Annotated in this window: 33 protein-coding genes and 3 tRNA genes; 20 read left to right on the top strand and 16 right to left on the bottom strand. The window is 41.4% G+C overall.

The window, feature by feature from the left end; genetic code table 11:
• Window positions 1-677 precede the first annotated feature (677 nt).
• The 3 genes from KDU71_RS20515 to KDU71_RS20505 all read right to left on the bottom strand — a co-directional run bounded on the left by KDU71_RS20515 (window position 678) and on the right by KDU71_RS20505 (window position 5,511).
• A complete protein-coding gene (locus tag KDU71_RS20515; RefSeq protein WP_212192989.1) occupies window positions 678-2,765 on the bottom strand; it encodes a S9 family peptidase in 2,088 nt (695 codons plus the stop codon).
• A 153-nt stretch (window positions 2,766-2,918) separates the two neighbouring features.
• Window positions 2,919-4,757 (bottom strand): APC family permease, encoded by a 1,839-nt coding sequence (locus tag KDU71_RS20510; RefSeq protein WP_212192988.1) that lies wholly within the window; start codon window positions 4,755-4,757, stop codon window positions 2,919-2,921.
• A gap of 46 nt (window positions 4,758-4,803) precedes the next feature.
• Window positions 4,804-5,511: an SDR family NAD(P)-dependent oxidoreductase gene (locus KDU71_RS20505; RefSeq protein ID WP_212192987.1), complete on the bottom strand. Its 708-nt coding sequence runs from the start codon at window positions 5,509-5,511 to the stop codon at window positions 4,804-4,806.
• A gap of 204 nt (window positions 5,512-5,715) precedes the next feature.
• Between KDU71_RS20505 and KDU71_RS20500 the strand changes: the two genes are divergently transcribed.
• Window positions 5,716-6,906 carry an aldo/keto reductase gene (locus KDU71_RS20500; RefSeq protein WP_212192986.1) on the top strand — a complete coding sequence of 397 codons (1,191 nt, stop codon included), beginning with the start codon at window positions 5,716-5,718 and terminating at the stop codon, window positions 6,904-6,906.
• A gap of 84 nt (window positions 6,907-6,990) precedes the next feature.
• Entirely contained in the window at window positions 6,991-7,830 is an 840-nt protein-coding gene (locus KDU71_RS20495) for a DUF6599 family protein (protein ID WP_212192985.1), read from the top strand.
• 70 nt (window positions 7,831-7,900) lie between these two features.
• On the opposite strand, the gene KDU71_RS20490 is transcribed toward KDU71_RS20495, so the two are convergent.
• Window positions 7,901-9,541, bottom strand: a complete 1,641-nt coding sequence (locus KDU71_RS20490; protein WP_212192984.1) for a DEAD/DEAH box helicase — start codon at window positions 9,539-9,541, stop codon at window positions 7,901-7,903.
• A gap of 224 nt (window positions 9,542-9,765) precedes the next feature.
• Window positions 9,766-12,177: a TonB-dependent receptor gene (locus tag KDU71_RS20485; RefSeq protein WP_212192983.1), complete on the bottom strand. Its 2,412-nt coding sequence runs from the start codon at window positions 12,175-12,177 to the stop codon at window positions 9,766-9,768.
• 279 nt (window positions 12,178-12,456) lie between these two features.
• On the opposite strand from KDU71_RS20485, the gene KDU71_RS20480 reads away from it, so the two are divergent.
• A complete protein-coding gene (locus KDU71_RS20480; RefSeq protein ID WP_212192982.1) occupies window positions 12,457-12,963 on the top strand; it encodes a hypothetical protein in 507 nt (168 codons plus the stop codon).
• Here the strand turns inward: KDU71_RS20480 and KDU71_RS20475 are convergent, their stop codons facing one another.
• Window positions 12,964-14,118, bottom strand: a complete 1,155-nt coding sequence (locus KDU71_RS20475) for a metallophosphoesterase (protein ID WP_212192981.1) — start codon at window positions 14,116-14,118, stop codon at window positions 12,964-12,966.
• 150 nt (window positions 14,119-14,268) lie between these two features.
• Here KDU71_RS20475 and KDU71_RS20470 point away from each other — a divergent pair, with 150 nt between their 5' ends.
• On the top strand, window positions 14,269-14,628 hold the full coding sequence (locus KDU71_RS20470; RefSeq protein ID WP_212192980.1) for a hypothetical protein: 360 nt from the start codon (window positions 14,269-14,271) through the stop codon (window positions 14,626-14,628).
• Window positions 14,629-14,690: 62 nt separating this feature from the next.
• The gene (locus tag KDU71_RS20465) at window positions 14,691-15,155 is read left to right on the top strand and encodes a hypothetical protein (RefSeq protein ID WP_212192979.1); all 465 of its coding nucleotides are present in this window, start codon (window positions 14,691-14,693) and stop codon (window positions 15,153-15,155) included.
• Window positions 15,156-15,210: 55 nt separating this feature from the next.
• Here KDU71_RS20465 and recA read toward each other — a convergent pair whose 3' ends face one another.
• Both recA and bcp read right to left on the bottom strand, forming a co-directional pair.
• Entirely contained in the window at window positions 15,211-16,227 is a 1,017-nt protein-coding gene (gene recA / locus KDU71_RS20460; protein WP_212192978.1) for a recombinase RecA, read from the bottom strand.
• Between the two features lie 41 nt (window positions 16,228-16,268).
• Complete coding sequence (bcp, locus tag KDU71_RS20455; protein ID WP_212192977.1) at window positions 16,269-16,727, bottom strand: thioredoxin-dependent thiol peroxidase; 459 nt, start codon at window positions 16,725-16,727, stop codon at window positions 16,269-16,271.
• A gap of 282 nt (window positions 16,728-17,009) precedes the next feature.
• On the opposite strand from bcp, the gene KDU71_RS20450 reads away from it, so the two are divergent.
• From KDU71_RS20450 to KDU71_RS20395, 12 genes are all read left to right on the top strand, one after another.
• Window positions 17,010-19,475, top strand: a complete 2,466-nt coding sequence (locus KDU71_RS20450) for an SPOR domain-containing protein (RefSeq protein WP_212192976.1) — start codon at window positions 17,010-17,012, stop codon at window positions 19,473-19,475.
• Window positions 19,476-19,526: 51 nt separating this feature from the next.
• A complete protein-coding gene (locus tag KDU71_RS20445; RefSeq protein WP_212192975.1) occupies window positions 19,527-19,802 on the top strand; it encodes an ATP-dependent Clp protease adaptor ClpS in 276 nt (91 codons plus the stop codon).
• Window positions 19,803-19,806: 4 nt separating this feature from the next.
• Entirely contained in the window at window positions 19,807-20,277 is a 471-nt protein-coding gene (locus tag KDU71_RS20440) for an NfeD family protein (protein ID WP_212192974.1), read from the top strand.
• The gene (floA, locus tag KDU71_RS20435; protein ID WP_212192973.1) at window positions 20,278-21,258 is read left to right on the top strand and encodes a flotillin-like protein FloA; all 981 of its coding nucleotides are present in this window, start codon (window positions 20,278-20,280) and stop codon (window positions 21,256-21,258) included.
• 212 nt (window positions 21,259-21,470) lie between these two features.
• Window positions 21,471-21,557 (top strand) — tRNA-Ser (locus KDU71_RS20430).
• 14 nt (window positions 21,558-21,571) lie between these two features.
• Window positions 21,572-21,646, top strand: a tRNA-Pro gene (locus KDU71_RS20425).
• A gap of 58 nt (window positions 21,647-21,704) precedes the next feature.
• Window positions 21,705-21,779 (top strand) — tRNA-Pro (locus KDU71_RS20420).
• A 193-nt stretch (window positions 21,780-21,972) separates the two neighbouring features.
• Entirely contained in the window at window positions 21,973-23,547 is a 1,575-nt protein-coding gene (locus KDU71_RS20415; protein WP_212192972.1) for a sensor histidine kinase, read from the top strand.
• 11 nt (window positions 23,548-23,558) lie between these two features.
• Window positions 23,559-24,209, top strand: coding sequence for a response regulator transcription factor (locus KDU71_RS20410; protein ID WP_212192971.1), 651 nt, complete (start codon window positions 23,559-23,561; stop codon window positions 24,207-24,209).
• 76 nt (window positions 24,210-24,285) lie between these two features.
• Window positions 24,286-24,732, top strand: a complete 447-nt coding sequence (locus tag KDU71_RS20405; RefSeq protein WP_317195177.1) for a response regulator — start codon at window positions 24,286-24,288, stop codon at window positions 24,730-24,732.
• Between the two features lie 57 nt (window positions 24,733-24,789).
• On the top strand, window positions 24,790-25,521 hold the full coding sequence (locus KDU71_RS20400; RefSeq protein WP_212192969.1) for a hypothetical protein: 732 nt from the start codon (window positions 24,790-24,792) through the stop codon (window positions 25,519-25,521).
• A gap of 57 nt (window positions 25,522-25,578) precedes the next feature.
• Complete coding sequence (locus tag KDU71_RS20395) at window positions 25,579-27,510, top strand: methyl-accepting chemotaxis protein (protein ID WP_212192968.1); 1,932 nt, start codon at window positions 25,579-25,581, stop codon at window positions 27,508-27,510.
• An 82-nt stretch (window positions 27,511-27,592) separates the two neighbouring features.
• Here KDU71_RS20395 and KDU71_RS20390 read toward each other — a convergent pair whose 3' ends face one another.
• The 4 genes from KDU71_RS20390 to accC all read right to left on the bottom strand — a co-directional run bounded on the left by KDU71_RS20390 (window position 27,593) and on the right by accC (window position 32,528).
• Window positions 27,593-28,750, bottom strand: a complete 1,158-nt coding sequence (locus KDU71_RS20390; protein ID WP_212192967.1) for an aldo/keto reductase — start codon at window positions 28,748-28,750, stop codon at window positions 27,593-27,595.
• Between the two features lie 191 nt (window positions 28,751-28,941).
• Window positions 28,942-30,480: an acyl-CoA carboxylase subunit beta gene (locus KDU71_RS20385; RefSeq protein ID WP_212192966.1), complete on the bottom strand. Its 1,539-nt coding sequence runs from the start codon at window positions 30,478-30,480 to the stop codon at window positions 28,942-28,944.
• 15 nt (window positions 30,481-30,495) lie between these two features.
• On the bottom strand, window positions 30,496-31,002 hold the full coding sequence (locus tag KDU71_RS20380) for an acetyl-CoA carboxylase biotin carboxyl carrier protein subunit (protein WP_212192965.1): 507 nt from the start codon (window positions 31,000-31,002) through the stop codon (window positions 30,496-30,498).
• 11 nt (window positions 31,003-31,013) lie between these two features.
• Window positions 31,014-32,528 (bottom strand): acetyl-CoA carboxylase biotin carboxylase subunit, encoded by a 1,515-nt coding sequence (accC, locus tag KDU71_RS20375; protein WP_212192964.1) that lies wholly within the window; start codon window positions 32,526-32,528, stop codon window positions 31,014-31,016.
• Window positions 32,529-32,754: 226 nt separating this feature from the next.
• On the opposite strand from accC, the gene KDU71_RS20370 reads away from it, so the two are divergent.
• Window positions 32,755-33,261: a ferritin gene (locus tag KDU71_RS20370; protein WP_212192963.1), complete on the top strand. Its 507-nt coding sequence runs from the start codon at window positions 32,755-32,757 to the stop codon at window positions 33,259-33,261.
• Window positions 33,262-33,384: 123 nt separating this feature from the next.
• Here the strand turns inward: KDU71_RS20370 and KDU71_RS20365 are convergent, their stop codons facing one another.
• Window positions 33,385-35,193 carry a glycoside hydrolase family 15 protein gene (locus KDU71_RS20365; protein WP_212192962.1) on the bottom strand — a complete coding sequence of 603 codons (1,809 nt, stop codon included), beginning with the start codon at window positions 35,191-35,193 and terminating at the stop codon, window positions 33,385-33,387.
• 253 nt (window positions 35,194-35,446) lie between these two features.
• On the opposite strand from KDU71_RS20365, the gene KDU71_RS20360 reads away from it, so the two are divergent.
• Window positions 35,447-37,654, top strand: coding sequence for a bifunctional alpha,alpha-trehalose-phosphate synthase (UDP-forming)/trehalose-phosphatase (locus KDU71_RS20360; RefSeq protein ID WP_212192961.1), 2,208 nt, complete (start codon window positions 35,447-35,449; stop codon window positions 37,652-37,654).
• 70 nt (window positions 37,655-37,724) lie between these two features.
• Here the strand turns inward: KDU71_RS20360 and KDU71_RS20355 are convergent, their stop codons facing one another.
• Genes KDU71_RS20355 through KDU71_RS20345 form a run of 3 tightly spaced genes read right to left on the bottom strand, consistent with a single transcriptional unit; the run spans window position 37,725 to window position 43,386 of the window.
• Entirely contained in the window at window positions 37,725-39,098 is a 1,374-nt protein-coding gene (locus KDU71_RS20355; RefSeq protein WP_212192960.1) for an efflux transporter outer membrane subunit, read from the bottom strand.
• Window positions 39,098-42,241, bottom strand: coding sequence for an efflux RND transporter permease subunit (locus KDU71_RS20350; protein ID WP_212192959.1), 3,144 nt, complete (start codon window positions 42,239-42,241; stop codon window positions 39,098-39,100). The genes KDU71_RS20355 and KDU71_RS20350 overlap by 1 nt, the downstream gene beginning before the upstream one ends.
• Before the next feature lie 5 nt (window positions 42,242-42,246).
• Complete coding sequence (locus KDU71_RS20345; RefSeq protein WP_212192958.1) at window positions 42,247-43,386, bottom strand: efflux RND transporter periplasmic adaptor subunit; 1,140 nt, start codon at window positions 43,384-43,386, stop codon at window positions 42,247-42,249.
• Window positions 43,387-43,577: 191 nt separating this feature from the next.
• On the opposite strand from KDU71_RS20345, the gene KDU71_RS20340 reads away from it, so the two are divergent.
• Window positions 43,578-44,057, top strand: coding sequence for a PaaI family thioesterase (locus tag KDU71_RS20340; RefSeq protein WP_212192957.1), 480 nt, complete (start codon window positions 43,578-43,580; stop codon window positions 44,055-44,057).
• The last annotated feature ends 353 nt before the right edge of the window (window positions 44,058-44,410 follow it).

Below are 44,410 nucleotides of genomic sequence, written 5' to 3'. Positions count from 1 at the left end.
AAGTTAATGCAGCAGATGGAGCTTTTTGCCTAAGTTAAAGATCACGTTTGATTCTTTTTTAGTATGCTGGAATAGTGATTCCACAAACTAACGATGTTCTATAATAAAAGTGTACATATAGATATCAAAAATTACTGCCGCAAAAATTCTTCCTTAATTGAATTTGACAAGTGTGTATTTTGTCGGAATAATTAATAGCGATTTACTAGAGCTTAACCGAAAGAAAATCAGATATTAACAGGTTAATCCAAACTAATAATTCATTAGTTCTTATAATCAACCTTTTTATTAATAATGATAGCAGTAAGTCAGCTCAAATTTTCTTAATTTGATTAAGCAGCTAAAAGAAAATCTAGGGCAATTGAAGGTGGCGAAATATATACAGAGTTGCCTAGGTGATTGGTTGCACAAGACAGTATAGTGTATGCAAAAGAGTTGCCAATGAATTTTAAGTTGGTTCAGCCGTTATAAGTGCGAACGATTCGATTGGTTAATCCGGTTTAATCATGGATACACTTGCATCAACGCTGCATGAATTAAAAACGATACCAAGGCCTAAGGCTGGTATTGAGCATTATTGTGTAATAATAAAACCCCGCCAACTCATTCTGCTGGCGGGGTTTTATTATCTTCTTATTTCAGTGCTTTTTATACGAGCTTCTGTACTTTGTCTTTGCTTACTTCAAATAAGTATCTAACCAGCGGAAGAACTCACGTTGCCAAAGAATACCATTGTGGCACGACAATACCCAGTGGTTCTCCTCAGGGAAATACAGGAAGCGGGCAGGTACTCCGCGCATCTTAGCTACATTAAAGGCCCCCATACCTTGTGTGTAAGGAATACGAAAGTCTTTAGCTCCATGAATTACCAACATAGGCGTATCCCAGTTCTTCACAAATTTATGTGGTGAATTGGCATAGCTGCGCATGGCTGTTTTATTATCGGTATCCCAGTAGTTGCCTTTATAATCCCAGTCCACAAAGAACATTTCTTCGGTAGTACTGTACATTTGCTCGAAATTGAAAATACCACAGTGTGAGATAAACGCCTTGAAACGCTTATTGTGGTTACCGGCCAGCCAGTATACTGAAAAACCTCCATAGCTGGCACCAACTGCTCCCAAGCGGTTTTCATCAACGAATAACTCTTTAGAAACAGCATCAATGGCTGAGAAATAGTCTTTCATGTTCTGACCACCATAGTCGCCACTGATCTGTTCGTTCCATTCCTGTCCAAATCCAGGCAGGCCTCGGCGGTTTGGTGCAACAATAATGTAATCATTGGCTGCCATCATTTGAAAATTCCAGCGCAGGCTCCAAAACTGGCTTACCATGCTCTGTGGACCACCACCGCAATATAATAAGGCCGGGTATTTCTTGTTCTTATCAAAGTTTGGTGGATAGATCACCCAAGCCAGCATTTCTTTATTGTCAGTTGTTTTGATCCAACGCTTTTCTACATCACCCATTTTTAACTGGCCAAGCAATGGCTCATTCACTTTAGAGATGTTGGTACCTTCGCCAGTCTCCGCATTCACACTGATGATTTCAGTAGGGTGTTTCATCGATGTTTGTGTGGCAATCAACCCATTGGCTGCAATTGCTACCGAATTATAGTTGTGGATGCCTTCAGTAATTTGTGAGATGCTGTTGTCTGCCAGGTCAAAACGGAAGATTTCGTTCGAACCTTTGTCCTCACTGGTGAAGTAGATGTGCTTGCTGTCTGGTGTCCAGGTTAAGCCATGTACATTCTGATCAAAATCGGCAGTGTAATCTTTCTTCTCACCAGTAGCCAGATCCATCATAAATAAGCGGTTCTGGTCTGCTTCATAACCGTCACGTGCCATGCTTTCCCAGGCCAGGTACTTGCCATCCGGCGAATAGGTAGGAGCAATGTCATAGCCCATCATACCTTCGGTCAGGTTCTTTGTACTGGCCGCTTTTATATCATACACATAAATATCGCTATTGGTAGAGAACGCGGATTCCATGCCTGTTTTCTTTTTACAGGTGTAGGCTATGCTTTTCCCATCAGTTGTGAATGTAACCTGTTCCATACCACCAAATGGCTTTAATGGCGAATGGTAGCGTTCACCTTCCATAATGTCAGTTGCGCTGCCAGTAGTTGCACCATTGGCATAGTCGATATAAAAGATATGCGAGTAGGTCGGATCTACCCAATGATCCCAATGACGGTACATAAGATCATCTTCAATGCGGGCATCGGCATATTTCAGGTCAGGATATATGTCATGCACTGTTTTGTCCAACTTCACGCTTTTGGCAAAAGCAATTTTGTCCATGGTTGGTGAATATTTATAGCCTTCAATACCACCATCAACCTTGGTTACCTGTTGGTTTTGTGTGCCGTCAGGATTCATCTCCCACAACTGTACATCGCCAGATGCAGCCGACATATAGGTGATTTTAGCCCCGTCAGGACGCCAGTTGACATCAAACTCTCCACCTTTGGTAAAGGTAATCTGCTTATAGTCGCCACCTTCTGCCGGCATCGTGTAAATGTCAGAATAGGTTTTGTTCTCTTCAATCTTGGTGTAAGAGATGGTGAATGCCACTGTTTTGCCATCGGGCGACAAGGCTACACTACCCACGCGGCCAAAGGACCAGAGTACTTCCGGAGTCATTATTTCGCTATCAACCTTCAGGTCGCGGTTGGTAAAAGTTGCCTCCTTGTCTGCTTTCTGAGGAGCAGCACAGGCTCCCAACAGCATGACAACCAAAGCTAATAAAGCAATTTGTTTCATGGTAAATATGATTTATTAATGAACTGTTATTATCGCGTTTATTCGTTCCGACTAAGGTAAGAAGATATTTGCAATCAGGATTTGAGTTTTGTCAGGGAATGCTTGGGTGATGGATGGAAAGGTGGATACAAAATATATTTAAATACTTTTCAACTATTTTTTGTGATGCTTTAATAATAGTTTGTGTAATAGTTGGTTGTTGCCGGCACTGAGCCAATCATTTAAAAAGCCGGTAGATTTAATGGCATTGATTAGGCGTGATAAGGTGTGAAGCTGAAGATTCCACTCGTCTTTGGAGTAGGCAATAACCATTATCGCATGTACAGAAGCCGAGTGCGCTGTGGCAATGCCTTCATGTGAACGGTATAGTATCAATTCAAACTTCCGATTGCCTTTAACCGGAACTATCAGACATGCCACACCATCAGCAACTTTACTGTCGGCTTTGTTCAGCTTTTCAGCAAGACGCTTAGCAAGCCATTGTTCATTTATTTTAACCTTCCGTGAGAGGAGAGGAGCAGCTTGCATGGCAAATTCTTCAGCCGAACAGGCGTTTGCTATTTCCTTGATTGCTTGTTGTTGTATAAATTGTTCATACCATTGGTGAGTGGTGCCGTCTCTTTCAACCAGTATTTCTCTGAGTTCTTCTTCAAGTAGCTGATCGGTTGTTTTAATGCCTGTTACCCGCTCTATTAAATGCAAAATGGCATATTCCCTTTTGATACGTCCGTGGGCATAAACAAAATACCAGGTAATGCCACCAATAATAAAACCCAGTACGAAAAGCAGAGGCATAGTACCCATCTCAATCAGTAGAAATATATAACATATGATGCCAATTATTTGGGCCCAGGGGTAAAACGGGGCTCTATACTTGGGACGATAGTGATTAATATTGGCTTCGCGCATAAAAATTAAGGCGATATTGGCAATAATAAATAGCACCAGTTTCAGAGCCGATGCCGTTTTTACGAAGGTTTCAATGTCAAGAAGGAGGATGACAGCTATCATGAGGCCACCCGTGAATAAAATGGCAGTCACTGGGGTTCCGGCAGAGCTAAGTTTCGTGAAAAAGCCTGGAAGAAGTTCATCTTTACCCATGGCTAATGGGTTACGCGATGCCGCCAGCAGTCCTGCATTACCTGTTGATATAAATGCCAGCAGGGCAGCCAAAGTCATAATAACAATACCAAAACGCCCCATTATTGCTTGACCGCCAATTGATATAGGTGTGAAGGTGTTATTCAATTCATCAGGATTTAAAATGCCAACCGTAATAAAAACAACAGCTACATATAAAAGCGACACAATGCCCCATGAAGAGAAGATGCCAAGCGGCAGGTTGCGGCCGGGATTCTTTACCTCACCGGCAATAGCTGTAACCTTAGTGGTTCCTGAAAATGCGATAAAGATGAGGCCGGCAGTCATAAATATGGCATCAAAACCTTCAGGAGCAAAAGGGACAAATCGCTCCGTCTCAACAGAAAAGGCTCCAACAGCAATATACATCAGAAGTATAAGTACTAGAATGATGACCGTGGCCGTTTGAAAGCGCCCAGAGAACTTAACCCCTTTGATATTGAGGGCTGTAAAAATCAAACACCAGGCCACACTGATGATTTTCATCTGTATCTCCGTGATATCGGGTTTTAACAGAATGACAAAAATACCCATAGCCAACAGCGAAAAGGCCGATTTAAAAGCCAGAGAAATCCAGGCGGTTAAGCCACCGATAGTACCCATTAAAGGCCCCATGCTCCGATCGGCAAATATGTAGATGCCACCAGTCACAGGCATCGCTGTAACCAGCTCCGACTTAGCCAATACGGTGGGTATAATCATCAGGCTGGCAATGGCATAAGATAAGATCATAGCAGGTCCGGTTTGAGCATAGGCAATGGCTGGTAAGATAAACAAGCCGGAGCTAATCATTACGCCTGAGGAAACGCTAATGACCTCCAGAAGACTTAACTCTCGTTTTACTTTGCTCATTCTGCCATCGTATTAATAATACTTAACTTACTATAACCCGGGATAGCTACAGTTCGCGCACGTCGGCAAACGAACCGCTTTCAAGCTCCTGGCATTTCTCAATACCTCGAATAAGATTGGCGGCAGCGGCACGTGAGTCGGGCATATCCTCGGTATACCGTGCTTCTTGCAAGCGTTTTACTGCCGGGTATTTATCCGTTTCCTTTATGTTCCAGATGGTTTCCTGTATCTCACTATCTACCAATCCTGGAGCAAAAGCAATAAAATGGGTGCTGGTGTGTTCTTTGGCGTAAATGTTCATCAGCATGTTAAGGGCTGCTTTGGATAAGGAGTATGGGCCCCAGCCGGGTGTGCTTCGCAGTGAGGCTTTACTCGACATGCCCACTACCTGCCGGATATCTTTACCCAGCTCAAACAACAGGTCGAGCAATACTTTATTGGACCACAGGTTGGTATCCATCACTTGTCTCATGGCATCGGTATCAACCTCGCTCATCCACTTAACCGGCCCCAGTACACCAGCATTGAGGATAACCAAGTCAAACCGCTTGGTGTCGCTGATAAAAGCCGGAAGTTGTTGCGATAAGGCAATATGATTCGTTAAATCCAGCTGAATATGATGAAAATTTGCTTCTCTATTGAGGTCATCGGCTATACGGCGGCTAATACCCCAAACTTTAGCTCCTCTGGCCAGATATTCCTGTGCCAATCCGTGTCCGATGCCAGAACTGGTGCCTGTAATCAGTATGTGCATGTTTTTTCGTTTTTGAAATACTGTTCTTATAACAATATCGTGCATCCCAGTGGTTAAATCAATCTTTTATCAGTCCGATGCCAAATTGTTTTGAATAGTGAAAGTTGTTAAGAATCTTTCTAAATACTTATGGCTTTGGTAGATAATCTTCGTACTCCCCGCATTTTTAACTAATTTACATCATCCTTTACAAAACCCATTGTGATGAATAGAACTAACAAGAACAACCGCCGTCATTTTTTGAAAGTGACCGCTGCGGGACTGGCAGGAGCTACTTTATTACCTCAGGCTTCAGAGGCCAAAGCCAAAAAAGATGATAAAATTATTTACAGAACACTAGGCAGAACAGGTATTAAATTACCCATTGTAAGCATGGGTGCCATGAAAGATGCTACCATGATAAAGGCCGGATTAACATTAGGTGTAAGGCACTTTGATACGGCACATGTATACCAGAAAGGGAAGAATGAAACCATGTTAGGTGAGGCACTTAAAGGGCAGGACTTAAGCCAGCTCTTTACTGTTACCAAGGTAGTGCCCGACGATATGGATCGTCAAACCGGCTTAGTGGGAGAAGGCTGCACAGCCGAGAGTTTCCTGAAGATGTTTGACACCAGTCTGGAGCGTCTACAGGTAAAGTCGGTAGACTTATTGTATGTCCATGCTGTATCCACTAAGCAGGCTGTTCAACACCCTGAAGTACTAAAAGCCATTAAAAAGGCCAAAGAGCAAGGTAAGTGTAAGTTTCTGGGCGTTTCAACGCATAAAAATGAGCCAGAAGTGATACGGGCGGCTATTGATGCTGGTATATACGATGTGGTGCTAACTGCCTATAACTTTAAGCAGGATCATATCAAAGAGCTTAATGCTGCCATTGCCGAGGGAGTTGCCAAAGGTTTAGGCTTTGTAGCTATGAAAACCATGGCTGGTGGTTTTCTTGATAAAGATAAAACTAAGGCAGTGAACACTAAAGCTGCTTTAAAGTGGGCAATGCAAAATGAAAACATATGTACATCTATACCTAGTGTAGCCACAATTGATCAGCTGGAAGAAAGCTGGGGTATTATGGAAAAGCTCAAACTGACTAAAGAGGAGGAAAGAGACCTTGAGTTTGCCCGCGACTATGCCGGATTGTACTGTAATGCTTGTAACCAGTGCGATGGTCAGTGTCGTAAGAATTTGCCAATCCCGGAAATTATGCGTTCTTACATGTACACTTATGGTTACCGTGATATGGGGAAGGCCAAAGAGTTATTAGCCAATATGGGCGTTGTAAATGATCCTTGCTCCGATTGCGGTGACTGCACCGTTAGCTGTGTGAAACAATTTGCAGTGGGCGATAAGGTTAAAGCGGTTAGTCGTCTAATGGATGTGCCGGACGAATTTATTGTTTAAAGATAGTAGTCAGCAGCTGCATCTTATATGCTGGCATCGGATATGAAGTATAAGTTGAAAGAAACAATCAACAAATAAGCACATATGCAAATCAACAAATTAATTTTAGCTCTGATTTTATTGAGCAGCACGGTAGTGGCACAAGACTATCCGGTGAAATTTACTGGTATTGAAGGATGGACAATTGAAGGGGAGAAGCAATACTATTCGCAGGATAACTTGTATGACTATATTAATGGCGCATCTGATTTTTACCTGGGGTATGATTTTCAGGATCTGTGGGTGGTGGATTATAAAAATGAAGCCGAACAAATGCTGACCCTCGAATTATACCGTCACGGAAATAAGCTAAAGGCTTTCGGAATCTACTCTGAGGAACGTCCCCAGGGGGTTAAGCTGCAGGCGATAGGGGCACAGGGCTTTATGGAAGGGGGTGCTGTTTTTTTTCTGGCAGATGATTACTACGTTAAGGTCTATAACAGCAGGCCTGAGGTGCCGGCTGATGAATTTGTAGCATTTGCTAAAACTATTGCGAATGCTATTTGCAGTAGCTGTGAGTTGCCAGCTGAATTTGCTTTATTTCCACCTAAAGGAAAAGTGGATTTAAGCGAACGTTATATGCCTGAAAACTTTATGGGGCTTACTGGCTTTAATGGGGTTTGTACTGTCAACTATTCGATGGCAGGGGAAGGCTTTCGATTGTTCATTTACAAGGGTTCAGATGATAAGTGTCAGGCCATCATGAATAAGTACTTTGAGCGAATGAAGTACAAAAAAAAGTTGAAAGCAAAAACCTATGATTTTAATGATCCTTACCTTGGTAAGCTGAGGATAACCTATCAAAAAGGTATTATTGCCGGTATTATTGACTCGAAAGCACCTATGACTCATGCTGAACTGCTCAATGCCTTACTGGAAAATTAATCAGAACAGATTTAATAAAGAAAGCCGCATCTCCCAGTGAAATGCGGCTTTATTATTGTCAATCACAATACTATCTTCTTTTATTCTTTCTGCGCGCAGGTTTAGGAGAAGCCACTTCAAGGCTCACTTTCTTACCCTTCAGTTTGGTTTTGTTCAGCTTCTTAATTAGCTCTTGCTCGTATTCTTTATCTACTTCAACAAACGAGAAGTTACGTAGCAGCTCTATCTTACCAATTTTAACAGTGATGCCTTTCATATTGCTGTTGATTAGGCCAATCACCTCACCAGAAGTTAGCTTATCGGTTTTACCAATGTTCAAAAACAAACGGCTGAATTTAACACCACCACGGTCGCGCTTACCGGCTTTTCCACCTTCTTCCTTATAAATATTTAAGTCAGGAGCATCTTTGTAATACTCCATGAAACGATTAAACTCAGCCGCCACAAATTGCTTAATCAACTCTTCTTTATCGATGGCTGCCAGCTTCTCATATACAGCAGGAAGCACAGCATTAACAGGCGATGTTTCCTCCAGTTCGGTTTGAGCTACACGCTCAAGGAAGTGAAATAGTTGCTTCTCACAAATTTCATCAGCCTTTGGAACCATCTTCCGAACGAATGTTTTCTTGGCAATCTTTTCAATAGCCTTGATGCGGTGCATCTCGCGTGAGTGAATGATAGATACTGAAACACCTTCTTTACCGGCACGACCTGTTCGGCCACTTCGGTGAATATACACCTCAATATCATCGGGCAGGTTATAGTTAATAACATGCGTCAGGTCATTTACATCAATACCACGGGCAGCCACATCTGTAGCTACTAATAGTTGCAGGTGTTTTTTTCGGAAGCGGTGCATCACCAAATCACGCTGTGCCTGCGACAGGTCGCCATGCAATGCATCGGCATTGTAGCCATCAGCCATTAACTTATCAGCTATATCTTTGGTTTCCTGACGTGTGCGACAGAAAATGATGCCATATACATCCGGCGTCACATCTACAATGCGTTTCAAAGCGCGGTAACGGTCATGTGCCTGCACCATATAAAAATGGTGGTCTACCTTTTCAGCTCCCTGGTTTTTCTTACCTACACTGATTTCAACTGGCTCCTGCATGTAGTTTTTCGACATGCGAGCAATCTCAGGTGGCATGGTAGCGGAAAATAGTAATGTCTGACGCCACTCAGGTGTTTGAGCCATAATGCTTTCCAGATCATCTTTAAAGCCCATGTTAAGCATTTCATCAGCTTCGTCTAATATTAACCAGCGCACATCGCCCAATTGTATAGCATTGCGGTTGATTAGGTCGTTCATACGCCCTGGAGTACCAACTACAATGTGGGTACCTCGCTTTAATGATTTAATTTGTGTGCGAATATCTGCTCCACCATAAACCGGCGTAATGTAAAGGTCTCGGTAGTTTTTCGCATAAGCTTTTAAATCCTGCGTTATTTGCAGGCAAAGCTCACGCGTAGGACACAGAATCAGCGCCTGCACGTTTTTGTCGGCACGTTCGATTTGTGGAATAACGGGTAAGCCAAATGCACCTGTTTTACCAGTTCCTGTTTGCGCCAGTGCTATCAGGTCATTACCGTAGTTAAGGATTTCAGGAATGGTTTTGCTTTGAATAGGTGTTGGTGTTTCGTAGCCAAGCTCACCAATGGCACTTAGGATTTCCTCAGGAAGTCCTGTCTCTTTAAATGTTTGCATAATTTGCTCTTTATCCACCCGCTACCACGTTCTTGCAGCTGTTACCCAGAGTTAGCAAATATGCCACGATGTGCTACCGAAAGTGACCGGAGTGGTCCTTGTTTTTATTTGAGCGGCAAAGATAGAGCGTTTTTTCGAATATCAGCAGTATTCAATATTACTTGATGGATTATTTGTGATTAATTAACGTTAGCGGGTTTATTTCACAAATAAGTCTTGCAATATTATAAAGCCACTTTTAACGAAAGAATAAAATTACGCCCTGGAGCAGCGATACCCGAAGAATAGGTTTTATAACGCTCATCAGTAATATTTTCGATGCCGGCAGTTATTGTAGCATACTGCTTTAAGGCATATTGAGCTTTAATGTTGAGTGTTGTCCAACCAGGTGAATAAGGATTGCCATTGGCATCTTTTGCATATAGATAATCTTTTCCAGCTTCAGACTCAGGCATGTTGCTAAAACTAATTTCGCCGTTGTAATGTGCGTAAATATCTACCTTGATTTTTTGTTTTTCGTAGCTGACATGCGTATTGCCAAACCATGGTGCAGCATGGCGCAGTGGCGAATATGTTCCATCCTCTAACTCTTCTTCTCCTTTTTGGTAGTTGAAGCGTGAGGAGGCACTGATACCACTTTTCCATTTGTATTCAACACCCAACTGAAGACCGTACACATAGGCTTTGGCAGCATTCTGAATGGCTTGCACCTGGCTTAATTCGTGATCGTACATGATGCTATCAGCATTGTTTAGCTGGTAGTCGCGGCGTACCATAGCATTTGTGAGGTGCGTGTAATAAGCGGCCACATCCAGTTTCCACTTTTTCGCTACAACAACGGCTGCACCAATTTCGCCGTTAATGGCATATTCGGGTTTGAGATTTGGGTTGGGTACCACAACAGCACCAGGTTCCGAATCAAAAACTTTTCCAACATCATCAATGTTGGGAGCTCTGAAACCGGTCGATAATGAGCTGCTTAACTGCCAGTTGTTATTAGGATTATGAACGATACCCAGGCTACCTGTTAATGCCCCATTGTCAACCGATGTGCCGGTAAAGGGGAAATCGTAGAATGAGTTGTCAAACTCAGCATCTAAATGCACAGTATTGTATCGTAAGCCAGCCTGTACATTTGTTTTTTCACTCATATGCATCAGGTAATTGCAGTAAAGGGCTGCCGACAACCAGGTTGAGCCGTCGGGGTAGCGTGTGGATGCTGTACTGGTAGTACCGTCAGATAAGTTTTCTTCAAGGCCTTCAGAGCCAATTTTATTGGTTATCAATTCGCTGCCATAGAATAGCTTATGTCCGCTGTCCCAGTGTTTTTCAAAATCCAGATTGATGCTGAATGCATTTACTTTTTCTGTTCTTCTGGTTATGTCGTCTTTATATATTTTCCGGTTATGTCTGCTTTCTTCGAAGTATTGATGGGCAATAATTAATTGCAGGTGATCGAAATACTGATTGCTGGCTGAATGCTGAATATTCAGGTTGTTCATTCTCCATTTTTGAGGACCATAGTACCAATCGCCATATTTTAATTCATCACCACTATACATGATTAAACGATCATAACGCGGTACATCAGATGAATGAGAGTAGTGAAAACCATAGTTGACCAGCCAGCGCTCATTTGGCATGTATTTGAATTTTTGCATCAGGTTTAGCTGATTGTAGCCACTTGGTGTTTGAACCCGATCATTATTATTCGCAACAATAATGTCTCCATCATTAGTGCGTTTTATATATTCTGGACGTAAATAATCATCAGGGCCATTACTTCCCATCTTTAAATCATCAAAATCAGAATAACTGATGGATGTAAAAGAAGCCAGTTTGTTATATCCAAGGTTTAAATCCAGGTGTCCTGTTTTTTCATGATTAGCTGAAGAGTAGCGCGTAATAGCATTGGTTTTAACCAGCTGTTTTTCATTTTCATGCGATAAAATAGGTTCAAAGGTATAGAAGCCCATGACCCCGCCGATGGCATCACTGCCGTAAATAACCGACCCTGGTCCGAAAATCACTTCGGCTCTGTTTGTCGCAAATGGGTCGAGCGATATGATGTTTTGAATATTTCCACTTCTGAAAATAGCATTATTCATACGCACGCCATCTACTGCAATTAACACACGGTTGGTAGCAAAGCCTCTTATCATTGGGCTTCCGCCACCCATTTGACTTTTTTGAACATACACATCACCAGTCATTTCAACCAGGTCAGCAGCTGTCTGTGGGTTCAGAAAATTTACCTCCTTGGGTTTGAGCACTGATATTTTAGCTGGTGTTTCTCGCCGGCCCTGTTTCCATTTAGTAGCCGAAACAACCACTTCATCCAACGACAGTTCAGTTTGTTCCATGTATAGTTTGAAGGCCGCCTGCTGAAGTTCGTCGTAGCTTAATTCAACGGTTTCATAACCAATTAGTCTGAAGATAATACTATTAAGTCCTTCGAATTCACTAAGGTCGCACTGTCCTTTCATGTTGGTGATGGTATTAACCTGAGGGGCCTGAGAAAAAACAGTGACTAATTCCAACGGCTGATGTGTTTGTTTGTCTCTCACCTGCAGTGTTTGAGCAGAAGCAAAAAGGGTAATAGTATTAAAAAATGCAAGTATGTAGAATCGATACATTCGAATTTGTTAATTGGGTTAATGGTCGCTTTTACTGCAAATATTGTGCAAATATAGAGTTTTTGTCGGGCAAATTTTAGCTGATAAATAGCCGCCTCTGTAATGTATTTACCAGTGTGTTTCTATTGTGTTCATTACAAACTTGTTGCTTTGTCTAATCAGGTTCTAATAACGGTTAGTCATTTTACAGAAGCAATTTGTCAAAATATAACAAACGTTCATCCATATTGTCGTAATAGCTTAATGATTAACTAAATCTAATAAAAATTGGAGTTGATAATGAAACGTATATTGTTTATTTGTACAGCATTGTTTGTTTGCATTCTTGCAAGCGCACAAGATTTTTCCTATTTAAAAGCAATTGATGTAGAAGATGAGGAACATTCCACAGAAGCTGCTGAAGCTGCTATGGAATGTTGTTGTTATTTAACTGGTGTACGCTACAATAAAAAAGATAGTCAGCGTCAGAATGCCAGTAGCTTCGTAAAAAAATGGCTGGAGGCTAATCATTCTGATAATTACTTAATCGATGAGCTCATTGAAAAGGATACGGAAGTAGGAGATATTTATATAGCCTATTTTGCGCTTAACTACCTGAATCACGATCAACAAGGTGACCTAAATGAACTACAGCTTGATGCATTGAAGAATGTGGTTGAGTATTGCGTCAATACGGCCAATAAGATAAAAATGACTAAAGAACTGAAAGAAGTTGAAAAGCACATACAGGCCGGACAGCTAGATGATTTTATGGCCAATTTGCGCTTAACAACTCAGGTCGAATAGTCACTTGAAATTTACGTTGATTTCCAGTATTTCGGGTCGGTTACCGGTTCGTACAGGCGGGCCCCAGGTGCCAAAACCAGTGCTAACAATAAAGTGGCTGTCCTGCTTCTTTAAATAGCCCCGGCTAAGTTCAAATATTCGATTGGTGATATAGCCAAAGGGCCATAATTGGCCGTGGTGCGTGTGTCCTGATATTTGTAAATCAATGCCCGACTGTGTTGGTAGATCCAGGTTATAGGGCTGGTGGTCCAGCATTATCAGAGGTTTAGTTTGATCAAGTTGAGCAATGAGTTCATTTATCTCAAGGCGAGCTTGTGCAGTGCGGTTTTTATCGCGGTCTTCGCGGCCAATAATATAAAACTGATTATTGATGAATACCGACGTATCACGCAAAACCTTTATGCCATGTTCTTCCAGGTATTTTACAGAGCGCTCAGCCCCGCCTATGTATTCGTGATTACCAGTTGATGCATATACACCCATGGGTGCTTTCAGTTGTTTTAAACTTTCGCCCAGGTTTTGCTTAATAACAGGCATTACATCCTCATCGACCACATCGCCGGCCAGTAGGATGATATCAGGTTTCAGACTGTTGATGGTTTCAACCAGCTTGCGGGTTTTTCTGGGGCCTATTATTGTGCCCAGGTGAATATCTGATGCAGCTACTATTTTCATCTCTTTTGCACCATTAGCCGTTTTGTTGATGGTGAGGTTGTGCCTGCTTATTTTAGGGCTCCAGGCATTAATAAAGCCACCTAGTATCACCAATAATCCTACTGCAGTAATGGTTATGCCTGTGTAAAACTTTAGGTTCAGATAGGCTGGTGTACCAACTTTGGGTAAAAAGTGAATAAGGTAGTTGGCCATCCTTGCAATATCAGTGGCAAATAGCAGCAATGTAAAATACAGCATGCCGGCAAACCAGAATGCTCCAATCCAGTGAAGTGTATTGGAAACGGGCGAATACCATATGCTTTCTAGGAAACGTCCGGCAGGATAGGCAATTATCAATACCAGCATCGTTATCCTGAAAGCTGTTTTGAAAGCTGGCATTGTTTCAAGCCATTGTATGCCTCTGTGATATATGTAATAGTTAACCAGAAAGTGAATGCTTAGTATGATACTTATAAAAATCAGGAAGCCGTAATTCTTCATGGAGATTAGTTCTTTGGTTTGTTAAACATGCTCAAATATAAGTTGCAATGGTTTTGTATTTGAAAAATAACAGACTAAACATGCAAAATGTTAGAATGAACCATTTAATTTGGCGACTGTTTGATAGGAGGTGATCATTAATTACAAACTATGGATAAGATTAAGTATTTAATAATGGCAGGAGGTACACTCATTCTGCTTGGTATTGTTTTAAAAATATTTGGCGTTGAAGGACCTTGGGCCGCAATTTGTTTTGGCGTTGGAGGAACCATGAAAATACTCTACCTGGTTCTGGGTGTCCGTTCGGGGCAGGTTAAATTGGGTAGCGAGATGCTGTTGTTGGTACTTGGCTTGATGCTGATTTTTACTGCAGTATATTTAAGAAAAACGGAACAATTAATGCATCTGTATGCTTGGTTTTTGTCTATTGGAATTATTACTAAAACGCTGTTTGTAGTACTCTTTATTCGAAAGCAAAAACGATATAGGAAAGAATTGGCTATCGAGTAGTTTTCTATTTTCTCTGAAAAGCTTATGTTTATGGTGTTAAATCCGAAAACATATCATAGAAAATGAAAAATATCTATTGTCAGGTTATTTATCTGCTTTGCTTTTTAAATGCCGCCGTGGCTCAAACACCTGTCGTTTATAAAGAGGTAAAGCTCGATCCTTTACTGTGTTTGCAGATTAACAACTTTGAAGTTGCCCAAAGCATTGATGACCTGAAGAAAATTCCGCTGAAATATAATGCGAAATGTGAAAGTGTCGATTTTGGCAAAATCAACTTTGAAAAAAAGAGTGTGGTTGTTTGTAGTCAATATGTGCGAAATGGTGAAACAGCTATTAAAACTACTAAGGTAGAAGTGTTGCGCAATGATCAGACAAAACGTATTGATGTTTATTTTGCCTCATTTGGTAATGCGCAGATACAGCGCCCCGGTAAAGTGTACGAGAATCGCAAATGGTTGTTGATGCCTAAGTTTCCTGAAAACTATAAAGTTGACGTGCACTATTCGTTAAAAGTAGTGGAGCCATAATATTTGTTACAAAGAAGATATAAGAAAGGCGAGCATTTTGCTCGCCTTTTTTTTGCTATTTGGTTGCCTTAATGGCCTCTGTAATTTTTTGTTCCAGCTCATCGGCCAGCTCAGGATTATCTTTGATAACTTCCTTAACGGCTTCGCGGCCTTGTCCTAATTTGGTTTCGCCATAGCTAAACCATGAACCGCTTTTCTTGACAATATCCAGCTCAACGCTCATGTCAAGAATTTCACCAACACGCGATATACCTTCGCCATAGCGAATCTCAAACTCCGCCTTTTTAAATGGAGGTGCCACTTTGTTTTTCACTACTTTAACGCGGGTGTGGCTTCCTACTACATTTTCGCCATCTTTAATTTGTGTAACTCTACGGATATCTAAACGGACAGAAGCGTAGAATTTAAGCGCATTACCACCAGTAGTGGTCTCTGGGTTACCAAACATTACACCTATTTTTTCACGCAACTGGTTGATGAAGATACACGTGGTGTTGGTTTTGTTAATGGTGGAGGTTAGCTTACGCAGGGCTTGTGACATTAGGCGGGCCTGTAATCCCATGCGCGAATCACCCATATCACCTTCAATCTCAGCTTTGGGTGTAAGTGCAGCAACCGAGTCAATAACAATGATATCAATGGCTGAAGAACGAATCAACTGATCAGCAATCTCCAGTGCCTGTTCGCCATTGTCAGGTTGCGAAATCAATAGACTTTCCAGATTTACGCCCAGTTTTTCGGCATAGAAACGGTCAAAAGCGTGCTCGGCATCAATAAAGGCAGCAATACCCCCGGCTTTTTGAGCTTCTGCGATAGCGTGAATAGCCAAAGTAGTTTTACCAGATGACTCAGGACCATAAATTTCAATGATACGGCCGCGTGGGAAACCACCCACACCCAAAGCCTGGTTCAGAGCAATGGAGCCCGTTGAAATCACAGGAACTTCCTCAATGGCTGTATCGTCCATCTTCATAATGGTACCTTTGCCATAGGTCTTGTCAATCTTGTCCATGGTCAGCTGAAGGGCTTTCAGCTTTTCTTTGTTTACATTGTTCTCTTTTTTTTCTGCCATTATATTGATTTTAAGCTGTTTCTTCTATTAGGGGGTGATTGTTATAGGCTAAGTTCTTCCAGAATCTGGTTAGTGTGATCTTTGGTCTTTACCTTTTCAAATATTTTGATGATCACCCCGTTTTCATCGATGATAAAGGTTTTTCGCAATACACCCATGTATTCTTTCCCGTACATCTTTTTAAGTCCCCAGGCATCATATTGCTGAAGGATTTCCTTTTCGGTATCGGCTATTAAATTAAAGCGCAGATTATGCTTGGCAATAAAGCGCTGATGTGAGCCTGCACTATCCGGACTTACACCAACCACCTCAAATCCTTTTGAGGTTAAGTCCTCATAATTGTCGCTTAAATTGCACGATTCAGCTGTACAACCAGGTGTGTTATCCTTTGGGTAGAAATACAAGATGACTTTTTTACCCGAAAAATCAGTCAGACTGATCTCTTTCTCGTCTTGGTTAATCCCTTTGAAAATGGGAGCTTTGTCTCCTTCTTTAAGCATTACTTTATTGTTTTAGAGTGGAATAGGAAAATGATTATTTCCTGATTCCTAATTTACAAATATATTTATTAAACAACGATTAGCAGGGTGCATGGTTCAAAAGTTATTAACAGCAACAATGCTTATCGTATGCTTGCTTTGCCCGGTGTTTGTTTTAGTTGTTGATAATTTTGAATACGAGGCAGTAAGACCTCCTCAGGCTAATAAATTCGTTAGGCATTTAGCTATTTTGGCGGTATTGTTTAATTTTGAAGTTTAATCCACATGTAAGAAAATAACTGAATGTATAATTTAAGGTCACTCATACTCGTATTTATTTTTATAGCAGGTTTATTGCAAATGGGCATGGCCCAGGATAGGACATATTCCGCGCAGGAAGCACTTGCTCTTTTTAAAGATGGCGACTATGCTGAAGCTGAAAAAGCATACGCTGCTTTATTAAAACGTAATGATCGGGATTTAAAGCACAACTACTATTATGGCATTTGCCTCCTACAAAATAATAATGATATTTCGCAGGCTGTAAAGCGCTTGAAATATGCTGCTTTAAAAGGTGTTAGTAGAGATGCGTTTTACTACTTGGGGCGTGCCTATCAGCTGAGTTATCAGTTTGATGAAGCGATTAAGCAATATGAGCGATTCCTCAAATATGCTTCTGCTTCCGATATACGAAATGAGAAGGCCATCAAGTATCAGCAGGAGTGTGAATATGGCCTGCAGCAGTCGGCCAAGATATTTTCATTAACGGTTTATCAGCGCGATACTATTCCAGCTGAGGATTTCCTGAATGCTTATCATCCGGCAAATGATGTGGGTAAGGTTATGCACAATGAGGCATTTTTTGAATCAGGTTTGGACCCCAAAGGCATTTTGTACCTTACCGAACGTGGTGATGAGGTTTATTTTACATTGACGAAGGAAGAACAGGGCGAAGGCATTTATAAAATGGAGAAACTGCTGGATGGATGGAGCGAAAGTCTGGCATTGGATGGAATCAATTCTGAATTTAACGAACGACATCCTTTCCTTTTGATTGATGGCTCAACCATTTTCTTTTCATCGAATCGAGAAGGTGGTTTGGGTGGTTATGATTTATATAAGGCCAATTACGATGCAGAAAGTAAATCATTTTCACAGCCTGTTAACATGGGTATTCCATTTAACTCGCCAAAGGATGACTTTTTATTTGTGGCTGATGAATTCAATAGTGTGGCTTGGTTTGCCTCTAACCGCGAAACAAATGACTCGACTCTGATTGTGTATGCCATCAAATGGGATGATACGGTGGTTAAGAATTTTGTTGAGGACATCAACCATGTGCGTTCAGAAGCTGCATTGCCACTATCCGCTGAGTCATATTCCTACGGAGTAAACGGGGAGATTAAACAAACGGATGTTAATGCAGCAAAGCAGCCAGCATTTCGTTTTATGGTGGCTGATACACTTGAGTATACCCAGATGGAGCATTTTAAAAACACAGGTGCCAAGGCTACGTTTGCCGAGGCCATGAAATTGCAACATCAAAAAGACAGCCTTTCAGCTTTGATGCGTCAAAAACGGCAGGCATATGCCCGCACCAATTCAGACAATGAAAGGGCTATGTTAGTGAATGATATTCTTAGTCTTGAAAAGAAAGTATACGGCTTGGATGATGCAATAGAAAGCAGTTTTTACCAGGCTCGGCTTATCGAGATTGAAGAGGTAAAAAAACTGGTAGCTGCAGGAACATACTCAGCTTCAGTACAAGTAAAAAAAAATGGGGCTAAAGACAAGCAACTTCAGGACATATTAATACCAGAAGAATATACCTTTTATACCGATGAGGAGTTTGCCCGTCAACTAGAGGAGCTTGAAAAGATGTATAGTTTATTGTTCTCAGCTGAAGAAATTAAACAGCTTCACCGGGCTGATTCACTCTATATATGGGGTAATATCCTTAATCTTGAGTCTTCAAAGCTACTGGAGATGGCTAATGATGCCACCGATGAGGCAGAGTCTGTGATTGCTGTATTACGACAAAAAGATTCTTTGGAAGAGGAAGGACAGGCGAGAGCCAATGTTGATAAAGCCAATGAACTTAAGGAAACGGCATTAAAGCTCTATCACGAGTCACTTGATAGCAAGTATAAGATTTATAGTAATAAACTGCGAGAGACGCTAATTGCTAATACTGTTGATGATCTTTCTTTTCTTGAAGAAGCGCAGGCCGGTAGCAGAGAATACTATAAGGAGGCCATGGAGCTTATTGATCCAATTATGGGCTACGATTTGAATGGTTATGAAAAATCAGGAGCCGTTAAACGTACAGCTGTTTCCATCCAGGAACAAAGTCTCATAACCTATACAAAAGTCATTAGGGGGGAGGATATAAAGCCGGGTAAAGAAGTTGAAAAGCATGTGCCAAAAACATATCAGGAGTTGCAGGGAACGGATAGCGAAACAAAAGCGCCGGCAAAAGTTGTAGAGGAAGCTTTTAAGAAAGAAAGTACTAAGGCTTTATTATACAAAATACAGATAGGTGTATTCAGAAATGAGCCTAATGCAGCCGCTGTATCAAAAATACCACCTATCTCAAAGGTGGAAATCCCTTCAAAAGGTTTAACCAAGTATTTTGCAGGGGAATACCCATCATACACCGAAGCTCAAAAAGATATTGACCAGGTGCAAATATCTGGTTTTCCAGGAGCATTTATTGTTGTATTCAAAGATGGGAAGCAAATTAACCTGACCGAAGAACTCAAAAAATAGAAATTAGTATTTCACAAAAAAATATGGTTAATTTATAGAAACTTTTAATGTATGGTTTCATTTAGTAAACGTAGCGAGGAGCATAACAGGGAAGGCAACGGCAATGAAGTTCGTACCTTGACCTTGCACAATGATGATATTAACTCGTTTGATCATGTTATTGATGTGCTATGCGAAGTGTGTCAGCATGATGCCATTCAGGCCGAACAGTGTGCTTTTTTAACGCACTATACTGGTTCATGCCAGATAAAATTGGGCAACATGGACGATTTAATCCTTTTGAAAGAACAACTTTCAGAACAACGTTTACTGGTTACAATAGATTAATCCTATGTCAGCACTTGTTATTATTTTAATTATCCTTCTGGGGTTATTTTTACTTATTTTAGAATTCTTTGTTTTTCCAGGCGTTACCTTTGCTGGTATTGGCGGATTTATTTTTACGGCCGGAGGTATTTTTCTGGCCTATCAGGGGTATGGTAATACTTATGGAAATATAGCCTTAGTGAGTACTTTATTTGTTGGAATAGTCATATTGGTTCTCTCCTTCAGGTCTAAAACATGGAATCGCCTGATGCTGCATTCGCAGGTTGATGGTAAGGTGGAAACCGTAGATGAAGATACAATCCATGCAGGAGATGAAGGAGTGGCAATTACTCGTCTCAATCCTATTGGTAAGGTAATGATTAATGATGAAGTACTTGAGGGCAGATGTCCTGGTCATTTCATTGATGAAAACTCTCAAATAACGGTTAAGGAAGTTTATAAAACTTATATAATTGTCAAACCAAAAAATAATTAAATGGTATTAGGTCCAATATTTTTGATTGCAGCGGTAATAGTCGTTGTATTTCTATTTCTTTATTATGTGCCAATATTACTATGGTTCTCAGCCTTGGTATCTGGTGTTCGTATTTCGCTAATTCAGCTGGTGCTGATGCGTATACGTAAGGTGCCCCCGGGCGTCATTGTTCGGGCGCTAATTGAAGCATCAAAAGCTGGACTATCGGAAGTGAAACGCGATGAACTGGAAGCACACTATCTGGCGGGTGGACACATTGAAAATGTGGTTCATGCATTGGTATCGGCAGCTAAAGCAAATATCGATTTGAATTTTCAGATGGCTACAGCGATTGACCTAGCAGGCCGGGATGTATTCGAGGCTGTTCAAATGTCGGTTAATCCAAAAGTAATTGATACTCCTCCTGTTGCTGCTGTAGCTAAAGATGGTATTCAGCTGATTGCAAAGGCCCGTGTAACGGTTCGTGCAAGTATTAAGCAGTTGGTTGGTGGAGCCGGTGAAGAGACTGTATTAGCACGTGTTGGAGAAGGTATTGTATCTTCTATCGGTTCTTCAGTATCGCATAAAGCCGTGTTGGAAAATCCGGACTCGATCTCTAAGGTGGTTTTAGAAAAAGGATTAGACGCAGGTACTGCTTTCGAAATTTTATCCATTGATATCGCCGATATTGATATAGGTAAAAACATTGGTGCAGGTTTACAAATTGATCAGGCAGAAGCTGATAAGAATATTGCCCAGGCAAAAGCAGAAGAGCGTAGAGCTATGGCAGTAGCCTTGGAGCAAGAAATGAAAGCAAAGGCTCAGGAAGCACGAGCTAAGGTAATAGAAGCAGAAGCTGACGTACCTAAGGCGCTGGCGGAAGCTTTCCGTAACGGTAATTTAGGTGTAATGGATTACCTCAAGTATAAAAATATTGAGGCTGACACCGCCATGAGAGACTCAATCGCCAAGCCTGGCGGTAAGCCTCCGAAAAAAGATTAATTTTTTTTATAGCTACTTTCGAGTAGCTTTTTTTTTGATCGATAATTAGTTAGAAGAGCCGAACAAAAAAGAGGTGATATTTTGTGTAGATTTTTTTCATTTTAATTTTGGAGGTTTAATTCAATTTGCTACTTTTGCAATCGCAATCGCAAAGGGGACGAGGGATAGAGAAGACAGAGCGGTTGTTTCTCTTTAAAGAAAGAGATAAAAAAGGAGAGTTGGGTGAGTGGCTGAAACCACCAGTTTGCTAAACTGACGTACGGGCAACCGTACCGGGGGTTCGAATCCCCCACTCTCCGCTCAAATTTAGTTTCGGGGTGTAGCGCAGTCCGGTTAGCGCACCTGGTTTGGGACCAGGGGGTCCCAGGTTCGAATCCTGGTACCCCGACTACTTTTAAGAGCTGAGTGAAGTTTGGCTCTTTTATTTTGAGTTTTATTTATTGATTCGGGGTGTAGCGCAGTCCGGTTAGCGCACCTGGTTTGGGACCAGGGGGTCCCAGGTTCGAATCCTGGTACCCCGACAAAATACAAGGGATAAGTTTTAAACTTATCCCTTTTTTTGTACCCTCATATTACATACAGCACCTATGGGCCCAAATTATTTTGTCTCTTTATCATTCCGTAATAATAGTGAGCAGTTCAAAATACTATAACCTTATTGGAAAATAAACGTTAGTAAGCCTGAGAATACATCACTATTAAAAGGATAAGGTTTTGGGGATTGATTATACGTTTAAAGGAGTTGTTAATTCATTTAATACGGTTAAAGGAGATATTATTGATTTTTCATATCTGACAATAACTCTTCTGCTGGGCCCCCTATATGCTTATAACCTGTATTTTGAAGAGTCTCCTGTACTGGCATTTGTGCTTAATTCAATTGTCTTGCTCGGATTGGTGATAGTAGTTGTTTTTAAATCCAGAATACCCATCCGTATTAAAAAGCTGTTTCTTCTTTTTATGCTCATATTCGGCAACCTTTATAGTATCTACCAGTATGGTTTCTTTGGAGGCGGACAGTATTTTATGATATTGATTTTTGGCTTATCCATCTTTTACTATAATAGATGGTGGGCCATTGGTATTAATATCGTTTTGGTGGGCTATTTTTTTATATTTATGCATTTATATACAACCGGACAATTGCGGTATGACGTTTCTCCTCAATTACTGGTCCGTAGTAAAATGGTGTGGCTGGCTGATTTTATTCTGACAATTGTGGTGATGGCAATTGTAGGATACGCTATTCGGAAGACCTTTGTAGCTTATCGGCATAAAGTGAAGGAGCAACACGATAACTTTAAAAAGTTTAACTACACGCTGGATAATTTGCCAATTCCAGTGGCTGCATTAACAGTTGATAAGCGAATAAGCTATTTTAACGATGCTTTCTATCAATATTTTGGTTTTGAAGCCGAAGAAATACCATCTATTGAAGATTGGTTTAGGCTGGTGTATCCTGATCCTTCTATAAGAATAGAGATTGAAGCGGATTCGCAAAGACAGATTAAAAATGGTTTTCGAGAGCAACTGCAATTACCAATCGAATACAACGATTTCGTAACCAAAAGTGGAGCGATAAAAAGTGCAGAAGTGTATCACACCTTTCTGGGTGATGTGGCTATCTGTGCGTTTATTGATTTAACTGAACGGAAGCGGAAGCGACGCCTTATGGTTGAGACTATGATGAAGGCTGAAGAAAAAGAAAACAAGCGGATTGCCCAGGAGCTACACGATGGAGTAGGTCCTTTACTTTCTGCAGCAAAAATATATGCTCATAGCCTCACTAATCATACTGTTGATGCAGATAAAGAAATGTTAGGTGAAAAACTAAACGAATTGTTAAATGGAGCTTTAAAGGAGTTAAGAAACACCATTAACAATGTAACGCCTCAAATATTACAAAAGTATGGATTGGCAAGGGCTGTTGAATCGTTTGTTAACCATATACAGCCAATCACAAGTATTCAGTTTCTTATAGATGTGGATGAGTTGTCCTTTCGTGATTCACTCATTGAGCTGGCTGTTTACAGAGCACTCATTGAGCTAATCAATAACTCTATAAAGTATGGTTCTCCAACCGAAATTAAGATAGCTATTAAGAATGATGATGGTGGACTGGTGATTTCCTATATTGACAATGGTGTAGGATTTGATTTTGACCAAGTAAAGCACAATGGCTTTGGCTTGTCCAATATTACCAATCGAATAGAAACGATTGGAGGTAAAATAAGTTTTAACACTGGTGCTGGAGCTGGTGTGTATGTTGAAATCGCTTTTAAACATTAAAATCTAAACTAATGATACGTATTGCCATAGTTGAAGATCATGTAATGGTTCGCGAGGGAATAAAAATGTTTATTAATCAAGAGGAGGACATGCAGGTAGTGGCCGAATTTGATAATGGCGTTGAATGGCTGAACCGTTTGGGCAGTCAACACTTCGATGTATCATTGGTAGATATTAATATGCCGCAATTAAATGGTCTGGATGCACTTGGCAAGGCCTTGCAGGTGCAGCCAGAACATCAGATCATTATGCTGTCCATGCATCATGATGTTAACTACTTTAAGGAGGCTTTTGTAAAGGGGGCTAAAGGATTTGTGCTTAAAGATATGAGCGTTGAAGAGCTGGCCCATGCCATCCGTCAGGTGAATGAAGGGCAGACTTATTTTTCTGATGAGTTTTTAAAGGCGGTGGCGTCTAGTCTGAAATCCGAACGAGAAGAAGAGAGGCTACTTCGTCATGAGGCAGGTGAATTAAATGAAAGTGAACAGCAGCTTTTAACATTAATATGCAAAGGTTACACCAACAAGGAGCTGGCTGAGGCATTGTTTCTAAGTGTTAAAGCTATCGAAAGCCAAAAAACAAAACTGCTAAGAAAAACAGGAGCACGTAACAATGCTGGTTTAATCGTTTGGGCTATCAAGCATCACATTGTTAAAATCTGATTCCCCAATAGGGAAAACCCTATCAAAGATATAGTAAAAACCCTTACCATATGTAGGGATATATACGCAACTCAATATGTGCATCTGCGTTTACACGCATATGAATGCAGCAACAATCTTTAAGGTAATTATTGTAGACGATTGTGTCGCCTTTGGGCAAAGTTTACAGTTTTTGTTAAGCCATATGCCCCAATATGAGGTTCTAGCCATACTCAGCGATGGAAAAGATGTTATTGAATATCCTCATCTGGCACAAGCCGATTTAATTATAATGGATATGAGCATGCCAATCATTAATGGAGTAGATGCTGGGAAACAGATTAACTACATATTGCCTGATATTAAGCTGGTTGCTGTTACGCAAAATAATGATATGGTATGCCTAAGAGAATTGGTGGAGGCTGGTTTCCGGGGGTATGTTTTAAAGCACTCCATTGTCGAAGATTTGGCAAATGTGCTAAATGCCGTTCTAAAGAATGAGTTGGCATTTCCCAAAGAGTTAGTATTAAGAAATATTTTATAAGTCTGCTATAAAAAGGGGAATAGCAGTAAAGAGGGGTAATCTATTAATTAATTTAACATGTCGAAGATGTTTAAACCTATTCACTATGCAGTGAGTATAGCAATGCTTTTGCTCCAATTGAGTCAAGTTTGTGCACAGGAAAAGCCAGGAAAAGCGGAGGTATATTTAGGTGGTGATTTAACAACCAGGTTTTATTGGAGAGGTATGTCGCTTAGTGCTTCACCGGCATTTCAACCATACCTGGAGCTTAACAAGGGGATGGTTACTTTAGGTGCTTGGGGTTCGTATTCATTTGCCAAAGAACCCTATCAGGAAATTGACGTGTACTTATCGATAGAGCATGATAATAAACGTCTGACTATCTACGATTATTTTAGTCCCATAGACTCCCTGGATGTGTCGCATCAGTATTTTGACTGGTCAAATGCCACTACAACCCATGCAGTAGAACTAATTGCTGAGTGGTGGGATATAATGGGAAGTTCATTTTCCCTCGAAGCCGGGGTTTTCATATATGGAGATGATAAAGATGAAAGCAATCAATCATACTACTCGGCTTATTTCGAGCCACAGTATCATTTCTTGATTCAAGATAATCAGATGAAAGTTTTTGCCGGGTTTACACCAGTTGAAGGTTTATATGCAACTAAGACTGCATTTGTAAATGTGGGAGTAACAGCAGGGCGTCAATTAAGGATTAATGAGCAAATCGAGTTGCCATTCACACTCATGTTTGCCGTTAATCCGCATGCCGAAAGTGTTTTTATGGTGGCAACTGTATCGCTCTAAAGTGTCTGGTATAGTTAGAGTTATGATTTATTAATAAAGGAATAATAATAGTTGAGTATGAAATTAGGATTAAATGCAAAACTGAATATTTATATTATCTCAGTTTTCTTGGTTGTATTTAGCGTCACCTTGGGTGTGATTATTTTCAATACACTTTCAAAAGCCAAGGATGATGCAGCCCATCTGGCTCAGGTTATAGGGGAGGATGAAGCAAAGAGCATTGAGAGTTACCTGAATCAGGCTCTTACAACCAGCGAAATACTGGCTCAAACCATGCTTACGCTAAGACAAAATGAAGCAGGGGACCGTTACCTGGTGTTGGATCTACTGAAAGAATGTTTAAAGCAGAATGAGAACTACTTTGGGGTGTGGACCATGTGGGAGCCCAATGCGTTTGATAATATGGATGCCTATTATGCCAAGAAATACAGTCAGGAGATTGGGCTTTTTACTGCCTCCTGCTTTAGAGAAGGTGATGAGTTACTGTTTCAAAACTTGGGAACCGATATTGTGTGTCATGTCAGCGACGACAATACCGACGAGTATGCAGAACCCTATTATGCGGTGCCAAAAGCAACAAAAAAGCAGTTTGTTGATGATCCTTCAGAATATAGCTTTACAGGCCTCGAAGAAGATATGGAAACAACCATCTCTATTGTAACACCACTCATAGTTGATGAGGTTTTTTTAGGTGTGGTTGGTATCGACCTCGACTTTGAAAAACTGATGCAGCTGAATGACCGGCTAAAGGTCTATGATACGGGATATGGCTCAATTATTACCAATAATTTAATTATTTCCGCTCATCCCGACAGAAGCCTTATTGGTGCTAAAATTGATACGTTATTTACAGGTTTTGATGAGGAAACACTTAAGGCAATAAAAGCAGGCCGGTTACATATCAAGCAAACAGAATCGCAGCATTTGAATACAACAGTAGCCCGCATTTATTCACCTGTTCACTTGGGTAATTCCAACAAACCCTGGACGGTTATGATTGATATTCCGGGTGACGAGATAATGGCAGATACAATTCATTTATCTGTAATGATTCTGGTGATAGGATTAATCAGTACAATTGTGATGCTGAGTGTTATCTTAATCATCTCCAAAAATATCACTAAACCAATAGAGATTATCAGTCATGGTATGAATCAAATGGCTGATGGTGACTTAAGTGTTAATATTGATATCAATGAGCGAAGTGATGAAATAGGCACTTTACACTCAGCAGTTAATCGGATGCTCTATAAGATTAAAGAGGTAATAAATGGCATACACGAGGGTGCTGATGGCATTAATGCAGCCAGTCAACAGCTTAGCTCTGCAGCACAGCAGATTTCTGGTGGAGCTAATGAGCAGGCGGCTTCCGTTGAAGAAATATCTTCTACAACAGAGGAAATTGCAGCTAATGTTGAGCAGAATGCCAGTAATGCCAGTGCCACCAAAACAATTGCCCAAGGCGCTAAGCAAGGGCTTGAGGTGGTGATGTCCAAGGCCTCTTCGAGTTTAGATGCCACACGTAACATTACCGATAAAATTACAATCATCAATGATATAGCTATACAGACTAATATTTTGGCACTTAATGCGGCTGTAGAGGCAGCAAGGGCAGGTGAACATGGACGAGGATTTGCTGTGGTAGCTGCTGAAGTCAGGAAACTGGCTGAGAATACACGAGTTGCTGCTGATGAAATTGTGAATAGTGCAACCAATAGTCTTCATATGGCTGAAGAAGCCGGGGTGCAATTACATAAGATGATACCTGAGATAACAAAAACAACTCAATTAGTAGAGGAAATAGCTGCTGCCAGCAATGAGCAGAATAGTGCAACAACACAAGTAAATGCATCCATTCTGGAATTGAGCAATGTCACTCAGCAAAACTCAGCATCGGCCGAGGAGTTAGCTTCCAGTGCTGAGGAGTTAGCTTCTCAATCTGAAAACTTAAAGCAAATGATTACTTTTTTTAGAGTCAACAATCAATAAAAAAGATAACGTACCAATTAGATTACAGCATCTTGTATTGTCCTGCAAATAAATACATAGGCTAACAGCTAATTGGTGCGTTTTAGATTATTACTTTAAGTTGTTGAGGAGCTTCATAAAAAGCCTCGTGTAGCTCATACAGCATTTCTTTCAAAGGGATATATTCAGGTACCTGCGAGAAATCCAATTTATTAATAGCATCAGGTGTGGCAAATACGCCGGGGACCCAATGGTTGGGTGTTTTCAACTCTTTATAGCGGTAGCGGGCAAAGTTAAGAAGGTCATAGCATTTCCATAGCTTGCGCCAGTGTAATAGCAGAGGAATATCCAAATCAGAGTTGTGCTTCAGGTCATAGCCGTCAAAATGTGCGTAAGGATCATCTTTTACCATTCTGTCCAGTTGTGTTTTAGAATCCATATCCGATTGATTCAGTGGGATATGACTGGGGAATATGCCGTTCATCTCGTCAAAGTGACTGGCCTCGGTCATGCCAAACGATAAAGTATGTATTTCGGGGTGACTCAGACAAAAACGGGCATTCCACTGAATGGGCGTTGCATGCGGAATAGCTTCACGTACTTTAGCTGGAGCATTGTATAATTGTCCACCTTTATCGTTGGGTGAAATGATAAACACACCCATATCTTTCGTTTTAGCCAGTTGGACTGCAGCATGATTGCGCTGGTAATAATAGTAGTAGTGCAGATTAACGAATTCAAACAAATCAGTTTCGATGGCTTTAACGATGGTTTCTAATGAGCCGTGAGTACTAAAGCCAACATGTTTGATGATGCCTTCTTCTTTCATCTTCAATAGCTCGTCCACAGCACCACCAGGCAGACAGGCTTTATATAATAACTCGTTAGTATTAATGCCATGCCAGGCATAAAAGTCAAAATAGTCTGTCTGAAGTGTATTTAATTGCTCTTCCACCAGGCGGCGTGTTTCATCAGCTGTCATCGGGTTGCCTTTGGTCATTAAGTGATACGACGAACGCTCAATGTTAAGCTCTTTGTTTAATGTGCGGCCAAATACTGTTTCACTTTTTACATAACCATATGCTGTTTCAAAATGATTGATACCCTGTTTAATAGCCAGGTCAACCATTTGATTACAGTGGTCCTGAGTGGCTGTAGGTATTGTTTGACGTGGATTATCCCAGACTTGTTTAAAACGCATTCCACCAAGGGTGATAACACTTATGTGTTTGTTTGTTTTGCCAAATCGTCTGTATTCCATTTGTGCTTTTGTAATATTTGTATTTGCTTATTCGCTTGCAAAGCTAACCCAAAGTTCAACAACACAAACAAACTGATGTTCAAACCTGGCAGGATATCAGTGATAAACTGCTAATAAAAAGGGTATTGTCTTCTGTTAAGAACAATACCCTTCAAGGAATATACGGCTGTAAATTAAACGATAGTTAACCTTTATAATGGCATATTGCCATGTTTTTTCAACGGTGCTGTTTCGCTTTTGTTTTGAGTCATCTCAAGTGCCTGTATGAGTTTAAAGCGTGTCTCTTTAGGCAAAATGATTTCATCAATATAGCCTAATTCAGCAGCACGATACGGATTGGCAAAGTTCTCGCGGTAGTCATCCACACGTTCGGCTTTTGCTATATCATCTGTTTCTCCTCGGAAGATAATATTCACTGCTCCCTCCGGGCCCATCACAGCAATCTCAGCTGTTGGATAGGCAAAGTTAATATCAGCCATCAGGTGCTTGGATGCCATTACATCGTAGGCGCCACCGTAGGCTTTACGTGTAATAATCGTGATTTTTGGTACTGTAGCTTCGGCATAGGCATATAGTAGTTTGGCGCCGTGTTTGATAATACCGCCATACTCCTGCACAGTTCCTGGTAAGAATCCTGGTACATCCACAAAGGTCACAATAGGAATATTGAACGCATCACAGAAACGTACAAAGCGGGCTCCTTTAGTCGATGATTCAATGTCGAGGACACCAGCCAGGTAGTTAGGCTGATTGGCTACAATACCTACAGTTCGACCAGCCATACGTCCAAAGCCAGTGATAATGTTCTGGGCGTAATGGGGCATCACCTCAAAAAAGTGTTTGTTATCCACTACTTTGCTAATCAGGTCGTGCATATCATAGGGCTTGTTCGGATCGGCTGGTATTAGCTCCTGCAGCTCAGGACTTTCACGACGTATATCATCAGTGGTTGGTAATACTGGCGGATCTTCCATATTGTTGGAAGGAATAAAGCTCAGTAACTCACGAATCATCATTAATGTATGTTCGTCGTTATCAGCCATAAAGTGTGCCACACCACTTTTGGCATTATGCGTATGCGCACCTCCCAGTTCTTCCTTGGTCACCTCTTCATGTGTGACTGTTTTAATCACATCAGGCCCTGTTACAAACATATAACTGGTGTCTTTTACCATAAAAATAAAGTCGGTGAGGGCAGGGGAGTAAACAGCACCACCTGCACAAGGCCCCATTATGGCCGATATTTGGGGAATAACACCTGAAGCTTTAACATTGAGGTAGAAGATGTCACCATATCCGGCTAAACTTTGAACCCCTTCTTGTATGCGGGCACCACCTGAGTCATTAAGCCCAATTAGCGGAGCACCCATTTTTAGTGCCATGTTAGATATTTTAATGATCTTATCGGCATTGGTACGACTTAATGACCCCCCGAAAACAGTAAAGTCCTGTGCAAAAACATACACGAGTCGACCATCTACTTTTCCATAACCGGTAATAAAACCATCACCCGGAAACTGGGTTTTTTCCATGCCAAAATTATTGCACTGATGTTTTACCAGTTTATCGAGTTCAACAAACGTTCCGGCATCCAAAAAGATGTCAATGCGTTCGCGGGCTGTCAGTTTACCACCCTTATGTTGTTTTTCAATACGTGCTTCGCCACCACCTGCTTCGGCTTCGCGGTTACGTTCTTCAAACTTCTTATATTTTTCTTTTAAATTTTGCATCTTTCAAACTATTAGTTATTCAATTTCTACTAGAGGCTGGTGGCCTTCAACAGCTTCACCTTCTGCTACATAAACCTTCTTTACAATGCCATCAACAGCACTCTTGTATTCACTTTCCATTTTCATGGCAGAAACAATGACTACTGTTTGACCTTTTTCTACAGTATCACCTTCTTTAACAGGTATTTTCACAATTTTACCCGGCATAGGTGTTGAAATAATATTACCTCCGGCATCCAGTGAGGATTTAGAAGAGTTACGATAGCGCGTAGCAGCGTCAATCACTTCAATTTCATAATAGTTACTGATGGTGTTAACCTTGTACTCATTCAGGCTGTCTCCTTCAATCATCTCCATGTTAATGGACTGACCATCCAGCAGTATAGAATACGTATCTGATTCTACCTTGATAAGATCCAGATCGTAAATCCGGCCATCAATATCAACTTTGTATTTCGAGCCATCCTGCTCAAGAATTTTAATTCTGGCAAGGCGCGTATCTATTTTTAATTCTATTGGCATAGTGGCTGATTTTATAGTCGTAAGATGTTTTTGCGGCGTGCGTACTCTTTCCAGGCCGATTGATTTGGTGTGGCAACATTGCTTTTATCAGCGGCATCTTTTAGTTTCTGGGTATAATCCAGATAGGCCACAAACAAGGCGATGTCCTCGCAATAATCTGTACAATCGTCCTCTTCCGTCATTAAAAAGTCCATATTCTTTTCGATGAAGTGCGTATCGTAGTTGCCCTCAACAAAATCTTTGGCTTCCATAATGCGGGCTACAAATGGGATGGAGGTTTTTACCCCGGTGATTTTATATTCGTAAAGCGCACGTTTCATACGATCAATGGCCTCCATACGGGTGGGTGCCCAAGATATTACCTTTGATATCATTGGATCGTAATGGAATGGGATTTCATACCCTTCGTATACATAACCATCGGTACGCATACCCAGTCCCATGGGCTCAGTAATGTTTTTCACCACCCCTGGGCAAGGCATAAAATTATTTTTATGGTCCTCGGCGTAGATACGACACTCAATGGCATGGCCATTTTGTCGCAAATCGTCTTGTTTGAATTCAAGAGGGAGGCCGTTTGCAACGTTAATTTGTGCTTTCACAAGGTCAACACCAGTGGTGCGTTCGGTTATTGGGTGCTCAACCTGGAGGCGCGTATTCATTTCCAAAAAGTAAAAATTATGGTCATTGTCCACCAGGAACTCAACCGTGCCTGCTCCAATATAATCAACTGATTTGGCTGCAGCAATGGCTTGCTCACCCATTTTATTTCGCAGTTCTGGCGTCATAAGCGGAGATGGCGTTTCCTCAACCACTTTCTGATGACGTCGTTGCACTGAGCACTCGCGTTCAAATAGATGGACGTAATTGCCATGTTGGTCGGCCATTATCTGAAACTCAATGTGATGAGGTGATTCAATGTATTTCTCCATATACACAGCATCATCGCCAAACGCTGAACGAGCTTCAGACTTAGCCATGTTATAGGCATTCACCAGGTCTTTTTCTTCACGAACTAGTCGCATACCTTTCCCACCTCCACCAGCACTGGCTTTCAGCATAATCGGATAGCCTATTTCGGCAGCAATTGTTTTCAGCTTTTTTGGATCATCAATATTTTCTTTTGTGCCTGGCACTACCGGAACACCTGATTCTATCATTAACTGCCTGGCTGTTAGTTTATCGCCCATGGTATTGATCGCATGGATCGATGGGCCGATAAATATGATACCCGCTTTGTCAACTGCTTCAGCAAAACTGGCATTTTCCGAAAGGAAACCATAGCCTGGGTGAATGGCATCAGATTTTGAAACCTTGGCCACTTCAATAATTTTCTCAATATTAAGATAGCTTTCTGCTGATGTGGCCGGACCTACACAGTAGGCTTCGTCGGCGTACCTGACATGCATGGCAGTTCTGTCAGCTTCGGAATAAATAGCTACCGAGCGTAAGCCCATCTCGCGACACGATCGCATAACGCGGACAGCAATTTCGCCTCGGTTAGCAACTAAGACTTTTCTGATCATAATGGAATAAAGATTTCAATTATAAAAAATTAGAAGTCAAAATGTTTTAAATAACATTAAAAGACCTTTAATTCCGATGTGCAAAAAAGCTGAATTTTATCAAACTTCCAAACGGTTTGATGAATTTGTGTGGAATGATTATAAATAAGAATGTGGCTAAACAGCTGACCGATTGGATGGTTTATTAAGTGTATATTTGCTATTAGAATCTTAATTTTTAACTGTTATGCTTAAGAAAAAAGTCGAAGAAATTCTGGTTAATCAGATTGAAAAAGAAGCTTATTCATCTAATTTATATTTGGCAATGGCTGTTTGGGCCGACACTAATGGGTATGAAGGAACAGCCAATTGGTTGTATGCCCAGGCAGAAGAAGAGCGTTTGCACATGATGAAATTTATTAAATATGTAAATGAGCGTGGTGGTAAAGCTATTATTCCTTCAGTAGAACAGCCGCCGTCTGAATACAAAGACATTAAAGCTGTATTTGCCAAAGTGTATGAGCATGAGCAATATGTTACTGAGTTAATCAGTGGCATTGTAGGGGTTTGTTTAGAAGAAAAAGATTTTACTACTCATAACTGGATTCAATGGTTCGTTACTGAGCAGATTGAAGAGGAAGCTTCTGTAGCTGCCATTAACGATAAACTAAGACTATTGGGTGACCACAACCTGTATATGTTTGATCGTGATATCATGGGTATGCGTGGTCAAGTGCCTGCCAGTTCTGAGTAATTTCTAACACGGCAGCTAATGCAAAGAATAAAATTCATCCAGATATTTAGATGCTAAGGATGATAAACAATAAAGCCGGCTTTTAGCCGGCTTTATTGTTTGTATGCTATGTGATGATTGCTTTTAATGATGAATCGATTTCATGATCTGAGCTTCTTTGGATATTTGTGCGCCAGATAATGTAATAGCAGTTTCAATGATAGCCAAGTGGGAATAGGCCTGTGGAAAGTTACCCAACAAACGTCGCGTTTTAAAATCCAGGTCTTCACTGAATAAGCCCAGGTGGTTTGAGCAAGCCAGTAAGGCATCAAACTTACGTTTGGCTTCATCTTTAAGCCCAATTTTATATAGGCTGTTAATCAACCAGAATGAGCAAATAGTAAATGCTGACTGTGGTTCGCCAAAATCATCTTCATTCTTATACCTATACATCAGTCCATCGTGTTCCAGCTCCTTTTGAATAGCCAGCACTGTTTTCTTATAACGCTGGTCATCCGCCTTTATAAAACCATAGGTTTCCATCAGCAGCACTGCTGCATCTAAATCATTGGAGCCATATGACTGAGTAAACGTATGTTTTTGTTCTGACCAGGCATTTTTATGAATATCGGCAGCTATTGTTTCCTCCAGCTTCTTCCATTCGGTTGCATAGGTGTCGCGCTTTAAAAGTGTCGCAATTTTGCGGGCACGATCAATGGCTACCCAGCACAAAACTTTGCTAAATGTGAAATGTTTGCCTTCGCTGCGAATCTCCCAGATGCCCTTATCTGGTTCTTGCCAGTTTTCATCAACCACCTTAACAATGTTTCGCACAATGGTCCATAAGTCTTCACTGTTGCCCAGTGTTGAGCGGAATCTTTCAAAATACTGCAGCACCACATCCATCAGGATGCCATAAATATCATTCTGCTTTTGCACATATGCGGCGTTACCAATGCGAACCGGTTTACTGCCTTCGTAACCTGCCAAGTGGTCAAGTTCCACCTCGGTGAGTTCTTTTTCGCCATGGATGCCATACATAATCTGCATTTTCTGGCCTTTATCAGGCATTAGGCTGATGATAAAATTCAGGTAACGCTCGGCAATTCGCTCATGCCCCAGTTCTGTCATGATTTTTACCACCATCGATGCATCACGTATCCAACAGAAACGATAATCCCAGTTACGCACTTCACCAATGGTTTCGGGCAGTGAAGTGGTGAGTGCAGCCAGAATGGCACCTGATTTCTGGTAATTTAGCAATTTTAGCGTCAAGGCGCTCCGATTAATGGCAGCTTCGTAACTCTTAAAGCTGGTGGTTTTGTCCGACCAGTTAAGCCAATACACTTTAGTGCGCTGATGCTTCAGGTACGAGCGATTAGTTGATTGCTTTAGTAACTTTTGATTATAACTCAACAGCAAGTATTCGTTTTGCTTAATGGTTACTGGCAGTCTGTCTTTTATACTTCTCTTGTCGAAAGACGAATAAAGATAAACAGAATCATACTCGCCATCGGTAGTGTAGGCTTTTATGTATTCCTCTTCAACATCAATAGCCGTATTAGACATGGCATAAACCAGCTTTGGTTCGAAGTTGATGACCACATTAACCGAGCCTGAAATATGCTTGATGTACCTGACAATATCAGGTGGTGTATAGTATACGCCGTGCTCATTGCGATAGCGTGGCATAAAATCATGTAATTCAAAAACACCTGATTCACAGGTGAATTTGGTGACAAGTATATTGGTGCGAGGTATATAAAACTGCTCAGTTTCGTAGTCACCTACTGGTTTAACACTAAAAAATCCGCCTTTCTTATCATCCAGGATTCTGGCAAAGGTCGAAGGTGCGGCAAAGTGAGGTAAACATAGCCATTCAACAGAGCCGGTTTTCGAAACCAGCGCAGCACTTCTGCAATTTCCAATGATACCGTAATCAAGGTTCTTCATACGCAATCCAACTTATACTTGTATTCTTATAAAACTTCTACTAAGTAAACTTTGAAATAATCTATAAAAATGTATATTTGCTTAGTACTGCAAAAAAAATGGTATTTTTTTAATAATACTACTATTTGTAGTTTTCTTTTATAAAATCATTTATTTAGCGCGAATTGTAACTGTTTTTAGTTGTCAGGCCTTATTTGCAGAAGCATTTATAAAGGCTTGCGGTTGAGACTAAATAATAATCAAATATATCTCTATGTCGAAACTTCATATTGTGGCTAACAGATTGCCATATAGTTTAAAAAAAGAAGCAGATGGATACGAACTGGTTGAAAGTGTTGGAGGATTAGCAACAGGCATGAAGTCGGTTTATACCGAGTATGGTGGAAAATGGATTGGCTGGTCGGGGGTAAATTCAGATGAACTTTCGCCCCAAGAAAGTGATGCTATTGACCAAAAGCTCCTTGAAAAGAGTTGCGTGACAGTGCCGCTTAGCGAGCAAGAGATTCTGGAATATTATGAAGGATTTAGTAATAAAACTGTTTGGCCACTCTTCCATTATTTTACCCAATACGTGGATTATTCACCGGTTAACTGGGAAGCCTATAAGCGCGTCAATCAGCGATTTGCTGACCGGGTGCTGGAAGTAGCCGAAGATGGTGACCGGGTATGGGTGCACGATTACCAGTTGCTGCTGGTCCCTGAAATGATTAAATCTAAAAAACCGAATGTGACGGTTGGTTTCTTTTTGCACATTCCGTTCCCTTCGTATGAGGTGTTTAGGATACTTCCTTGGCGTATGGAACTATTAAAAGGGATGCTGGGAGCCGATTTATTGGGCTTTCATATTTACGATTATGAACGTCACTTCTTAAGCTCGGTGCGTCGCCTGTATGGTTATGAGATAGCTTTCAATGAGATTCATGCGGATGATCGGATTATCAAGGCCGACTCTTTTCCTATGGGAATTGACTATGCCAAGTTTAAAAGCACTTCGGCGTCGGTAATGCAGAAAACCATCCCGGAGCGCTCAGAACTACATAAAGAGCTGGAGAAGTATTTCATGACATCGCCTGACAGGCGCCTGATTTTGTCCATCGATCGACTGGACTATACCAAGGGTATTCCACAGCGCCTAAAGGCTTTCAGGAAGTTTATGGAGAAGTATCCTGAATTTCACGGTAAGGTGACCCTGGTTATGTTGGCAGTGCCGAGCCGCGGGCAGGTGGAAGAGTACATGATGCTTAAGAAGGAAGTGGACGAGTTGGTAGGTAATATCAATGGTACCTATGGTAATATCAACTATACACCGGTGTGGTATTTTTACCGGGCTATGCCGTTCGAGAACCTTGTGGAGTTGTACAACATGTCCGATGTGGCATTAATCACGCCTTTGCGCGATGGTATGAACCTGGTGGCCAAGGAGTATGTGGCATCGCGAGGTAATCAAACGGGCGTTATTGTGTTGAGTGAAATGGCTGGAGTTGCCAAAGAGATGGGTGAGGCCATTATTATTAATCCTATTAACGAGGATGAGATAGCGGAAGCATTGTACCGTGCGTTAACAATGCCACTCGATGAACAAAAGCAGCGTATGGGCTATCTGCAGGAACGTATTCAGCGTTACTCGGTGTTTAAGTGGGCAGGCGAGTTTGTGGATGCTTTAGAAAATGTCAAGCGTATTCAGAAAGAATTCCTGGTGAAGAAAATTACGAATAGTGTATTTGGCGAAATAAACAAACGATATGTTAATGCAGCCAAGCGGGCTATTTTCCTGGATTATGATGGTACACTCACAGCCTTTCACAAGAATCCCCAGGAAGCAACACCTAACGATGAGCTGTATGAGATATTGAATAAGCTGTTGGCTGATAAAAAGAATACCGTAACCATTATTAGCGGACGCGACCGTTATACGCTTGAGAAATGGTTTGCCGATGTACCCATTAACCTTATTTGTGAGCATGGTGTTTGGTTGCGTAAACATGGTGGCGAGTGGCAAACACTTACCAATGTAAACAATGACTGGATGCCGGTGATTCGTCCGGTACTGGAGCGCTTTGTTGATCGTACGCCAGGCTCTTTTATAGAAGAAAAGAACTACTCGCTGGTGTGGCATTATCGCAAGGCTGAACCTGAGCAAAGCCTGATTCGTGCCAATGAGTTAAAAGATGAATTGCTTGACCTGGTTGGTAATCTTAATTTGGAGATAATGGAAGGCAGCAAAGTAATTGAGGTCAAAAGCGGAGGAATCAATAAAGGTATTGCGGCTAATCAGTTTATTCATAATGGCAACTTCGATTACCTGATGGCGATGGGAGATGACTGGACGGATGAATATATGTTTAAAGAGCTACCTGATGGGGCAATAACTATTAAAGTAGGTATTCAGCGTACCAGCGCCAACTACAAATTAGAATCGGTTGATGCTGTAAGAAAATTCTTGCGTAACCTGGGTGAATAAAATTCATATAGCAGAAAACTAAAAACGGCGCCTATAAATGGGCGCCGTTTCTGTATGCAGTAAAGTAGTATTATTGCCAGCCACCGCCTAGTGCCTGGTATAATCTTATGTATGCTTCCAGTATATCCTGTTTATTGCCGGTAAGTAGCATTTGAGCATCAAATGCCTGTCGCTGACTTTCCAGAAACTCAATATAGCTGGCAATCCCTTTATCATAACGGTCGGCCGAAAGACTAGCGGCTTCAGTGGCGGCTTCAACATGCTCCTGTATGGCCAACTCTTCCTCTTTTAGGGTTTTAATGGTGAGCAGGGCATCTTCCACCTCTCTGAAAGCATTCAATACCGCATTTTCATACTGATAGACAGCTGCTTCTGTTCTGGCTCTTTCTGCCTTAACGCGGTTGGTGTTTTTACCCCAGTTAAAAATGGGACCTAGCAAACTTCCACTGATATTCCAGGCCGGGTCACCAGATGTTAAAGTGCTTAAATCATCGCTTGCTAAACCAAACATACCCGTTAGGCTGATGGAAGGCAGACGGGCAGCCTGAGCCACTCCAACGAGGGCATTTTGAGCTACAAGCTGCTGCTCAGCCATTAAAATGTCAGGCCTGCGATTGAGTATATCAGAAGGTATACCAGCCGGAACATCCGGAATGTCTATGAAATCATCCAGCTGAGCCTCAAAGGTATGCAGTTGTGGATTTTCACCAATAAGCACGTTTAAGAGGTTCTCTGATTGGGCCGCCAAACGCTTATATTGTGGTATGGCAGTTGCAGCTACCGCTTTTTGTATGCGTGAATGATTAACATCAATGGCTGGAATAATCCCTGCGTTAAAACGCTGTTGCAAAATAAGGTATGAGCTGTCGCGGATGGCATAGGTTTGTTCAGCAATAACTGTTTTGGCTCTAAATTCAAGCACTTGGAAATAGGTAGTGGCTACAGTTGTTATCAAAGATAACCGAAGTGCATTCAAACCATATTCAGAGGCAAGGTATTGTGCCCTGGCTGTTTCATTCATTCTGCGAAGCTTACCCCAGAAGTCAATCTCCCAGCTTGCTTGACCAACAATGTTAAACGCATTTGTAGGTTCTGGTAGGCTGAATCCCTGAAAATTACCTCGTCCGGCAGTGCCTGAATAATTGAATTGTGGCAAAAGATCGGCCTTTTGAATAGCCAGCTGCAAACGTGCTGCTTCAACATTTTGTGCTGTTGCCAACAAGTCCTTATTATTATTTAGCGCCTTGTGGATAAGTGTATCTAAAACAGGATCGTTAAACAGGTCCCACCACCTTAATGTTGCATTGTAGCTGGTATCACCATTGGCGTATATAAAACTCTCCGGAGTGTCAAGCTCCGGTCTTGTATAGTTTTTGCCCATTCGGCAGCTGCCAAACAGCAATGTAATACCAATAATGGGTAGAATATATTTCAGTATCTTCATTACTCTTCTTTCTTTTGGTTAGCTAAGGCTCTTTTTTCTTCGTATTTCGCAAGTTTACCAATGAATACAAATAACATGGGGTACATAACCACCCCTAAGATGGTGGCGATAGTCATTCCTCCAAGAAGTGCCATTCCCATTACTTTACGTGCTTCAGCGCCGGCACCTGAGGCCATCACCAGTGGCAAAACACCCAATATAAATGAGAAAGCCGTCATCAGGATGGGGCGGAAGCGTAGACGGGCCGACTCAATGGCTGCGTCAAATAAGCTGAGTCCCTCATCAAACTTAATTTTGGCAAACTCAACAATCAGAATGGCGTTTTTAGCTGCCATGGCAATCAGCATCACCAGCGAAATCTGCATAAATACATTGTTTTCGAAGCTAGGGCTGACAAAGCGAGCCAATAACACAAACAGCATTGCGCCCAGCACAGCAAAAGGAGTACCTAGCAGGATGCTGAAGGGTAATGACCAACTTTCATATTGAGCTGCCAGGATTAAAAACACAAATATCAAGGCGAACACAAAAACAATTGATCCAGAGCCACTTGCCTTCATTTCCTGATAAGACATATCAGCCCATTCGTAGCTCATGCCGGGTGGCAAAACTTCGCTGGCCACTTCTGTCAGAGCATTTAAGGCTTGAGAGGACGAATAGCCCTGTGCCGGACTTCCGGATAGTGAGACTGAACGATACAAGTTGAAACGGTTAGTAAAGTCAGCACCATAGCTCTGTTCAACTGTTACCAATGAGGATAGAGGTAAGCTTTCGCCATCTTTGTTTTTCACAAAGAACATGTTGAGTTGTTCGCCATCCTGCCTAAACTCTGGTGCTGCCTGCAGATAGGCTTTGTATAAACGACCAAAACGGTTAAAATCATTGATATAAGCACCTCCAAGGAAGGCACTGATGGTGGTATACAAGTCATTTAGTCTTACACCGGCTTTTAGAGCTTTATCGCGATTGATATTAAGTCGCCTTTGAGGTACGTTGGCCCTATAAGTAGTAAAAATATTGGCTATTTCAGGCCGTTGCTGTGCTGCTGCAATAAATTTGGCGGCTTGTTCAGCTAGGTATTGAGGCGACTTACCCTGCTTATCCTGCAGCATTAATGAGAAACCGGAACCACTTCCTAAACCAGGGATAGCTGGCGGGCCAAAAGCAAAGACCTGCGCTTCTTTGATGCCCTGATAGAACATGAAATTAAGCTTCCGCGCCAGCTCATTAGCTTTCAATGAACGTTCGTCCCAGTTTTTTAGTGCAATAAATATTACACCAGCATTAGTTGACATGCTACCAGAAAGTAGATTAAAGCCAGAAGCTCCTGACACACTTTCAACTTCATCAACTGAGGAAAGGATCTGTTGAACCTCGTCCATTATATTTCTAGTTCGTTGTATTGAGGCAGCATCGGGAAGTTGTATGTTGACAAATAAGTAGCCCTGATCTTCCTCAGGAATAAAACCACCGGGTACAAATCGGCTAACTATCACAATCAGAACTACTGTAGCGCCTATAAACAGCATGCTTCGTGTTATTTTACGGGCGACAACATTGGTAGCTTTCATGTATTTTACCGAACTGCGATCAAAGGCTTTATTAAATGATTTAAAAAAACGTCCGAGCAGTCCCCCAGGTAGTTCAGGTTTACGCAAAAGAATAGAAGCTAATGCAGGTGAAAGGGTCAATGCATTAACCGACGAAAAACATACGGACACAGCTACAGTAATAGCAAACTGCTGATACAAACGCCCGGTAATACCCCCCATTGAAGCTACCGGTATAAATACAGCAATCAGCACCAGCGTAGTAGCAATTACAGGAGCGGTTACTTCTTTCATGGCGGCAATGGTTGCCTCCCGGCGATTCATGCCTTTCTCAATATTCACCTGTACGGCTTCTACCACTACAATGGCATCATCTACTACAATACCAATGGCTAATACCAAACCAAGCAGAGATAAGGTGTTAATGGTGAATCCAAGCATGGGAAATACAGCAAATGCACCAATCAGAGAAACCGGAATGGCAATTGTTGGGATGAGGGTGGCACGCCAATCCTGAATAAACAGGAACACTACCAAAATAACGAGTATAAGCGCTACCACTAAGGTGATAGCCACCTCTTTAAGTCCGGCAGTAATAGGGGCTGTGGCATCCAAAGCTATATCGTATGTTACACCTTCAGGAAAAGAACCAGCAAGTTCATCCATGGTGCTGATGATTTCTTCACCCATGGCAACGGCATTGGTTCCTGGTGATTGGTATATGGTTATTAAGGCACATGGCTTTCCGTTGAAGCGGGCATCTGTATTGTAGTTTTCAGTACCTAAATCAATTGTAGCAACATCTTTTAACTTAATCTGACTACCATCCGGGTTGGTGCGGATAGCTACTTCACCAAATTCCTTTTCTGTTACCAAGCGGTCGGGTAGTGTAACTGTATACGTCAGCTCGGTTCCCTGAGGGGCCGGCTCAGCGCCAAATTTACCGCCTGGTACAATGACATTCTGTTCACGAATGGCAGCTGTAATTTCCGGTACGGTAAGATTCAGCTGTGACAGGCGGTCGGGTTTAATCCAAATACGCATAGAGTAGTCACTGGCTCCCATTACCTGAACTCGACCAACCCCTTTTACACGGGCTAAAATATCCTGTATGTTGATGATGGAGTAGTTGCCCAGAAATTCCTGATTGTAACGACCATCACTGTATACTGCAACTGCCATAACGATGCTACTCATGCTTTTCTGCGTGGTGACACCAAGGCGTTTGACTTCTTCTGGTAATTTAGCCGTTGCGGCTGACGCTCTGTTTTGGGCAAATACCGTGTTCATATCCGGGTCGGTACCTACCTCAAATGATATATCAATGGACATACTGCCATCATTGGCATTGGTCGATTTCATATATATCATGTTTTCCACGCCATTAAGCTGCTGCTCGAGCGGAGTGGCTACCGATTGCTCCACATTGAGTGCATTGGCACCTGTATAATTGGCTCTTACCTGCACCATAGGTGGTGTAATATCCGGAAATTGCTCCATTGGTAGCTGAAGCATAGAAATACCACCTACAATAAGAATGACAATGGCAATAACCATGGCCACAATAGGCCTTCTAACAAAAAAACTTCCCATAACTACTACTGATTATTGCGTACTGACTCAAATGCTTTATCTTGTGGCTGTATAGTCATACCTGTTCTTACACGACTAAGCCCCTCCAGTACAATGCGCTCATTGGCATTGAGTCCTGATGTGACAATTACCATATCCTGAAGTGTTTCACCTAATTCGACGGCCCGGAATTCAACTTTATTTTCAGCATCTACCACAAAAACACTGTATTCACCTTGCACCTCCTGCAGGCATTTAACAGGTATAAGTAGTGTCTCAACAGGCTCGGTCAATACCAGACGAAGGCGTGCAAACTGACCTGGACGCACCAGTTCATCAGTGTTTGGAAACGATGCCTGCACCATTACGGTACCTGTTGTTGGATCTATGTTACGGCCAATAAAATCAAACTTACCTAAATCGGTGTGTTGGCTGCCGTCTGCAAAGAAAAGTAGTATATCTGCCTGTCGTTCTTTAGCTGGTGTTTTAAGTGTTTCCTGGGCTTTCGCATATTGAGCCAGATTCAGATATTGCTGTTCTGTTAGATGAAACTGAACAAGAATTGTATCCAGGCGCGATACTGTATTTAATACAACCGGATTGGGCTCACGGCCCACATAATCACCAACCTTGGCAACAGAACGCCCGATAATACCACTGATAGGTGAGTATATTTTCGAATAGCTCTGCTGTATCTTGGCATATTGTAAAGATGCTTCAGCAGCTTCGAGCGAAGCTTGTGCGGCACCAAAGTTGGCTACAGCAGCGTCATAATCACTCTGACTCACAGCATTTGTTTCGGCCAATGGTTTATAACGTTTATAATCGCTTTCGGCCTTAACCAGATTGGTTTTGGCTTGTGCTACCATACTCAGGGCCTCAGCCACCTTGGCATCTAACGGTGCAGGGTCAATAGAATAAAGCAGTTGTCCTTTTTTAACGCGTCCACCTTCTTTAAAGTGTATGCCTTCCAGGTAACCATCAACCCGTGCTCTTATTGAAATATCAAACAGACCATATGTCTGTCCTACAAAGTCTTTAGTTAATTTTATTTGTTCTGTTTTTACTGTAAACACCGGAATAACTGGAGGTGCCATTGCCGGTTGTTTGTTTTTACAGCCAGATAATACAACCAGTACCATAAGGAGTGCTAGATAGTTTCTCATAATCATAAGTGTGAATGATCAATTTTTATTGTTCGTAAAAGTTCTTGTAAATGTAGGGAATTTAGGATGTAGAATGCAATTCTATCTTCCAAGTCTTTAACTTTTTGATAAAAACAGTGCATATTTATAATTGTTTAAGAAAGCAGGTAAGAATTGTTAATTATTTATATGATATAAACGTAATGGGAGAGATGAAGAAAATTGTAAATCCATTTGCTTCAGAAAAGGGGTCTGATTATCATTGCTTTGGCTGTTCAAAGGCCAATTCAAATGGCTTGCAGTTGAGTTTTTATTCTGATGGTGATAAGTTGTTTGCCAACTGGTTGCCTCAAAGAGCTTTTGAAGGCTATACGAATGTGGTACATGGTGGTATACAGGCTACACTAATGGATGAAATTGCCAGTTGGTATGTTTATGCATTGCTTGATACGGCAGGAGTAACCAGTGCTATGGAGGTGAAATACCACAAGCCTCTGTATATGACAAATGGTGAAGTGCAAATTGTAGCTGAGTTAAAGGAAAAAAACAGACGAAGTGCTATTATTGACACTAAAATATACAATGCCAGCGGGCTGTTATGCAGTTCAGCTTTAGTCGAATATTATTTATTTCCTTCCAATGTAGCACGCACTAAATACAAATATCCGGGTAAAGAAAAGTTTTGGGAATAAAAAAGCCCCGCTCAATAGGAAAGAGTGTGAGAACGGGGCAAGGGGAAAACAACCTGTCAGGAAAGATGAAACGAATATAGTGAAAATCAATCGGAGAGCGGAATGTTTGGTTTTGTGATTGTGATAAACTGCGGTATTTTTTAGACTAAATTGAAGAATTGTTCCATTAAAAGCATTTTATTTTATTGTCAATAGGACTAAAAGTAGAAGCTGTTTTTATCTCTAAGTATTATTACGAAAATGTGGACCTGTTCGGAGGTAAGCATTCGGCCTCGCACGTCACAAAAGCTTAAATCGAGACACTCTAATTGTCCATAGAATCCATGGACAATTCTCACAATTCTAAGAGTTCT

It is taken from the genome of Carboxylicivirga sediminis (assembly GCF_018156225.1).
GTDB classification, from domain to species: Bacteria; Bacteroidota; Bacteroidia; order Bacteroidales; family Marinilabiliaceae; genus Carboxylicivirga; species Carboxylicivirga sediminis.
The sequence above is the reverse complement of the archived record's forward strand: the minus strand, read 5'-3'. Positions and strand labels throughout refer to the sequence as shown.

Excerpts from the sequence above, each read along its gene's own strand:
- KDU71_RS20515 (WP_212192989.1), bottom strand. The coding sequence starts at position 2,765 with ATGAAACAAATTGCTTTATTAGCTTTGGTTGTCATGCTGTTGGGAGCC.
- KDU71_RS20510 (WP_212192988.1), bottom strand. The coding sequence starts at position 4,757 with ATGAGCAAAGTAAAACGAGAGTTAAGTCTTCTGGAGGTCATTAGCGTT.
- KDU71_RS20505 (WP_212192987.1), bottom strand. The coding sequence starts at position 5,511 with ATGCACATACTGATTACAGGCACCAGTTCTGGCATCGGACACGGATTG.
- KDU71_RS20500 (WP_212192986.1), top strand. The coding sequence starts at position 5,716 with ATGAATAGAACTAACAAGAACAACCGCCGTCATTTTTTGAAAGTGACC.
- KDU71_RS20495 (WP_212192985.1), top strand. The coding sequence starts at position 6,991 with ATGCAAATCAACAAATTAATTTTAGCTCTGATTTTATTGAGCAGCACG.
- KDU71_RS20490 (WP_212192984.1), bottom strand. The coding sequence starts at position 9,541 with ATGCAAACATTTAAAGAGACAGGACTTCCTGAGGAAATCCTAAGTGCC.
- KDU71_RS20485 (WP_212192983.1), bottom strand. The coding sequence starts at position 12,177 with ATGTATCGATTCTACATACTTGCATTTTTTAATACTATTACCCTTTTT.
- KDU71_RS20480 (WP_212192982.1), top strand. The coding sequence starts at position 12,457 with ATGAAACGTATATTGTTTATTTGTACAGCATTGTTTGTTTGCATTCTT.
- KDU71_RS20475 (WP_212192981.1), bottom strand. The coding sequence starts at position 14,118 with ATGAAGAATTACGGCTTCCTGATTTTTATAAGTATCATACTAAGCATT.
- KDU71_RS20470 (WP_212192980.1), top strand. The coding sequence starts at position 14,269 with ATGGATAAGATTAAGTATTTAATAATGGCAGGAGGTACACTCATTCTG.
- KDU71_RS20465 (WP_212192979.1), top strand. The coding sequence starts at position 14,691 with ATGAAAAATATCTATTGTCAGGTTATTTATCTGCTTTGCTTTTTAAAT.
- recA (WP_212192978.1), bottom strand. The coding sequence starts at position 16,227 with ATGGCAGAAAAAAAAGAGAACAATGTAAACAAAGAAAAGCTGAAAGCC.
- bcp (WP_212192977.1), bottom strand. The coding sequence starts at position 16,727 with ATGCTTAAAGAAGGAGACAAAGCTCCCATTTTCAAAGGGATTAACCAA.
- KDU71_RS20450 (WP_212192976.1), top strand. The coding sequence starts at position 17,010 with ATGTATAATTTAAGGTCACTCATACTCGTATTTATTTTTATAGCAGGT.
- KDU71_RS20445 (WP_212192975.1), top strand. The coding sequence starts at position 19,527 with ATGGTTTCATTTAGTAAACGTAGCGAGGAGCATAACAGGGAAGGCAAC.
- KDU71_RS20440 (WP_212192974.1), top strand. The coding sequence starts at position 19,807 with ATGTCAGCACTTGTTATTATTTTAATTATCCTTCTGGGGTTATTTTTA.
- floA (WP_212192973.1), top strand. The coding sequence starts at position 20,278 with ATGGTATTAGGTCCAATATTTTTGATTGCAGCGGTAATAGTCGTTGTA.
- KDU71_RS20410 (WP_212192971.1), top strand. The coding sequence starts at position 23,559 with ATGATACGTATTGCCATAGTTGAAGATCATGTAATGGTTCGCGAGGGA.
- KDU71_RS20405 (WP_317195177.1), top strand. The coding sequence starts at position 24,286 with ATGTGCATCTGCGTTTACACGCATATGAATGCAGCAACAATCTTTAAG.
- KDU71_RS20400 (WP_212192969.1), top strand. The coding sequence starts at position 24,790 with ATGTCGAAGATGTTTAAACCTATTCACTATGCAGTGAGTATAGCAATG.
- KDU71_RS20395 (WP_212192968.1), top strand. The coding sequence starts at position 25,579 with ATGAAATTAGGATTAAATGCAAAACTGAATATTTATATTATCTCAGTT.
- KDU71_RS20390 (WP_212192967.1), bottom strand. The coding sequence starts at position 28,750 with ATGGAATACAGACGATTTGGCAAAACAAACAAACACATAAGTGTTATC.
- KDU71_RS20385 (WP_212192966.1), bottom strand. The coding sequence starts at position 30,480 with ATGCAAAATTTAAAAGAAAAATATAAGAAGTTTGAAGAACGTAACCGC.
- KDU71_RS20380 (WP_212192965.1), bottom strand. The coding sequence starts at position 31,002 with ATGCCAATAGAATTAAAAATAGATACGCGCCTTGCCAGAATTAAAATT.
- accC (WP_212192964.1), bottom strand. The coding sequence starts at position 32,528 with ATGATCAGAAAAGTCTTAGTTGCTAACCGAGGCGAAATTGCTGTCCGC.
- KDU71_RS20370 (WP_212192963.1), top strand. The coding sequence starts at position 32,755 with ATGCTTAAGAAAAAAGTCGAAGAAATTCTGGTTAATCAGATTGAAAAA.
- KDU71_RS20365 (WP_212192962.1), bottom strand. The coding sequence starts at position 35,193 with ATGAAGAACCTTGATTACGGTATCATTGGAAATTGCAGAAGTGCTGCG.
- KDU71_RS20360 (WP_212192961.1), top strand. The coding sequence starts at position 35,447 with ATGTCGAAACTTCATATTGTGGCTAACAGATTGCCATATAGTTTAAAA.
- KDU71_RS20355 (WP_212192960.1), bottom strand. The coding sequence starts at position 39,098 with ATGAAGATACTGAAATATATTCTACCCATTATTGGTATTACATTGCTG.
- KDU71_RS20350 (WP_212192959.1), bottom strand. The coding sequence starts at position 42,241 with ATGGGAAGTTTTTTTGTTAGAAGGCCTATTGTGGCCATGGTTATTGCC.
- KDU71_RS20345 (WP_212192958.1), bottom strand. The coding sequence starts at position 43,386 with ATGAGAAACTATCTAGCACTCCTTATGGTACTGGTTGTATTATCTGGC.
- KDU71_RS20340 (WP_212192957.1), top strand. The coding sequence starts at position 43,578 with ATGAAGAAAATTGTAAATCCATTTGCTTCAGAAAAGGGGTCTGATTAT.